This is a genomic window from Algoriphagus alkaliphilus (assembly GCF_900103735.1).
In the GTDB taxonomy this organism is placed as follows: domain Bacteria; phylum Bacteroidota; class Bacteroidia; order Cytophagales; family Cyclobacteriaceae; genus Algoriphagus; species Algoriphagus alkaliphilus.
The window spans coordinates 57,672-111,431 of record NZ_FMXE01000015.1; the positions used below are offsets into that span (position 1 = coordinate 57,672).

Annotated in this window: 48 protein-coding genes, 1 tRNA gene and 2 pseudogenes (1 of these 51 cut by a window edge); 19 read left to right on the plus strand and 32 right to left on the minus strand. The window is 42.1% G+C overall.

Annotation, left to right across the window (positions count from 1 at the left end; genetic code table 11):
• The 4 genes and pseudogenes from BLQ81_RS11770 to BLQ81_RS11790 all read right to left on the minus strand — a co-directional run.
• Positions 1-1,833, minus strand: the 5' portion of a protein-coding gene (locus BLQ81_RS11770) for an RHS repeat domain-containing protein (RefSeq protein ID WP_092730204.1). 1,083 nt of this gene lie to the left of the window's left edge; 1,833 of the gene's 2,916 nt are visible here — the first part of the coding sequence; the start codon lies at positions 1,831-1,833; its stop codon lies beyond the left edge, outside the window.
• Positions 1,834-2,136 carry a hypothetical protein gene (locus BLQ81_RS11775; protein WP_092730206.1) on the minus strand — a complete coding sequence of 101 codons (303 nt, stop codon included), beginning with the start codon at positions 2,134-2,136 and terminating at the stop codon, positions 1,834-1,836.
• Positions 2,137-2,930: 794 nt separating this feature from the next.
• The gene (gene rhuM / locus BLQ81_RS11785; RefSeq protein ID WP_092730210.1) at positions 2,931-3,905 is read right to left on the minus strand and encodes a RhuM family protein; all 975 of its coding nucleotides are present in this window, start codon (positions 3,903-3,905) and stop codon (positions 2,931-2,933) included.
• A gap of 526 nt (positions 3,906-4,431) precedes the next feature.
• Positions 4,432-4,716: pseudogene (locus BLQ81_RS11790) on the minus strand (IS66 family transposase); the annotation flags it as partial.
• A 9-nt stretch (positions 4,717-4,725) separates the two neighbouring features.
• Between BLQ81_RS11790 and BLQ81_RS11795 the strand changes: the two are divergent.
• A complete protein-coding gene (locus tag BLQ81_RS11795; RefSeq protein WP_092730214.1) occupies positions 4,726-5,205 on the plus strand; it encodes an ISAon1 family transposase in 480 nt (159 codons plus the stop codon).
• A 355-nt stretch (positions 5,206-5,560) separates the two neighbouring features.
• Here BLQ81_RS11795 and BLQ81_RS11800 read toward each other — a convergent pair.
• Positions 5,561-5,633, minus strand: a tRNA-Met gene (locus BLQ81_RS11800).
• A gap of 66 nt (positions 5,634-5,699) precedes the next feature.
• Here BLQ81_RS11800 and era point away from each other — a divergent pair.
• From era to BLQ81_RS11820, 4 genes are all read left to right on the plus strand, one after another.
• Positions 5,700-6,593, plus strand: a complete 894-nt coding sequence (gene era, locus BLQ81_RS11805) for a GTPase Era (RefSeq protein ID WP_092730216.1) — start codon at positions 5,700-5,702, stop codon at positions 6,591-6,593.
• 2 nt (positions 6,594-6,595) lie between these two features.
• Positions 6,596-7,909: a ribosome biogenesis GTPase Der gene (der, locus tag BLQ81_RS11810; RefSeq protein WP_092730218.1), complete on the plus strand. Its 1,314-nt coding sequence runs from the start codon at positions 6,596-6,598 to the stop codon at positions 7,907-7,909.
• A gap of 76 nt (positions 7,910-7,985) precedes the next feature.
• The gene (locus BLQ81_RS11815) at positions 7,986-8,174 is read left to right on the plus strand and encodes a hypothetical protein (protein WP_092730220.1); all 189 of its coding nucleotides are present in this window, start codon (positions 7,986-7,988) and stop codon (positions 8,172-8,174) included.
• Between the two features lie 64 nt (positions 8,175-8,238).
• Entirely contained in the window at positions 8,239-8,862 is a 624-nt protein-coding gene (locus BLQ81_RS11820; RefSeq protein WP_092730222.1) for a SprT-like domain-containing protein, read from the plus strand.
• A 4-nt stretch (positions 8,863-8,866) separates the two neighbouring features.
• On the opposite strand, the gene scpB is transcribed toward BLQ81_RS11820, so the two are convergent.
• The 4 genes from scpB to BLQ81_RS11835 all read right to left on the minus strand — a co-directional run bounded on the left by scpB (position 8,867) and on the right by BLQ81_RS11835 (position 12,819).
• Positions 8,867-9,427, minus strand: a complete 561-nt coding sequence (gene scpB / locus BLQ81_RS11825; RefSeq protein WP_092730224.1) for an SMC-Scp complex subunit ScpB — start codon at positions 9,425-9,427, stop codon at positions 8,867-8,869.
• Positions 9,428-9,429: 2 nt separating this feature from the next.
• Positions 9,430-9,813, minus strand: coding sequence for a TraR/DksA family transcriptional regulator (locus BLQ81_RS11830; protein ID WP_092730226.1), 384 nt, complete (start codon positions 9,811-9,813; stop codon positions 9,430-9,432).
• Between the two features lie 258 nt (positions 9,814-10,071).
• Entirely contained in the window at positions 10,072-10,242 is a 171-nt protein-coding gene (locus BLQ81_RS22280) for a hypothetical protein (RefSeq protein ID WP_175454221.1), read from the minus strand.
• 63 nt (positions 10,243-10,305) lie between these two features.
• Positions 10,306-12,819, minus strand: a complete 2,514-nt coding sequence (locus tag BLQ81_RS11835; protein ID WP_092730228.1) for a lamin tail domain-containing protein — start codon at positions 12,817-12,819, stop codon at positions 10,306-10,308.
• A 237-nt stretch (positions 12,820-13,056) separates the two neighbouring features.
• On the opposite strand from BLQ81_RS11835, the gene BLQ81_RS11840 reads away from it, so the two are divergent.
• Genes BLQ81_RS11840 through BLQ81_RS22285 form a run of 4 tightly spaced genes read left to right on the plus strand, consistent with a single transcriptional unit; the run spans position 13,057 to position 16,039 of the window.
• Positions 13,057-14,046: an aspartate-semialdehyde dehydrogenase gene (locus BLQ81_RS11840; protein WP_092730230.1), complete on the plus strand. Its 990-nt coding sequence runs from the start codon at positions 13,057-13,059 to the stop codon at positions 14,044-14,046.
• Positions 14,046-15,266, plus strand: a complete 1,221-nt coding sequence (locus BLQ81_RS11845; RefSeq protein ID WP_092730232.1) for a class I SAM-dependent methyltransferase — start codon at positions 14,046-14,048, stop codon at positions 15,264-15,266. The genes BLQ81_RS11840 and BLQ81_RS11845 overlap by 1 nt, the downstream gene beginning before the upstream one ends.
• A 34-nt stretch (positions 15,267-15,300) precedes the next feature.
• The gene (locus tag BLQ81_RS11850; protein ID WP_175454222.1) at positions 15,301-15,873 is read left to right on the plus strand and encodes a zeta toxin family protein; all 573 of its coding nucleotides are present in this window, start codon (positions 15,301-15,303) and stop codon (positions 15,871-15,873) included.
• Entirely contained in the window at positions 15,866-16,039 is a 174-nt protein-coding gene (locus BLQ81_RS22285; protein WP_175454223.1) for a hypothetical protein, read from the plus strand. The genes BLQ81_RS11850 and BLQ81_RS22285 overlap by 8 nt, the downstream gene beginning before the upstream one ends.
• Positions 16,040-16,045: 6 nt before the next feature.
• Here BLQ81_RS22285 and BLQ81_RS11855 read toward each other — a convergent pair whose 3' ends face one another.
• The 4 genes from BLQ81_RS11855 to carB form a co-directional block, all read right to left on the minus strand.
• The gene (locus BLQ81_RS11855) at positions 16,046-16,966 is read right to left on the minus strand and encodes a DUF4249 domain-containing protein (protein ID WP_092730236.1); all 921 of its coding nucleotides are present in this window, start codon (positions 16,964-16,966) and stop codon (positions 16,046-16,048) included.
• Positions 16,966-19,332 (minus strand): TonB-dependent receptor, encoded by a 2,367-nt coding sequence (locus tag BLQ81_RS11860; RefSeq protein ID WP_092730238.1) that lies wholly within the window; start codon positions 19,330-19,332, stop codon positions 16,966-16,968. Before BLQ81_RS11860 ends, BLQ81_RS11855 begins: the two co-directional genes overlap by 1 nt.
• A gap of 152 nt (positions 19,333-19,484) precedes the next feature.
• The gene (locus BLQ81_RS11865) at positions 19,485-19,751 is read right to left on the minus strand and encodes a DUF4834 family protein (RefSeq protein WP_092730240.1); all 267 of its coding nucleotides are present in this window, start codon (positions 19,749-19,751) and stop codon (positions 19,485-19,487) included.
• Positions 19,752-19,766: 15 nt separating this feature from the next.
• The gene (carB, locus tag BLQ81_RS11870; protein WP_092730242.1) at positions 19,767-22,586 is read right to left on the minus strand and encodes a carbamoyl-phosphate synthase large subunit; all 2,820 of its coding nucleotides are present in this window, start codon (positions 22,584-22,586) and stop codon (positions 19,767-19,769) included.
• 295 nt (positions 22,587-22,881) lie between these two features.
• Between carB and BLQ81_RS11875 the strand changes: the two genes are divergently transcribed.
• Entirely contained in the window at positions 22,882-23,553 is a 672-nt protein-coding gene (locus tag BLQ81_RS11875; RefSeq protein WP_092730244.1) for a peptidoglycan DD-metalloendopeptidase family protein, read from the plus strand.
• A gap of 3 nt (positions 23,554-23,556) precedes the next feature.
• Here the strand turns inward: BLQ81_RS11875 and BLQ81_RS11880 are convergent, their stop codons facing one another.
• Both BLQ81_RS11880 and xerD read right to left on the minus strand, forming a co-directional pair.
• Positions 23,557-24,204, minus strand: a complete 648-nt coding sequence (locus BLQ81_RS11880; RefSeq protein WP_092730246.1) for a hypothetical protein — start codon at positions 24,202-24,204, stop codon at positions 23,557-23,559.
• An 89-nt stretch (positions 24,205-24,293) separates the two neighbouring features.
• Complete coding sequence (xerD, locus tag BLQ81_RS11885) at positions 24,294-25,190, minus strand: site-specific tyrosine recombinase XerD (protein WP_092730248.1); 897 nt, start codon at positions 25,188-25,190, stop codon at positions 24,294-24,296.
• A 137-nt stretch (positions 25,191-25,327) separates the two neighbouring features.
• Between xerD and BLQ81_RS11890 the strand changes: the two genes are divergently transcribed.
• The 3 genes from BLQ81_RS11890 to BLQ81_RS11900 all read left to right on the plus strand — a co-directional run bounded on the left by BLQ81_RS11890 (position 25,328) and on the right by BLQ81_RS11900 (position 27,029).
• Positions 25,328-25,810, plus strand: a complete 483-nt coding sequence (locus tag BLQ81_RS11890) for an RNA polymerase sigma factor (RefSeq protein ID WP_092730250.1) — start codon at positions 25,328-25,330, stop codon at positions 25,808-25,810.
• Positions 25,807-26,130 carry a hypothetical protein gene (locus BLQ81_RS11895; protein WP_245693251.1) on the plus strand — a complete coding sequence of 108 codons (324 nt, stop codon included), beginning with the start codon at positions 25,807-25,809 and terminating at the stop codon, positions 26,128-26,130. The genes BLQ81_RS11890 and BLQ81_RS11895 overlap by 4 nt, the downstream gene beginning before the upstream one ends.
• Before the next feature lie 77 nt (positions 26,131-26,207).
• Positions 26,208-27,029 (plus strand): Spy/CpxP family protein refolding chaperone, encoded by an 822-nt coding sequence (locus BLQ81_RS11900; RefSeq protein ID WP_139183622.1) that lies wholly within the window; start codon positions 26,208-26,210, stop codon positions 27,027-27,029.
• Positions 27,030-27,401: 372 nt separating this feature from the next.
• On the opposite strand, the gene BLQ81_RS11910 is transcribed toward BLQ81_RS11900, so the two are convergent.
• Complete coding sequence (locus tag BLQ81_RS11910) at positions 27,402-27,617, minus strand: hypothetical protein (protein WP_092730256.1); 216 nt, start codon at positions 27,615-27,617, stop codon at positions 27,402-27,404.
• A 59-nt stretch (positions 27,618-27,676) separates the two neighbouring features.
• Positions 27,677-29,359 carry a DUF885 family protein gene (locus tag BLQ81_RS11915; protein WP_092730258.1) on the minus strand — a complete coding sequence of 561 codons (1,683 nt, stop codon included), beginning with the start codon at positions 29,357-29,359 and terminating at the stop codon, positions 27,677-27,679.
• A gap of 660 nt (positions 29,360-30,019) precedes the next feature.
• Here BLQ81_RS11915 and BLQ81_RS11920 point away from each other — a divergent pair.
• The 5 genes and pseudogenes from BLQ81_RS11920 to BLQ81_RS22740 all read left to right on the plus strand — a co-directional run bounded on the left by BLQ81_RS11920 (position 30,020) and on the right by BLQ81_RS22740 (position 35,514).
• Positions 30,020-30,907 carry an ABC transporter ATP-binding protein gene (locus BLQ81_RS11920; protein WP_092730260.1) on the plus strand — a complete coding sequence of 296 codons (888 nt, stop codon included), beginning with the start codon at positions 30,020-30,022 and terminating at the stop codon, positions 30,905-30,907.
• Positions 30,908-30,916: 9 nt separating this feature from the next.
• Positions 30,917-34,561 carry an ABC transporter permease/M1 family aminopeptidase gene (locus tag BLQ81_RS11925; protein WP_092730262.1) on the plus strand — a complete coding sequence of 1,215 codons (3,645 nt, stop codon included), beginning with the start codon at positions 30,917-30,919 and terminating at the stop codon, positions 34,559-34,561.
• Between the two features lie 69 nt (positions 34,562-34,630).
• Entirely contained in the window at positions 34,631-34,933 is a 303-nt protein-coding gene (locus BLQ81_RS11930; protein ID WP_092730264.1) for a DUF6922 domain-containing protein, read from the plus strand.
• Positions 34,888-35,085 (plus strand): annotated as a pseudogene (locus BLQ81_RS23125) (nucleotidyl transferase AbiEii/AbiGii toxin family protein); the annotation flags it as partial. The gene BLQ81_RS11930 and the pseudogene BLQ81_RS23125, both read left to right, overlap by 46 nt.
• Before the next feature lie 39 nt (positions 35,086-35,124).
• Positions 35,125-35,514, plus strand: coding sequence for a nucleotidyl transferase AbiEii/AbiGii toxin family protein (locus BLQ81_RS22740; protein WP_245693252.1), 390 nt, complete (start codon positions 35,125-35,127; stop codon positions 35,512-35,514).
• Between the two features lie 134 nt (positions 35,515-35,648).
• Here BLQ81_RS22740 and metK read toward each other — a convergent pair whose 3' ends face one another.
• The 14 genes from metK to bshA all read right to left on the minus strand — a co-directional run bounded on the left by metK (position 35,649) and on the right by bshA (position 51,871).
• Entirely contained in the window at positions 35,649-36,902 is a 1,254-nt protein-coding gene (gene metK, locus BLQ81_RS11940) for a methionine adenosyltransferase (RefSeq protein ID WP_092730268.1), read from the minus strand.
• A gap of 190 nt (positions 36,903-37,092) precedes the next feature.
• Positions 37,093-38,418 (minus strand): ATP-binding protein, encoded by a 1,326-nt coding sequence (locus tag BLQ81_RS11945; protein WP_092730270.1) that lies wholly within the window; start codon positions 38,416-38,418, stop codon positions 37,093-37,095.
• Between the two features lie 147 nt (positions 38,419-38,565).
• Positions 38,566-39,150 (minus strand): precorrin-2 dehydrogenase/sirohydrochlorin ferrochelatase family protein, encoded by a 585-nt coding sequence (locus BLQ81_RS11950; protein WP_092730272.1) that lies wholly within the window; start codon positions 39,148-39,150, stop codon positions 38,566-38,568.
• Between the two features lie 172 nt (positions 39,151-39,322).
• Positions 39,323-40,117 (minus strand): uroporphyrinogen-III C-methyltransferase, encoded by a 795-nt coding sequence (gene cobA, locus BLQ81_RS11955; protein WP_092730274.1) that lies wholly within the window; start codon positions 40,115-40,117, stop codon positions 39,323-39,325.
• Positions 40,114-42,213 carry a HEPN domain-containing protein gene (locus BLQ81_RS11960; protein ID WP_092730276.1) on the minus strand — a complete coding sequence of 700 codons (2,100 nt, stop codon included), beginning with the start codon at positions 42,211-42,213 and terminating at the stop codon, positions 40,114-40,116. Before BLQ81_RS11960 ends, cobA begins: the two co-directional genes overlap by 4 nt.
• Before the next feature lie 294 nt (positions 42,214-42,507).
• The gene (locus BLQ81_RS11965) at positions 42,508-43,767 is read right to left on the minus strand and encodes a sulfate adenylyltransferase subunit 1 (protein ID WP_092730278.1); all 1,260 of its coding nucleotides are present in this window, start codon (positions 43,765-43,767) and stop codon (positions 42,508-42,510) included.
• 201 nt (positions 43,768-43,968) lie between these two features.
• Positions 43,969-44,868 carry a sulfate adenylyltransferase subunit CysD gene (gene cysD, locus BLQ81_RS11970; RefSeq protein ID WP_092730280.1) on the minus strand — a complete coding sequence of 300 codons (900 nt, stop codon included), beginning with the start codon at positions 44,866-44,868 and terminating at the stop codon, positions 43,969-43,971.
• 195 nt (positions 44,869-45,063) lie between these two features.
• A complete protein-coding gene (locus tag BLQ81_RS11975) occupies positions 45,064-45,768 on the minus strand; it encodes a phosphoadenylyl-sulfate reductase (RefSeq protein ID WP_092730282.1) in 705 nt (234 codons plus the stop codon).
• A complete protein-coding gene (locus tag BLQ81_RS11980; protein ID WP_092730284.1) occupies positions 45,737-46,015 on the minus strand; it encodes a DUF2061 domain-containing protein in 279 nt (92 codons plus the stop codon). The genes BLQ81_RS11975 and BLQ81_RS11980 overlap by 32 nt, the downstream gene beginning before the upstream one ends.
• Positions 46,016-46,088: 73 nt before the next feature.
• Complete coding sequence (locus BLQ81_RS11985) at positions 46,089-46,505, minus strand: RrF2 family transcriptional regulator (protein ID WP_092730285.1); 417 nt, start codon at positions 46,503-46,505, stop codon at positions 46,089-46,091.
• A 219-nt stretch (positions 46,506-46,724) separates the two neighbouring features.
• On the minus strand, positions 46,725-48,611 hold the full coding sequence (gene htpG, locus BLQ81_RS11990) for a molecular chaperone HtpG (RefSeq protein WP_092730287.1): 1,887 nt from the start codon (positions 48,609-48,611) through the stop codon (positions 46,725-46,727).
• Between the two features lie 303 nt (positions 48,612-48,914).
• Positions 48,915-49,736, minus strand: coding sequence for a Rossmann-fold NAD(P)-binding domain-containing protein (locus BLQ81_RS11995; protein WP_092730289.1), 822 nt, complete (start codon positions 49,734-49,736; stop codon positions 48,915-48,917).
• Positions 49,737-49,984: 248 nt separating this feature from the next.
• A complete protein-coding gene (locus BLQ81_RS12000) occupies positions 49,985-50,611 on the minus strand; it encodes a sterol desaturase family protein (protein ID WP_092730291.1) in 627 nt (208 codons plus the stop codon).
• A 123-nt stretch (positions 50,612-50,734) separates the two neighbouring features.
• Complete coding sequence (gene bshA, locus BLQ81_RS12005; RefSeq protein ID WP_092730293.1) at positions 50,735-51,871, minus strand: N-acetyl-alpha-D-glucosaminyl L-malate synthase BshA; 1,137 nt, start codon at positions 51,869-51,871, stop codon at positions 50,735-50,737.
• A 174-nt stretch (positions 51,872-52,045) separates the two neighbouring features.
• On the opposite strand from bshA, the gene BLQ81_RS12010 reads away from it, so the two are divergent.
• Positions 52,046-53,380 carry a M24 family metallopeptidase gene (locus BLQ81_RS12010; RefSeq protein WP_092730295.1) on the plus strand — a complete coding sequence of 445 codons (1,335 nt, stop codon included), beginning with the start codon at positions 52,046-52,048 and terminating at the stop codon, positions 53,378-53,380.
• Between the two features lie 152 nt (positions 53,381-53,532).
• Here BLQ81_RS12010 and BLQ81_RS12015 read toward each other — a convergent pair.
• Positions 53,533-53,760: group II intron maturase-specific domain-containing protein (locus BLQ81_RS12015; protein WP_317042029.1), on the minus strand; the 228-nt coding region annotated here is incomplete at its 5' end.

Below are 53,760 nucleotides of genomic sequence, written 5' to 3' on the forward strand. Positions count from 1 at the left end.
AGTCTCCAAATACACCCCAACGTCCTGGGTAAGCGTGGCAATCATGTATCGGTGGCCATCGTATGGGTATCCTCCCCCTGTACCCGGACAATAGTAGAAAAATCCACCGACTTCCTCCCCTATGATTACCTGAGCTCCTGCCTGTCCGATATTTAAGGTCTGTCCTTTATACTTGGTGTATGCTTTGGTCACCACCTCTTTCAAGGCATTGAGGTTATCATATTTGAGAACTTTGGTAAGTTTTCCCCTTTCCCAGCTTTTTCTGTTTCTCCAGGTTTTATTGGAATATTGAACCGTAAAAACTCCATCCGGTATCAATGAATTGTTATCAAATTCGTAGATGGTTTTACCGTTGGATGTGGTCCCGTTCGCATATTCTGATACCCTGGTGTAAACTATCGGACTATCATCAAACCCAGGTCCAACAACTGAATTGGATACCCAGGATCTAACCCTAAACTGCCTTTGATTAGGCGTGCCAGAAACCACATCCCGTTTATATTGGGTTGTTAAAAAATGGAAATTTCTGACATCAAAGTTTTTATGACCAAATCCGTCGTCATTGTTTCCGTATCGGTATAGCGTACTGTAGGTATTTTGTCCGTCATTCTTGGTGATTTTCTTTATTCTGAGTCCAGAACCGTATTTGGTAACACCGGCATCAGCATACTTATGCGGTTCAAATTCAAATTCGGTATACCCACCAGTTGGAAAGGTGATCCTCTTAAGCACCCCCTCTTTGTAAAATGTAGTATCGGTATTTCTGTCTGCTCCACCGATGGAAATGGTCGTCAATCCTGTTCCGCTATTTGCCTGGTATTGTACAGTTTCCTGCGGAACCAGATTGGTATTGGCTGATTTCCCATTGTAAAAACCAAAGAGGTCTCTTCGATAAGAACCCTGGACTGCATCCCAGGAGAAAGTAGTTGTCTGATAGGAAAAACTGTATTTATTGATTAGGGTATTAGAGCCGTCTCTGACCTCAATGCCATCTAATTTTAAGCGGGCATCACCATTATTGGAAGCCAGTTTAAAATTGCCTGAATTGAGCAGGACAAAAGTCTTTTCCAAAAAATATTGGCCGTTGAGCTTGGAGTAAATTTCAATTTTACTTAATCGCTCCACATTGGGACTTCCGGGCAAATCGGTTCTTGCAGCTCCCAATACAAACTTTACCTTACCGGTTTTAAAATAAATTTCATCCAATGCCAATTGGGAAATTGAACTAGTCGTAGAAACAAATGTGGTGACAGGACTATAGGAATTACAAGGAAGCAGGACTGCATCGGCTGTGTTGCATTGGTCCATTAAGGTGATATTTGTTTCAATCTCAGAGGTAGTAATAGTCCCCAAATCCTGATATTTAAAAGTCACATAATCATCAGAATTTTGGGTCTTGATTTCTTGTAGGTACCAGGTCGAAATAGCTGATGTATTGATTGAACCAGAAGAACTACTCAACAACTCCCGATGTCCATTCAGACCAGCCCAGTCAGCTCCAAAGCGATACATCAATCCCTGGGTATCCGTGATATCAAAAAAATCTGATCCTTTGGTCAGCTTTATGGCGCTTTCCGGAAATAGCAAAGGCGGTTGCCCATTCTGCCTCAATACAAATCGTCCACTGGCTCCGGGATAATTGTAAGAAAACAGATCAGGTTCACGGTCATTGGTCCCTGTCGCAGTAAGTTCTTTGTAGTTAAAATTTGCACAAAAATTAAACGGGTCTACGCTATAGTCATTGGTTATGGACAGAAAATTGGATTCATCAGCTTTGCCGTTAACTGTTCGGGTCACCTGCCCGCCTGCCTGAATGGACCAACCCAGTCCCACCTAGGAGGATTTATCAGTATACCGGATTCCTCCTGCATGGTAAGTTAAAACAATAGGCACTTTGATCGACCCAGCATCAATCTCAAAAATCGGGATGCTGATATCCGGAATTCCTGTATACAAATTCACATTAAAATCCCCATACTTCTGAATTCCAGCTGCATTGGGGGAATTCTGTGCCGATTTGGGAGTGATTTTTTCAATCTGGGAGGCTACATCCCCCGGCAACTGGGCAAAAAGTTGACTCGGTTGCAGAAACACATACATGGAAAATAAAATCCCGGCGGTAAAAAACTTATTCATAAAATAAAAGGTTAACTGTTCCGTGGTCAAAAATTAGACAAAAACTATAAAATAAAAAATACCCAATATAGGGTATTTTTATTCTGGAAAATATTTATTATTCAGAATTTTATTCTGTCACAAAATGAATTTTCGAGAGATCTGAACTGCATTTTTTTGCTTAGATTTTTCCCAAAATCTTCATTTTTTCACTTTTTTTTGAAAAAAAACTCTGTGCAAGAAAAAATCATTAAGAATAAATTTTTAACCCCATTTTATAATTATAATCCTAAATCAAGTCAGAATATTTATAGAAAAAAATTAGAGATTTTTGAAAGAAAAATTAATTTAGCCTTAAAGTACACTGCAACTAATAAAACATGCGGTGTAGGTAAGCATATCAATGTTAACTCCTTAAGGAAACCTGATTAAGTCAGGACCCCAAAATTGTAAAGTCAAAGGCTACCCAAAAAGGAACTGTCAAAGCTTATCCAAGAAGTCCAAACAGAATACCATCAACTTCATACTAAATGCTTTTTGAGAATCGAATTTCAATCCTCGAACAATTCGTATTGTACGAGAGGTACGAAGCGTACGAACTGTACGAGCGAAGAAGAATTTCTTTTTCTTTTTGCTGTCTTACTATCTTTCTTTAGTTCAAGACCAACCACCGATTGAATTTCCACTTTACCTGTCACTTTATGCACACACTGTGTGCACAATTTAATTTTGGTATTTCGGATAGATGCAATTCGAGAATCAGGACTCGTCAAACCGAAATCAATGGAAGATCCCACTTCTCAATAAGGATTTTCCTAAGATAGATTCCTGTTTAAAACACTAATCACCAACTTCTTCACTGTATCCATTTCTTCGGGTTTGCTTGAAGCGATAAACAGGGTCAAGCTGGCCAATGCATCATTGGTGATAATTAGTTCACCATTCTGATTTTGAAGCAGACCATTTTGCTGCAAAAAGAAAAGGAAACACGCTGCCGCTATCCGTTTATTTCCATCCACAAACCCATGATTCTTGATAATCAAATAGAGAAGCGTTGCCGATTTTTCTTCTATGGTCGGGTAAAAGTCTTCATTACCAAAACCTTTACTGATCTGTCCTATTGCACTTTCGAAACTTCCATCCTTTTCTTTGCCAAAGACACCAGATTCAAATTCGGATCTCATGGAGGCAATTACATTTTGGTAATCCTTGAGACTTGGATAATTCGCTTGCCTTTTGGTCAGACCCTTATTATCAAGGTTCTCATGATCATAATCATCCAGTAGTTCAAGACCTTTGGCGAAGTGATTTAACCATTCTGTATTCTGATTATCAGCTTTTTCTTCGATTACTCTACTGAGGATTCTAATTCCATCTTTGAGAGTCTGGATTTCCTGCTGTTTTTGAGCAAGTCTTTTTTCATTGATGGCATAGCCTTGAACAAGGTAGTCCTTAAGTCGCTTTGTTGCCCACTGGCGGAATTGAATCCCTCGCTTGGAATTCACTCTATAACCGACTGAAATAATTGCATCCAGGTTATAGAACTTCACTTTCCTTCTAACCATTCGCCTGCCCTCTTGTTGAACTACCGAGGATTCCTCGGTAGTTGAACTTTCATCCAACTCTTTTTCCTTGTAGATATTCCTCAAGTGCAAACTAATGGTATCTGAATCTTTTTCAAAAAGATCCGCCATTTGCCTTTGATTCAACCAGACCGTCTCCTGTTCAAATTTCACTTCTATTTGAGTCTGTCCGTCGGTTCCTTGATAGATTTCGATTTGGTTATCCATTATTACCTAAATTCTCATACCCTCCCATTTTTTAGGGTTCCTTCCCTCAATTAGCCTCTTTCTATCAAAAAAACAAAGTTTTGATCTTTTCGCAACCTAAAATCAATGAAACTCTAAACTACACCTACTTTTAAGACAAAATTGACGTGATTATTAGTTTTTCGTCAATTATCGCGACACTTTTCTTTTTATTGCGTCATTTTTACAATATTATTGTCGAGATACAAATGGGATTGAAGATGAAAAATCGAGATGAGCTACAACTGATTAAAGAAATAATTGCATCATCATCTGATGGCTTAGGAATAGAAGCAAGCTACGGCTAAATTTGGGTGGCACCTGTCCAATCTGGTCGCATTTATCCGACTGAATATCTTTGTCAAAATTGAACTCCAAAAATGGCTCGACAAACCCTTTGAAAACCATGAAAAACCACCTGCAAAAAGCCTACAGGGGGTTCTGTTTCCAGATTTCTACAAAAAATAGTCTCAACAAAAGAAAAGTATCCACGCGGGCAACCGCGTCTTTAATCTGTCTTATTTTTCAGTAGAGACAGTTTATAATTTTTGGGCAGGAGATCGTGGATTTTCTGGATGTTTGTGTCCATGATATTGTCGAAGACGTACTTGAGCCAGTGCTGCGGGTTGACTTCTTCGGTTTTACACATGGCAAAAAAGGAAAAGATCATTGCTGCCCGCTGAGCCGCATTGTGCGATCTTGCGAACAGGTAGTTTTTCCGTCCCAGGGCTACGGGCCTGATTTTGTTCTCGACGGGATTGTTGTCGATTTCAAGTACCCCGTCCATCAGGAAAACAAAGAAATGGAACTGCGCAAGGAATGTGACAAGACATTTATTCCTAACAAACTCGAAAACGGAGACACGGAAAAACAACTGTTAGCAAGGAGTAGATACCTGCTTTTCAAGGCAGAGGATTCTTGGACCCCATCGCAAGCACTCCGCGCAGAGATACTTTTCCATCGCTATCCTGATCTGGAAAAAGCCTATAAACTATCCAGGTCTCTGGCCAGAATCTACCAGACCAGTAAAATCAAGGGAGTTGCATTCACCAAACTGGCTCACTGGTACAACGAGGTGAAACGGGCAGGATTCAAATCCTTCAACACCGTGTCCAGAACCATCCAAAATCACTACGAAACCATCCTCAACTTCTTCGAAAACAGAAGTACAAACGCTTCGGCCGAGTCATTCAATGCAAAAATAAAAGCTTTCAGAGCGCAGTTCAGAGGCGTATCCAATGTCGAATTCTTCCTGTTTCGACTCTCCATTATCTATGGATGAAAATTTACCTCCCCAGATATTCAGACTGATCCTTTAAAATAAACCAATGGTATCCATCCTTGATTTTTGACCCCTATTCAAGATCAATGATAGACGGAAACCACCGGGCCTTAGCATTGAAGGAACTCGGAATTACAAAAGCTTTGATCTTTGGAGGCGTCAGACCCAAACCAAATCTTTTTTTCTTAAAGCGGTCCTTTTAAATTCAGCTATTAAAAAGTAAACCCGGCATAGTTCCGGGCTTTTTTTTTGCGTCCGCTGGATCTAAAAAAATACTTTTTATCTAAAACCGTCCCCAATTCCGTCCCCAAAATGAAAAAAAAAACCTCATACGTTAAGTATAAGGGGTTCTGAGTAGCGGGAACAGGACTCGAACCTGTGACCTTCGGGTTATGAGCCCGACGAGCTACCAACTGCTCCATCCCGCGATATTGTGATGCAAAGGTAAGGACAAACTCTCCAAAATCAAGTACCTTTGCAAAAAAAATATAAAAATGCTCTCTCCTACTCATAAAGCCGGATTCGTAAATATTGTCGGCAAACCCAATGTAGGCAAGTCCACGCTCATGAATATCCTTGTGGGTGAGCGACTTTCGATTATTTCATCCAAAGCTCAAACGACTAGACATCGAATTTTAGGATTGATAAATACCGACGAATATCAGATTGTTTTTTCCGATACACCAGGTATGCTCAAACCAAAATACGAGCTGCATAAAAATATGATGAGCTTTGTCAACCTATCATTAGAAGATGCAGATGTGATTGTTTTTGTGACTGATCTCTACGAAACAGAGGAAGAAATCGAAGATATAATTACCAAAATCAACGCTTCGGGGGTTCCAGTTCTTTTGGTCATCAACAAAATCGACCTCGCAAAAGAAGGCCAACTGGACGAAGTTACCGCTTATTGGACATCTAGAATCAAATCTGAAACGGTGATCCCGATTTCGGCATTAGAAAAATTTAATACAGAACGTATTCTACAGGAAATCCTGGACAGACTGCCAATACATCCACCATTTTATAACAAAGAGGAACTAACTGACCGGCCGGAGCGGTTCTTTGCCTCCGAGATCATTCGGGAAAAGATTTTCACCAACTACAAAAAAGAAATCCCCTACAGTACTGAAGTCGCAATTGAAGACTTCTACGAAGAGGAGACAATCATCAAAATACGCGCTACCATTTTCTGTGAGCGGGATAGTCAAAAAGGTATTCTTATTGGTGACAAGGGTAAAATGTTGAAAAAAGTAGGAATAGAGTCCAGACTGGAATTGGAGAAATTTTTTGGTAAAAAGGTCTTCCTAGAAACATTTGTGAAGGTGGAGCAGGACTGGAGAAAAAACAAATTGAAACTTAAAAAATTCGGGTACGACCCATCATAATTATGGCAAATATTGTAGCAATAGTAGGACGGCCCAATGTTGGTAAATCCACACTTTTTAACCGCTTGGTAGAAGAGCGAAAGGCAATCGAAGACAACATGAGTGGTGTCACTCGTGATCGTCACTATGGACATGCCCAGTGGTCAGGGAAGTTTTTCTCAGTAATTGATACCGGCGGATACGTGACCGGATCTGAGGATGTATTTGAGGCTGAAATCCGTAAACAGGTTAAACTAGCAATCGAGGAAGCAGACGTAATCCTTTTTGTGGTGGACTGTATTGATGGGCTAACGGATCTTGATACCGCTTTTGCGAATGAGCTTAGAGGCACTAAAAAGCCTCTTTTCATCGTGGCAAACAAGGCTGACAACCGCGAAAAAGCGATGACTGTGCATGAATTTTATTCGCTGGGAATCAGTGATTTTGAAATTTTCCCTATTGCTTCAGCAAGCGGAAGTGGCACTGGTGAACTTCTGGATGAAGTCGTCAAGCAGTTCGTAGATGAAGGAATTGAAGATCCAGACGCTGGAATTCCTAAAATTTCCATTTTGGGCAGGCCAAATGTGGGTAAATCTTCTTTCCTGAATGCCTTACTGGGACATGAGCGCTCTATTGTGACTGATGAAGCCGGAACGACTCGCGATGCCATTCACACACGATACAAGCTTTTCGGACAAGATTTTATTATCACTGACACTGCAGGGATCCGGAAAAAAGCCAAAGTAAAAGAGGATGTCGAGTTTTACTCGGTGATGCGATCCTTGCGAACCTTGGAAGAGTCTGATGTGGTCATTGTCATGATAGATGCCACAAGAGGACTTGAGGCCCAAGACATCAATTTGATCAGCCTTGCGATCAAAAACAATAAAGGAGTAATGATCATGGTGAATAAATGGGATTTGATTGAAAAAGATCATAAAACCATGGGAAAAATCAAGGATGATATGGTGGATCGCCTCGGTGAAAACAAATGGATTCCGATTATATTCACTTCCGTCGTTGAAAAACAACGGATTTTTCAAGCAATTGAATTGGCTACTAAAGTGTATGAAAATAAAACCCGAAGAATTGCCACTTCTAAATTGAACGACATTTTACTTCAGGAAATTGAGAAATATCCACCTCCTGCATGGAAAGGGAAATACATTAAGATCAAATATGTAACTCAATTACCTACCAAAAACCCAGTGTTTGCCTTTTTCTGTAACCTCCCACAATACATCAAAGAACCCTATACACGATATTTGGAAAATCGATTAAGGGAAAACTTTAATTTCGAGGGAGTTCCTGTAAAAATTGTTTACAAAAACAAATAATAAATATTTGAATGGCACTTGCACAATTGTAAATAATACTAGTACCTTTGCTCCGTAATTAAGAAAACTACAAAAAATGAAAAAGGTATTTGCAATTTTCGCAATCGCTGGTTTGATCGCTACTGCTTCTTGCGGTAACAAGACAACTGAAGAAGTTACAGTTGAAGAGACTGTAGTTGTTGAAGAAACTCCAGTAATCGAAGAGGCTCCAGCTGATTCTGCTGCTGCTGCTTCTGATTCTACTGCTGCTACTCCAGCTCTGTAATCATTTCCGAAAAAGGAAAAAATTAAGAGTCCCGAAATCGGGACTCTTTTTTTATTTTAGGGCAATGAAGCCAATAGATCAGCTAAAAAATATTTTGGAAATGCACCTTCCACTTTCTGCAATTTCTTACTGCTTAGACCTATGGCAAAACACTCCTTTTTCATTTAAAGTCCAAAAACCAAGATCTTCGAAACTCGGGGATTTCCGATATCGAAAAGACCGGAAAATCCAAACTATTACAATCAACTCAGATCTCAATCGGTTTCAATTTTTATTGACTTATGTTCATGAAGTCGCGCATTTACGCACTTTTGAAAAACATGGAAATGCACATTCTCCGCATGGAATTGAGTGGAAGAAAGAGTTTCAAAACTTAATGTGGCCAATCCTGAATGATTCTGTTTTCCCAAAAGATATTTTGATTCCGCTGAGACATCACATGCAAAGTCCGGCGGCAAGTTCATCCCGTGATTTATTCCTGATGAAGGAAATGAGTAAATATGACTTGCCAAACGAATTTATTTCCGATCAGGTCTTTCTGTCTGATCTTTTGCCTGGCAAGGAGTTTTTGCTTTCTGGAAGGAAATTTAAAAAAGGTGAAACACGAAGAACTCGGGTTTTATGTGAAGAGATTGAATCCGGAAGAAAATTCCTTGTTTCGAGGCTGGCAAAAGTGAAACCAATTTAAGGTACTAGTCCCGCTCTTCACCAATCTGATTGTCAGATTGTGAAAAATCTTTAGGCAGAGGTAATTCCTGAATAGAATTGATCCCAAAATACTCCATGAATTTATTAGAAGTACCATAAATCAATGGTTTACCCACACCCTCGGATTTCCCTTTGATTTCAACGAGCTCTTTTTCTAAAAGCTTCTGAACGGAATAATCACTATTTACTCCCCTGATTTGTTCAATCTCCCCCTTTGTTACCGGCTGCTTGTAAGCAATGATGGACAAAGTTTCTAATTGAGCTGTCGACAATCTTTTTTGCGATTGCTGACGCAAAAGAATACTTATACTTGGCTGATAAGCTGGTTTTGTCAAAAATTGATATCCTCCACCCAAATGCTCCAAAGCAAAGGAAAATTCTTCTTGATTATACTTATTTCCAAGCTCAATAAGTGCCGATTCGATATGGTCTAATGGGATCTCGCTAGCAAACATTTCAGAGAGGCATTTTGAAATCTCTGAAGCCGCAATTGGCTCAGGTGCACAGAAAATCAAGGCCTCAATATGGCGATTGAGAAAATCCACCTTTACTTTTTTGCAAGTTTCGCCTCAATTGAATGCATGGTATGCGGCACAGCTTTCAACCTTTCTTTAGAGATCAACTTTCCAGTATCCACACACACCCCGTATGTCCCGTTTTTGATTCGGATAAGTGCATTTTCAAGATTGATGACAAATTTCTGCTGCCTGGCGGCAAGCTGGCTCAAATTTTCTCTTTCCAACGTGTCTGCACCGTCTTCCAAAAGTTTAGATGTCGAAGCTGTATAATCTGTCCCAGTGTCATTCTTTTTGCTCAAACTCTCTTTTAACGAAGTGAGTTCTTCTTTTGCACTGGCGAGTTTCTGATGGATAATAACTTCGAATTCTTTAAGTTCTTCCTGAGAATATGCGGTTTTTTCTTCCTTGCTCATAATTAATTATACTTAAAATGACAGTACTGGGACGGATTTGCGAACGAATGGTTCCCTAAAGTACGTTGGACTTTGATAATTGCAAAACTTAAAAAATCCTAGAATTTGAAAAGACAAAACACAAAAATCACATTCTCAAATATAAAACACGCTACTATTTCATTATCAGCTGATTAGATCCAATCGGATTTGGTTTCATCCAAATCAATAAAAAAAATGGGAGATACCAGGAATAGATATTCTACATAAAAAAAGCTGTCATGCGACAGCTTTCTCGGTTTGGAGCATTTTTTCCAATCTTCTCTTCAGAACTTCATGTTCTACGTCAATTCGATATTTCATTCTCAAGTACTGTTGTGCCTCTTGAAGGTCTTTCCCGTCACGAAGAACTATTTCTTGTAGGGCAATTGTAATTAGGCCGCGATCCATGGGTTATAGTTAAGGTTACTTGAAAATAGTGAAAATTGTATTTCAAACCGAAAAAAAATCAAATTAAAGTCGTGTAGCAACAACAATTGTCTTTTTAAAGACTTTAGTTTTACCACCGAGTTCATAAAGTTCAGCGACCAAAACATAATATCCTGCTCTGACCAACTTTCCTGTTGAATCTGTACCTGTCCAAGTGAACATCCCATTTGTGCCTAAAATTTGGTTTTGGGCTAAGGTCTGAATCAGCTGCCCCGCAGCGGAATAAATTTTAAAAGTTCCTACCCATCCGCTCATGTCCAATTGATAGCGAATACTTGTGATAGCCGGTCCGCTACTTCCCTCCGGATCAAAAACATCAGGATCAATCTGGATTATTTCAGCCTCAAATTCAATATCCAGTGCTTGAGAATTTTTCCTCCCAGGAGTGGCGTAATCCTCATTTCCGGAAGCTGACTGCCAGTTTGACGAAAGAGTTGTGGGAGATTGTTCTGAAATTCGCTCCAGAGAGACACCTTTGGTATCTCTTAACAGTGGATGATGAAGTTTCCTGTCATATTTAAACGTTTCAGCAATTTCTCCACCCGAAAAAAGTAAAACCACGGTACCACCGGCTATCGGATAACTTGGAAGAGTAGGGATTTGAAGAAAATTGCCTTGGATGGATTTGGGATATGCTGATTTTAAAGCTTGAGTAGCTGTAGTAATCGCCAAATACCCTTTCGGCACCAAAACCATTCCCTGTTTACCAAATACTCTTAGTTGGTCAGGGACCCCGGTTGAATTTATATTAGCCAAAGCCAGATTTTCAAGATTAAGGTATTTTTCAGTGGTATTTTTCACTTCCACAAACTTCGGGTCCCCTGTCCTCGGATCAAAAAGAACTTCATTGATGATCAATTCTCCCTTTTCGGGGATTTCAGGCAAAACAAGATTGATGGACAGTTCGCCCGTTTCGTTTCCAAAACAATCCTTCAAACCAGTCGCAACGAGTTTGTATACTTGATTTATTTTGGCAGTCGAACCAAGAACCAACCTGATATCAGTGTTTGAGTCAACTAGCAAGGTGTCAATCTGTAAAGATGGTGTAATTGATATGTTTTCTTTGTCAAGATTGGGTAGTATAGGGCTTGAAAAAACTACCAAAATCTCTTTCGAATCCACGAAAAAGGCAGATTCTATTTTCAGGTAAACCAACTCAGTTTTAGGATCAAAAATTGAGTTTTGAATTCCCGGTGTACCTCTAAACTTATCGATCGAAGGAGTTAGAAAAGCAGAATTGTCACAAAGGAAAAAAGGATTGGGTACTTCCAAACTGTACCCTCCATTCGCAAAAACGTTCCCTCCCCAGGTGGATGTGGAATAGGAAATTCGATCAATGAACATCCCGGTAGCACTACTTAAAAACACCTGATCCCCGGAATTAAGAAGAGTAGGCCAACTTTTTATTGATAAAACCTTCCCGAAAGATGCTAATTGTGCTGCCTGATTTTCTGGAGCCAAAATCAAATACTCTCCTGGGTTTATCCAATATTCTCTTAATACAGCAATTGATCGGGAATTGGAAAGTTTAAGCCCCTCAATCCGGAACTCGTGATCACCTGCATGAAACAATTCGATATATTCAACATTGGGCAAATCCTGATCTGCCCGAGGTGCAGGCATCAGTTCATTGATCACCAGTGCTTTAACTGCGATGTCTGTGGGATCAAAAAAGGTAAAAGTGACCGTGGTGTCTTGCAGAAAATTACCTTCCAAATCCGGGATCTGACGAATTGACAATCCATAGAATTTAGCTGATTCTAGCTTCCTTTCAAATGTCGCAATCACAAGGGAATCACTTTTCAACTGAACAGAAATCGGATTTTCATCCTCAAGTTCATACGCTATCGAAAAAATAGAGAAAACAGGATCGACCCGCTCAGAAAACTGAATAAACACAGAATTTGAATCATAGCCTTTTGCTGAAATGACTCTGGGGGAAGATTCATCTCTTACGATATCGCCAAATACAAAATCATCCATAATCCATCGGGCAGCACTTCCTGACCCAGGCCCATATCTGATATCCAAACTCAAAAAGACCTCTTCCTCACTTTTGAATTGGAACGGAAGGGTAATATTATATCTTCTGAATTCCTGGTTTGAATTTGGAAACTCGGTGTTATTTCCAATTTGTATCGGTTCAGAAAACTCTCCATCCAATTTTCTGCCCCAAGAATAAAAAACCAAAGCAGGACGATTTCCACTTCCGTTTTGAATGGTTTTTGCGAAAAATAAAAGTTCGGGATTTTCAAACTGTCCAGGTGTCAGCTTGATCCAAATCCTTCCATCAAAAGTGCTGATGGGCTGAACGGCTAGGCCTTTACTCCCATTTCGCCCTTGGTTTGAAACCTGAAAAATTCTGGCAGAAGTGGCTCTGACCTCATTCCCATACCAATTTGGCAGAAATTCCTCAGGATAACTTGAGGGTTGAAAGCTGCTTTCAAAATCTTGCTTTTGGGCAAACAGAATGGGGTTCCCCAGTTCAAAAAAAATGGGAATGATGATTAGTAGCTTTTCCAAAAAGTGTTTTTCCATAAAAAATAGTTTAAAATGCACTACCTAAATATATAAAATCAGTCTCTTAATTTCCTTAGACCTTTTGAAAATCAATCAAAAATATTTGAGCACAATCCTGAAAATGAACGTGTAGTCCTTACTTTTGCAATCCAAATTCAATTATAAACCTATGAAATCGAGCAAGGTCCAACTAACACTTGGATGATTTAACTGAGCGAGATTCCATAAGGCCTTTAAAAATCAAATTATAATCTTATGAAACTGGCTGTAGTAGGTGCAACCGGACTGGTTGGCACCGAAATCCTCGAAGTGCTCGCTGAGCACAACTTCCCTTATGACGAACTGCTATTAGTCGCCTCTGAGCGCTCTGTAGGAAAACAGATCGAGTATAAAAGTAAAAAACACACGGTGATCGGTCTGGCCGAGGCAGTGGCAGCCAAACCTGAAATAGCCATCTTCTCTGCCGGCGGAAGCACTTCCCTGGAGTGGGCTCCAAAATTTGCAGAAGTGGGTACTTTCGTTATCGACAACTCTTCGGCATGGAGGATGGACCCAAGTAAGAAACTGGTTGTTCCCGAAATCAACTCAAAGGAAATCACTGCCACAGATAAAATCATTGCAAACCCAAATTGCTCTACCATTCAGATGGTACTGGCATTGGAGCCATTGCGTCAGCGTTACGGCATCAAGCGAATAGTGGTCTCCACCTATCAGTCGGTGACAGGTACCGGAAAAGCTGCTGTGGATCAGATGATGGCTGAGCGTGAAGGAAGAACTCCAGACATGGTGTATCCCCATAAGATTGACATGAACGTCCTTCCTCACATTGATGTGTTCCAACCCAATGGCTATACCAAGGAAGAAATGAAGATGATCAATGAGACCAAAAAGATTTTCTCTGATGATACTATTAAAGTAACTGCAACCACGGTTAGAGTACCAACTATGGGAGGACACTCCGAAGCAGTGAATGTGGAATTCAAGGAAGATTTTGACCTGGTGGAAGTAAGAAGTCTTCTGGAATCGGCACCTGGAGTCATTGTACAGGACGACCCTGCCAACTTCATTTACCCCATGCCGATCACAGCACATAAAAAAGACGAGGTATTTGTAGGGCGACTCAGAAGAGACGAATCTCAGGCCAATACATTAAACATGTGGATTGTGGCTGACAACTTAAGAAAGGGCGCAGCAACCAATGCCGTACAGATAGCTGAATATTTAGTAGAAAAAGGATTAGTATAATGAACCTCAGCGAGGTAAATAGCGCTGAATTCAGACAATTTGTGCAGGATCATCTCAGTGGAGATCCTGCACTTTTGCTTTTTAAATATCAGGGAAAAGTCAATTTTGAGCTAAAGGCCGCCGTACAGCAAATTTCTGCCAGACAAAAAGCTGCCAAAAAACTTCCAGAGTGGATTTCAAATCCTGCTATAATTTTCCCTGCTTCCATCTCCTTGGAGCAAAGTTCATCAGAAATTACCGCCAAGCACAAAGCTAAAAACCGTTCTGGGTCATTAATGATCGACTTGACTGGTGGCTTTGGTGTGGATAGTCATTATTTAAGTCATTGTTTTGAGAAGGCCATCTACTGTGAAAGACAACCTGAGCTTTTCCAGATTTCGAAGCACAATCTGGAGCAGTTGGAACCCTCCAAGGGTTCGAAACCCTTGGAGGGTGTGATCAGTAAATTTGAATTTTATGAAGGAGATGGATTGGAATTTCTAAAAAACACCAAACTTCATTTTGACCTGATTTATGCAGATCCGGCGCGAAGAGGAACTGGAAATCAAAAGCTCTACAGGTTGCAGGACTGCGAACCGGATGTGGTCAGTGTTTGGTCAGTATTGAAACAGAAAGCTCACCAGATTTTGCTAAAGGTTTCCCCCATGCTGGACTTGACTCAGGCTTGGAGCGAATTGCCGGACATTCAAAAAATAACCGTCGTATCGGTAAAAAATGAGGTAAAGGAGATTTTACTTTTTTGGGAAAAAGGTAAAGATGGAGCAGAGAGAAAGATAGAGGTTGTGGATTTGGAAAGTAATTTCCCCGCGTTTGAATTTGTGCCGAAAGCGGAAGAAAACGCGATATCCAAGTTTGGAGAAGCAGAAAAATACTTGGTAGAACCTTTAACTGGAATCCTAAAAGCCGGAGCATTCAGCCTTTTCGGAGAGCGATTTGGACTTCGAAAGTTGGAGAAAAACAGCCATCTCTACACTGGAGATTCAATTCCCGATGAAATTCCAGGTCGGGTTTTCCAAATCATCCAAGAGATTTCACCCAAAAAGCAGGAAATGAAATCCCTTTTCCCATCAGGTAAAGTCAATATTATTTGCCGCAACTATGTCACAGGAGCGGAAGACCTGAAGAAAAAATTGGGCTTAAAAGACGGAGGAGAGGACTTTTTAATAGGAACTAAAACCGGAAGCGGATATAAGGTATTTTGGTGTAGGAGAGTTAATTAGTAGAATTCGGAAATTTTCATGAATTTCATATATCATGCAAAAGCGACTTTTCATCATAGCAGGGTGCAATGGGGCAGGAAAAACTACTGCTTCATTTAGAATTCTTCCTGAACTATTGAATTGCAGGGAATTTGTCAATGCAGATGAAATCGCACGGGGGATTTCTCCTTTCCAACCAGAAAAAGTTGCACTGGAAGCAGGCAGAATCATGCTTTCACGAATGCAAGAATTAATTGAGAAAGGTGAGGATTTTGCATTTGAGACGACACTAGCTACGAAGTCTTATTTAGGGTTTATTGAAAAGGCTCATCAAAAAGGTTATTTTGTTTCTTTAGTTTTCTTTTGGTTACAATCGCCAGCTTTGGCAATTGAAAGAGTCAAAACTAGAGTAAGAGAGGGTGGCCATAGTATTCCAAAAGAGGTAGTTATAAGGAGATATTCTAGAGGAATTCAAAACCTTTTTAAACTCTTTTCCCAAAAAGTTGATTACTTAGCCATATTCGATAATTCAAATACAACACCAGAATTAATTGCAGAGGAGAAAAATGGCTTACGAATTTTCCATCAGGAAAAATTTAATTTACTAAAATCTTTATCCTATGAGTGAAGCTGAAATCAACATATTGGCAGACAAAATCAAAAATGCTGTTCTCAATTCTGAGGAGGATTTTCTTAAAATGAAGAAAAAGTTGGGACAGAAAATTGTAACCCAAATCGACGGGAAAATTGTGACTCGATCACCAGACTACTTTTTGAAAAAATTAAAAAAGTGAAGTTGATCACTCCTCCAAGAGGATTTTCAAGATTTTTGTGTCAGTATTTCGTGCTTTCAAAATCCCCATTCCATTTTTAATATTAGTGTAGACCAAGACAGGCTGTGACAGAAAATCTCCCCTATTATAGTTCTGAAGTCCCACGGTCTCTTCATATCGATAATATGACTCGGAAACATGCGAAAGATTAATTGTCACCTCTAAGTCATAATCTCTAGGGAAAGTAGATCTAAACACTATCTCCGAATCCTTTCCGGAAAGCAAAACGTCATCGAATAATAAACCACTGTAAGTCCATGAATCACGTTGGTAAGCAGGATTAACCGGCCTTGGGTAAAGATCTCCTGAGTAAAAACTATTCGCTTGAGTGGTACTAGGCCCATAAAATCGCCCTTTCAATTCATAAAAATTCTTCCCAGGCAGGTCATCAAATTTCACGGTAAACTCAAGCAAATCTTGGCTTGTAAAAGACTCAACTGGACCTAAGTTTCGATAAGATATTTCTTTGATCGCTATTGGTTCGGGAAATTGAACCTCCCCACTTATTGGTTTAAACCCCTCACTTTCTGCAAGAATTTCATATCGTTCATTATCCTTAAAGTCATACCCTGCCAAATAGTAATAAGCGAAAGATTCAATTGGATTACTTTTGTCTATAAAAGCAAATGGAAAAATGGCTCCAGATTCGTTTTTAAGGAATACTTTTCCACCCTTCACATATTCGAAACCATCGTATTCTCTTCCTTCCAAAATCCCTCTACTTTTCGTCAGGTAAACACGAATCGTATCTGAGTTTTCAAGAAGCGAATTCATCACCAATCGAGGTTCCTGTCCGGGTAGTTCCACTTCCAAAAACCGCTCACATCCCCAAATGATCGAGAGAAGAAGTACTAATGGTATGCTGCTTTTAATTCTATTCGTCATCATTAAAATGTAAATCGGTAAGAGGCTGAAGGCACAATCGGGAACAAGCTGAATTGCCTCAATTGATTCCTCTGTAAGTCATAATTGTAGCTGATATCCATAAAGAATGGATTCAACCTGCTGTAGACATTATAAATAGACACATTCCAGGTGCGCTTGCCCCATTTTTTTTCTTTATGAAAATTGATTCCCAAATCCATTCTGTGGTAGCTTCTCATCTGGAAATTATTCCTAGACTCGAAGTAATCTACGTACAGGCCGCCAAAGCGCGTAAAACCATCAACTATAACACTTGTAGCATGTTGGTAGCGCTGGGTAGGTACCGTGATAAAATTACCGGTTCCAAAAACCCAGGTTCCTGATAGATCAATCCGATCTGACAATTGATGAACTGCCGTTACACTGATGTCATGTCTTCGGTCGTATCGAAATGGAAACCAATCCCCAAAATTGATGTCATCAAATCTGCGCTCTGTTTTGGATAAAGTATAGCCAACCCAGCCAGTGGTTTTTCCTATTTTCTTTTGCAAAAGCACTTCCAGCCCATAGCTTCTGCCTTCTCCTGATGACACCTTATCCTGCCAATCAGAAGTGGTATTCAGAAATGAAGCACCGTCCTGATATTCGATGACACCCTGCATATCCTTGTAGTAACCCTCCACACTTAACTCAAGTCCATATCCCAACTTCCTGAAATAACCCGCTGCTACCTGCCAGCTTTCCTGTGGACCAATTCGATCGGTTGAAGGCACCCAAAGATCAGTTGGCAAGCCAAGTCCTGCATTGGTCAGCAAATGGATAAACTGGGCCATCTGTACGTATGAAACCTTAATCGAGGAATTGGGATCCAATAAATATCGAGCAGTAAAGCGTGGCTGCAGAAAAGTATAAGTCTTCACATCTGCCAAAAAACCTGAAAAATGTACCCCAACATTGAACTTGAATCGATCTCCAACTGAAAAATCATCTTCCAGGTAGAGGGACATTTCTTGGCTATCAGATGGAGTTCCTCCTTCTCTGACTTCAGGCCTTTGATTCTCTTTGGAAGCAAATACTCCCGGAGTGAATCGATGATTGATCCACATTCCGCCCCAGCGGATGTAGTGCGCTGGGTTTGGAATAAAGTCAAAGTCCGCTTTTACAGCGACATCACGAATCCCCGAGAAATAATCTGAAGAATAGAATTCTTGTTGAGGTTCTCCACCTTGACTTGGAATAAAACTACTCTCGTAATCAGAGAAAACCCTGAATTTGTATTGGGTAAACGTACCTGTGAAATTGGCAAATAATCGCTGATTAAAGATGTGATTCCATCGTACCGCTGCAATGTTGTTTCCCCAACCCAAGCCGGCTTCTTCCTCGCTCACATTCACTCCGTCAGTTCTATTCCAAGTATTTTTGTATTTCGAATAGCCGACATCCTGTCCTCCATAATAACTGAGATAAAGGCGATTTTTCTTGTCAAAAATGTGATTCACTTTGGCATTGAGATCATAAAAGAAGTACCCGACATCTTCATTCCCCCCGGTCGATTTTCGGATTATAGGCCTCGCAATCATATCCAAGTAAGTTCTCCTTCCGGAAAACAAGAAAGAAGTTTTATCCTTTTTGATAGGGCCTTCAAGCGTGATTTTCGAAGCAATCAACCCAATACTTCCTTCTCCTTTGAATTCCTTCATATTTCCTTCTTTCATGGAAATATCGATTACCGACGAAAGCCGCCCCCCAAATCTGGCAGGAAATCCACCTTTGATCAGCTCCACATTGTTGATAGCTCCGTCATTGAAAACCGAAAAGAAACCGAATAAATGTGAAGCATTATAGACAGGTACACCATCCAACAATATCAAATTTTGATCTGGGCTTCCTCCTCTTACATACAAGCCTGATGTACCCTCAGATCCAGACTGCACACCAGGAAGGAGTTGGATTACTTTGAAAATATCTACCTCACCCATCAGCGCGGGTAGGTTTTTGATTTCACGAAGAGGAATATTAATGGCTCCCATCTGTGTACTCTCCTGAATGGGATCTGATCGCTCTCCCTCTATGACTACTTCCTTGAGTAGACCTGAAGGCCTCAACTCCACGGTTATGAGTGTATCTTTTTGCAGTTTCAGAGATAGCAATTCAGGCTCATAGCCCACATAGCTGAAAACCAACTCTACTTCTTTTTCAAATGAGGAGTAACTGAAAAACCCATAATTATTTGTGATGGCACCTTTTTGGTTTTTCTTATCAAAAATATTAACTCCAATTAGGGTTTCACCTGTATCACCATCTTTTACTGTACCACTGATTGAGATTTTTTGAGCAAAAAGGCTTAGCGAAAAAAAACTCAGGGAGATTGTTAATAAAAATATTCGCATTGGCAATCAACTTATTTTTTGGCGAAGATACTAGAAGAAAGGAGAGTTAGAAATAATAGTGCGGATGGATTCTCTAAAAGAGGTTAAAACTGATTGTTTATGGAGGTAATTAGGGGCTGATCATTTGACCAAAAAATAAAAAAAGTGAAGGATTATTCCTTCACTTCTTCAAAATCGACGTATTCTCCGCCTTCGATGTCTTTTTTTCGTTTTTCGATTTCCTCACGAGGAATGAAATCCACATTCACCGAATTCTTGGATCTTGAAGCTTGCTGCTGAGCGCGTCTTTCTTCCATTGCGGCTTCATTGACTTGCCTCGCAAATTTTGCAAGCTTGGTGCGAAGGAAATAGCGGATGAGTTGGCCCAAAAGCCAACCCACGCCAAGAAGAATAATTACAAATTTTAATAGTCCACCCATTAATTTTTTCCGATTTTATCTGCTTAAGTAGAGGTTTCGCTCTGCATAGATTTTCAAGAAATAATCATCCATCAAGTCATCAATAAAATAAATCGCCTCTCCGGTTGATTTCATTTCAGGCCCCAACTCCTTATTTACATTCGGGAATTTATGAAAAGAGAACACGGGTTCCTTGATGGCATAACCTTTTTTCACAGGTTTGAATTCAAAGTCGGTCACCTTTTTCTCCCCCAGCATCACCTTTACGGCATAATTGACATAAGGTTCCTGATAGGCTTTGCAGATAAATGGTACGGTACGGGAAGCTCTTGGATTGGCTTCAATGATGTACACCTTGTCATTTTTAATCGCAAATTGGATATTGATCAAGCCTACTGTTTTCAAAGCCAAGGCAATTTTCTTGGTATGAACCTCGATTTGCCGCATCACTAAGTCGCCCAAATTGTATGGAGGTAATACTGCGTAAGAATCGCCTGAGTGAATACCTGCAGGCTCAATGTGCTGCATGACACCGATGATGTAGACATTTTCTCCATCACAAATCGCATCAGCTTCTGCTTCAATTGCATTTTCAAGAAAATGATCGAGCAGAATCTCATTATTTGGTATATCTCTTAAGACATTGACTACATGCTGTTCGAGCTCTTTCTCGTTGATCACAATCTTCATTCCCTGTCCTCCCAATACATAGCTTGGACGAACCAAAAGGGGGAATCCGATCGTCTTGCAAAGTTCCAATGCCTCGTCGGTATTGTGAATCGTGCCAAACTCCGGATAAGGGACATTCAGATCTTTCAAGAGCCTAGAGAATCGGCCTCTGTCTTCAGCCAGATCCAATGCTTCGAAGCTGGTTCCTATGATCTTGATTCCGTACTTATCCAGCTTTTCCGCCAGTTTCAAGGCAGTCTGACCTCCAAGCTGAACGATGACGCCTACCGGGTTTTCATGTAGGATTATCTCGTAAATGTGCTCCCAGAATACCGGCTCAAAGTAAAGTTTATCTGCGATATCAAAGTCCGTGGAAACAGTTTCCGGGTTGCAGTTGATCATGATGGTCTCATAGCCGCATTCTTTGGCTGCCAAAACTCCATGCACGCAAGAGTAGTCAAACTCGATGCCTTGACCGACACGATTTGGACCGGAGCCCAAAACCACCACTTTTTTCTTATCCGATCTTACAGATTCATTTTCTTCACCGAAGGTCGAGTAATAATAGGGTGTCTTGGCTTCAAATTCAGCCGCACAGGTATCTACAATTTTGTACACGCGCTTGATTCCCATTTCATCATATCGCTTGTTGAAAACCTCGCTTTCAAGGCAATCCAACAAATGTGCAATCTGACGATCTGCATAGCCTTTCTTTTTGGCCTGATCCATTACCTCAAATGGAATGGTATCAATTTTATATTTTGAAACCTCATTCTCAAAATGAATCAACTCCTCAATCTGTCGAAGGAACCACTTGTCTATTTTCGTAAGATCGTGGATCGTGCGGAAAGAAATTCCAAGCTTAAAGGCATCATAAACATGAAATAGTCTGTCCCAACTTGGATTGGCCAAGGAGTAGAGGATTTTATCCTGGTCTTTTAGCTCTTTGCCATCAGCACCCAGTCCGTTTCGCTTGATCTCAAGTGACTGACAGGCTTTTTGTAAGGCTTCTTGGAAGTTTCGCCCGATGCCCATCACTTCCCCGACAGACTTCATGGATAATCCAAGCTTTCTGTCAGACCCTTTGAACTTGTCAAAGTTCCATCGCGGGATCTTTACGATCACATAGTCGATCGTAGGCTCAAAAAATGCAGAGGTAGTCTTGGTTATTGAGTTGCTCAACTCGTCCAGATTGTATCCGATGGCAAGCTTTGCAGCGACTTTGGCTATTGGGTATCCGGTAGCTTTGGAAGCCAGAGCAGAAGATCTCGATACGCGTGGGTTGATCTCGATACCGATGATGGTCTGATTATCGGGACTCACGGCAAACTGCACGTTACAGCCACCGGCAAAATTCCCGATACTGTTCATCATGGTGATCGCATAATTTCTCATGCGTTGATAAACCGTATCCGGTAAAGTCAATGCCGGAGCGACAGTGATCGAATCTCCTGTATGTACGCCACAAGGGTCAAAATTTTCGATGGAACAGATCACGATCATGTTCCCGATATTGTCCCGCATCACTTCGAGCTCGTACTCTTTCCAACCCATGATGCTTTGCTCGATCAGCACCTCATGAACCGGAGAAGCCTGAAGTCCTGCAACTAGGTATTTTTCGAAGTCTTCCTCTTTCTCCACAAAAGCACCACCAGCACCACCAAGAGTATAGGAAGCACGGATAATCAATGGAAAACCAATCTCCTGAGCGATTTCTTTGCCTTGAAGGAAAGAGGTGGCAGTATCACCTAGGCAAACTCCAACGCCAATTTCTTCCATCAGCGCTTTGAATTTTTCTCGATTTTCGGCGGTATCAATCGCAGCGATATCCACACCGATCATCTTGACTCCAAATTTGTCCCAAATACCTGCTTTATCGCAGTCAATGGCAAGATTCAAAGCTGTCTGACCGCCCATAGTAGGAAGTACAGCATCAATGTCGGGATGAGCTGTCAGGATTTTTTTGATGGAATTCTTATCCAATGGAAGCAGATACACATTGTCAGCGGTAACCGGGTCGGTCATGATCGTGGCCGGATTGGAATTGATCAGTGTGACAATGATGCCTTCTTCGCGAAGTGAACGTGCCGCCTGAGAGCCTGCATAGTCGAATTCGCAAGCTTGACCGATGACGATGGGACCTGAACCGATGATGAGAACGTGCTTGATGCTACTGTCTTTTGGCATTTCGAGGTGGGATAGGGAGAGAGAATACTTACGTCCAAATTGGCGCAAAATTAGAAAAATAATCGGAAGGGGAAAGGGAATAACAGAATTAAGACATAAGAAACAAGACTCAAGACATTGATTAAAGAAATAATAACTATAAAAATTTGACTTAAAAAGTCTTAGAGCTTATATCAGAAAGTTAAAAGGAGTTCATGAAAATTTTGAAACCAGTAGGATAAATTTTTAAAAAGCCTGTCTAAAATCTTATGTCTTTATACTTAGTTCTTTCGCCTTACACCCTATTTTTGGCCTTATGAACTTGAATAAATTCGATTTCTACGCGATAATGGGAGAAAGCCTTTCTTTTGAAAACACCCTAAAACTTGATTTTACAGAGGGGAATCATGAATTGAAACCAGTCGATCTTTCAAAAACTGAAGTTTTTAATCAGTACGTATTCAATCAGCTGAGGCAGAAAAACAAAAAATACGGAATCGGAGGCTACCTTGAAAAACGGGCAATCTACCGGAGAAGTGAAGTCTTTGCGACAGCAGCAGCGTTTAGAAACATTCATCTGGGTGTTGACATTTGGACCGAAGCAGGCGCTCCCGTATTCGCTCCGATAGACGGAATGATTCACAGTTTTCAGGACAATGCCGGATTTGGAAATTATGGACCAACGATCATTTTGGAGCATGAGCTTGATGGGAAAAAGCTCTTTTCACTCTATGGACATCTTTTTCAAAAAGACTTAGAAAAGCTGGAAGTAGGTAGAAAAATTAAGGCAGGAGAAAAGCTTTGTCACGTCGGCCCTTTTCCAGAGAACGGGGATTGGCCTCCACATTTGCATTTTCAATTGATGTGGGATTTGGGAGAAAATTGGGGAGATTATCCGGGTGTAGCAGCTGAGAAAGAGTTGGAATTCTATCAGAGGAATTGCCCTGATCCGAATTTGATTTTGAGGTGTTCTTGTTTGGATTCTTGATTTTCAGTTGACCGAACAAGCACATTGTTTAGTAAGGAAGTCGACTCCCTTTGCTACACCTTTTTGAATTACTCCTGAAATAGTCGCAAAATTCCAATAATCCAAGCCTCCATCTTTGTCGGGTTTGCTGAAGCCTGAATTTTTGGAAACTACTGTATTGTCTGAGACGATTTCTCCTGAAGAAACTTCAATAAGAGCAATCCTAAGTATTGCACTCACTTCCATATCAGGAACCGGATCAAGTGCAAAAGCTTCTTGTTCGGTCTGATAGGACCAACCTTCTCCTTCCCGAGTGGACCCTAATGAAAGGCCCAAAAGGTAGGAATAGCCTAGTTCAAATTGGATTTTAGCTCGTTGGAACGGATCGTTTAAGTCCTGGATTCCGGCTTTGAGTAACTCATAATCGAGTTGGTCATAAAGCTCAATTCGATCATATCCTTTTGCTTTTAAGTCAGAAAGAATCTGCCGCTCAAGTTGGTTTTTCTGAGCAACGCTGAGTTGCCGGAAACTCGGTTCCCAAGCTAGAGGCAGTAACAAAATACCATCTTCTGGATTGAGACAGACGGTGCAACTACGAGTAGTGTAGATTTTGGAATTGGTGCAGGAGGCTAAAAATAAAAGGGAAAGTAGAAGGATAATCAGCTTTTTCATCAATGAGATTTTAATTAACCAAAGACGATTATAGGTGATTTAGGTTTTTCAAAAAATCCGAAATCCGATATCCAAAGTCCGAAATCTGCTCACTTTCTCGGGTGAAAATCTGTTAGCACCTGCCTCAGGTAATCCCGATCTAGGTGCGTGTAAATCTCCGTCGTGGTGATGCTTTCATGACCGAGCATTTCCTGTACGGCTCTCAAATCAGCTCCTCCTTCGATCAAATGAGTGGCAAAGGAGTGCCGGAACGTATGCGGGCTGATGTTCTTTTTGATTCCGGCTTGCTCAGCCGTCTTTTTAATAATCAGAAAAACCATCACCCGGGTCAGTTTTTGGCCGCGGCGATTTAAGAAGACAAACTCCTCATGACCCTTTGTAGGAGTTTGATGTACCCGGACTTCCTCCTGATAGATCCTGAGATACTTTAAGGCATCCTTCCCAACAGGGACCAAGCGTTCCTTATTTCCTTTTCCCACCACTTTGAGAAATCCTATTTCGGTAAATACCTGGCTCTTTTTCAGTTCTACCAACTCACTGACCCGTAAGCCGGAACTGTAGAGCATCTCCAGCATGGCCCGGTTGCGATGGCCTTCTGACTCGCCAAGTGGAATTGCTTCCAGTAAAAGTTCGATCTCCTGAAAACTTAAAGTGTCAGGAAGTTTTCTGCCAAGTTTGGGGGCTTCAAGAAGTTGGGCAGGATCTTCTTTGATTTTGTCCTCATACATCAGAAAGCGGTAGAAAGCTTTGATGCCGGAGATAATCCGTGCTTGGGAAAAAGCCGAAATCTCCAAAGCCGCCAAGGCATTGACAAATCTGCGAAGATGCTCCAACTCCATTTCCAAAGGACTTTTTCCCACAAATTCTTTTTCTGCAAAAGCTGCCAACTTCTCCACATCCCGGGTGTATGCCTCGATGGAATTTTCGCTGAGCGATCGCTCAAGCTTGAGGTAATGTCGGAATCGGCGGATAAGTTGAGGCCACATGGAGGAGTTGCAAAGTTGTAATGTGGTAAAGTTGCAAAGTTGCCACAACCTTACAACCTTTCAACTTTACAACCTTCCAACTTTTTTTTGGAACCCTTGTCATATAAATCCCCCACTTCTTCGATTAAGTAGTGTAAATGAACCGAAACCAGCTCGAAACTTTACTCCGACAGCACCATCGAGAAGCCTACCTATGGGCAAGACAATGCTGTGGATTTGACGGAGAGTCGGCCAAGGATGTGATCCAACTGGTATTTCTGAAAATTCTGGAAGGAAAAGCTAAGTTGAGAGAGGACCGAAATGCAAAAACCTGGCTGTTTTCCATTATCCGATTTACTGCAATAGATGAGTTGCGGAAGGCGGGGAAATGGGAAAGCCTGGAAAATGAGGTTGAGGTAGCTTGGGAAGAAGCTGAATCGGACGAGGTCAATTACGAGGCACTCATCCGCAGACTTCCAAAAATGCAGCAAGAAGTGATGCTGATGATTTTCTACCACGGTATGACCCTGGAACAGACGGCCGAGGTACTACAGCTGCACATCGGCACCGTGCGAACGCATTACGAGCGTGGAAAAAAGAGATTGAAAGAGTGGATTGAAAAAATAAGAATAGAGAAATGATACGAGACGAATCAGAAAAAGAATTACTTCTTTTCTTTCAGGAGATGAAGGAAAAAGACCTTGAAATCCCAACTCCGGACTTTCCGGAAGTGGCAGAGGCAAGGACTATTAATTGGTGGATTCCGTTGGGAATTGCTGCTTCACTGCTGCTAGGATTTTTCCTATTCCCGAAGCAAGAGAGCAGTCCCGAAGCGCCTGTAGATGTGATCATCATCACACTGAAGCAAGATGTAAATCAAGAGCAACAAATTCTCATTGAAGAGAAAACTTATTTAGAAACTTGGGAGTCGCCGACTTCATCATTATTAGCCGAATACTGATGTAGATGGAAGACCGTAGACCGAAGAAAACTAAACCAACTTATTATTAAAACACAAACCTGATAAACTGAAAAATTATGATAAAACGAACCCTTTTCCTGCTCTTTTTCCTAACTGCAAGTCTTGCCAATGCGCAAGACATGTTTCAGGAATACCTATACTCTGCTGACCTAGTCATGAAAAACAGAGATAAAATCTCCTTGACCGATGATCAGGCAAATAAAATCAAAAAAATCCACAGCACAAACGCCGCTGATTTCAGCACGCTGAAATGGGATTTGGACGCCGAAACTGCAAAGCTTAAAAAGCTCTTGGCTCAAACCAAACCTGATCCGACGGCCGTTTCCAAGCAAATGGACCTAGTCCTGAATCTGGAAAATCAACTGAAGAAAAAGCAGCTTTCCACATTGGTAGCGATTAAAAATGAGCTGACTGAGAATCAACAAGCAACTTTAAATTCTTCAAAAAAGTGGACAGTTTACGGTACTACTAATATACCTTCAAACATTTCCCCAACTCTTCAATCCACTAGCCCAAAATATAGAGTGGGAACGGGTCCAAATGTCAAAGGAATTGCCTCAGTGAAAGGAACCAGTCACGGAGTTTTTACCAGCAAAGTAAGCCCTGAGGGTGATGTAACAATTTTCCCAGATGGAGGTAAAATTTACTTTCAGCCAGACCCGGATAAGGAGAATACCAATCCAATTTACTATATAAAAAACAAAAATGGATCTTTTGAACAATTGTTTGATGTACAAAGTGTTGATCCAAAAAACATAGAAAGCCTTGAAGTCCTAAAAGGTGAAACAGCTTCGATTCGCTTTGGAGAAAAAGGTAAAAACGGAGTTATTATTTTTACACTGAAAGACAAAAAAGACGAGTCCCCTACAGAAAATTAAATCTTCATAATGGTTAAGTTTAAACAGAAAAGGAGGCTGATTTTCGGCCTCCTTTTTTTTATGATTTCATCCTAGTGGGATTCATTTTGGTTGGGAAAAAATCGGTGACAGTAACTTTTTGAGTTAATTCATCTACAAAAAACAAAATCTTAAGTTCAAAATTTCTAGAAGCTCGAAATAGCAAAAACCTTACTTTTTTTGGATCCTCGACAAAAGTCTTCTCCCTTGAACTACGATGCGGTTGATATTGTAGCGTTTCAACTTTCTCAAAAATTTCAAAGTCAATCTCGAAAACTCGATTTCGACTAAAGTTTGAATTTAGATACGGATAAACTTCATTTTGGTACCTTAAAATGGCCGACCGTGTGAATATTATTTCATATCTCGTTCCTTCCACCATTTTTCATTCATATGTTTAAATTCTTCCAATGAATGAACCCTCCCTTCTTTAATATCCTCCAAAGATTCTTGGAATCTTGCCTCCATTTCTTCTTGGATCATTAAATCCTCAATCCTTTCCAAGGTTGCGGTTTTTTCAATCTTCATCACTCGTTGGATAAGATTCAGCTTGAGTTTTTCTGCGTTCACAGGATTACCATTTAAAATTGAGAACTAGTCGAATTTACGTTTTTTTCTTCAAAGCTGTTTCAATCCAAAAACCTCCAGCTCGTCTTATGGTCCTTATCCAGTGGCTTGCCCGTAACTTTCGCTCTCAGAATCTCGATCGGCATCGCATTTTGGGACATGATCAGGTCGTGAAACTCCTTTTCAGCCATCTTACCGCCATCCACCATTTCAGCTCTCAGGGAATAGATTTCCAAAGCTCCGATCATATAAGCGATCTGGTAAAGTGGCCCGTAGCTTCCTTCAAATGAACGTCTGACCTCTGCCTCGGCATTGGCCACTTCGTGTCCCACTTTATCCACCAACAGATCAATGCACTGCTGCGGAGTCATTTTGCCCAGGTGATAATTCAGGGAGAAAATAATCCGTGCACAGCGGTGCATTCTCCAGAAGAGCATGCCCACTTTGTCCTTGCCATCCCGAGGAAAGTCCCGATCCCACAGCACAAACTCCCAGTACAGTGCCCAGCCTTCTGTCCAAAAGGGTGTGCCAAACATTCTGCGATGCGTCATCACCCGCTGATTCATAAACTGCTGCAAATGATGACCGGGGATCAATTCGTGCTGTACTGTAGCTCGGGAAAAATGCGGGTTGTTTCCACGCATGGACATCATTTTCTCCTCATGGCTCATTTCGGAAGTTGGGTAGGAAATCTGAATCACTTCACCGCCCAAGAAGAACGGACTTACCCGCTGCCGTTCGGCAGAAATCATGGTCGTTCTCCAGGTTTCTTTGGCCAATTCAGGCACAGTAATCCAGTCATTTTTCTCCATGATTTCGATTGCTTCTTCTCCCAATCTCGCCACTTCCTCCGGCCAAGCTCCGGCTGGCAAGTAAGTGTTTTTCACCATCTCCAAAGCCGCTTTCCAATCATTTCCAAAACCAAGTTCATTGGAAGCTTTGAGCATTTCTTTTTCACACCAAGCAAACTGCTTTTCTGCTTCTGCAATCAATTCCACCGGAGAATACGCGATCATTTCGAATGCCAATTGCTTTTCCAAAGCCTCTCTGCCAATCGGTTTTCCGATGATTCCGCTTCCATCGTCTTTGACTGAATTGGTGTAGTGTTCGCGCAGTCCTTTGGCATACGCTTTCATACTTGCATCCAGTTTTTTCCAAGGCTCAGGCATCCACCAGGTGAATTCAGGATCATAGTCGAAGTAAAAATCGTAGGCTTCTTTGGTCACTCGATTTAGACTTTCCACAGCAGATGCCGCTAAGTCCGCTTTTTGCCATGAATCATATTTTGCTGAATTGGATAAAGCTTTCAATTGAGTATCAACTGATTTGGAAACCTGATTCCAGGTGTCCGCCAATTCCTGGGCGTTGGGTTGTTTAGCTCTTCGGCGAGCAGTCACAAAATCCTCCAAAGGCTTGCCGAAAGCAATCACGGCCTGAACTTCAGAAAAAGCCCGCTTCTCCAAGTCTAAGGTTGCCAATTCCTTTTCCAGGTAATTGCGAAAAAGTACATAATCGATCTTGCCGTCTTCCGAAAGCGCATCATAGTTGTGAGCTTGAAGGCTTTTCAAATAATCCTGATTGAAAGATTCCATTCGGGCGAAATACTCTGTGGAAAGCCGATTGGTGTACAATCTGGAAAGTGCTCCCCGATCCGCCTGATAAGTGGTGATGAGATTGACTAGCTCTGTGGCCTCTGCCAAAAACGAACAAAAAAGAAGGAATAATAAAGGCACTATTTTTTTCATTTTTCTTAAACCGGAAAGTGACTGAATATAAACATATTATGATTATCCGCAATTCTACCAGTTTGCTAAAATTGAAATTGCAAAAAGCGGATAATCGTCGACAGACGACCGTCCACAGTCCACAGCTCGTCTCATCGGACTTCTATCCTTATTTCCTATGGCTACTGGTAAGAAAGCGGATATACAGAAAACATATAATATTATGGCACTTTAGAAAACTCAAATCATTCCAATGGCAAAACCTTTGTCAAAAAAAAATTACCACATAGACACATAGCTTATAATTCAATAAGTTTTTTCTGGAAATTATTTTTTTAAGGTTAAAAAAAGGAACATTTAAGCCACAGTACTTGGTGGCTCACCTCACGGGAAAAGATATGCAATTTATATTTGGGGGATATGCTTTTCCTCTATGCTTTTCTATGTGACTATGTTGTTAGAAATGGGTTTTCGATTTTACGCTTAGTCTAGAATATATTTCTAAAAAGCCGTGACCATTGGCCAAAAATCAGCATCTAAAGCTAGTAGCCTGCGATTATCCATTTTACAGGAAAGTCTTTAAAACCAATTCCTTATATTCAAAATACAAAAACTGGAAACCACTTTGATTTGCTTTTCCTGATATTCTTTCTTCAATCTGATCCTTTAACCCTTTTATCTATGGAATTAGTCATTAAAAACCTCTCCAAAACCTATTCAAATGGAGTAAAAGCACTAAACGATATTTCTCTCACAGTCCCTCAGGGTATGTTTGGGCTACTCGGACCAAACGGTGCCGGTAAATCCACCCTGATGCGTACCATTGCCACACTTCAGGATGCTGACTTTGGCACAATCACACTGAATGGAATCGATGTCCTGAAAGACAAACAAGCCGTTCGTGAACGATTGGGCTATTTGCCACAGGACTTCGGGCTTTATCCCCGAATCAATGCGGAAACGATGCTCGACCACATCGCACAGATGAAAGGAATCGGGAAAAAGTCCGACCGCAAAGAACTTGTGGCTTCACTATTACAAAAAGTAAATCTTTTCAAAGACCGCAAAAAAGGCCTCGGTACTTTCTCCGGCGGGATGCGTCAGCGATTTGGGATTGCGCAGGCTTTGGTTGGCAATCCTTCTTTGATCATCGTGGATGAACCTACGGCTGGTTTAGATCCATCAGAACGTAACCGATTTTATAACCTGCTCTCAGAAATCGGCGAAAATACCATTGTCATTCTCTCTACTCACATCGTCGAGGACGTAAATACCCTTTGCTCGAATATGGCCATCATCTGCATGGGCGAAGTACTGATGCAAGGCAAACCCAAGGAAGGGCTTTCTATTGTTCAGGGAAAAATCTACCGAAAAGCGATCGAGAAAAGCGATCTCGAAAAATACCGAAAAGACCATCAGGTAATCTCGACCAAGTTGATCGAGGGAAAGCTGAGTTTGCGAATTGAAAGTGATGAAGACCCGGGAAATGGATTTATGCCAACTCCAGCAGATCTGGAGGATGTGTACTTCAGTTATATTTCCAAAAAGGTTGATCCCATTACTATCTAATCGACGTCTATGTTTAAGGACATCTTTTTATTTGAGCTGAAATACAGGTTCAGCCGTCCGGCTACCTGGATTTACTTCGCCATGCTATTGGTTGTTCCCTTGCTACTGATAGGGTTTGGAAATACCCCCGCATCGGAAAAAGTCTACCACAACTCCCCTATTGTCATTGCCAATCTTTTGGTTTTGGTATCTCTTTTTGGGATTTTGATTGCTTCAGCCGTGATGGGCGTACCGCTTTACCGCGACTTGGAGCATAAGACCGGAAATTTCCTGTTCAGCTACCCGATTGGTAAGTTCGGCTATTTCATGGGTCGGTTTTGGGGGTCATTTGTCGTGCTCTTGTTTATTTCTCTGGGACCATTGCTTGGAATTTATTTGGGAAGTTTGCTCGGCCCCCTCTTTGGAACAGATGCAGATCGCTATGGGCCAAACTCCCTGATTAATTACCTCCATCCCTGGCTTACACTGGTCGTCCCAAACCTTTGGCTAGCAGGTTCACTTTTCTTCGCTCTGATTATTTTCACCCGAAATATCCGATCTATTTACTCCGGGGGCATTGTCATTTTCATTGCATATCTGCTATCTAATTTCCTGGCACAGGATATCGAAAACAAAGATTTGGTTCAGCTTCTTGATCCATTTGCATTAAATTCATTTGATATTCAGACGCGGTATTTGACACCTTTTGAGCAAAACAGTTTCCTGCTTTCTGTGACTGGAAATTTACTTTGGAATAGAGTCATTTGGGTTTCTGTCGGGCTCTTTTTCTTTGTCTCTTCCTATTTCAGGTTCAGTTTTACTTATTTCTTCCAAACTGTTCAAAAGAAACTTTCTGCAAAAACTGACAATGAGACAGCTCCTGTCGGTTTGCTTAAGCGAGTAATGCCAGACTTCACAGCTGATTATCAGTGGAAGAGTTTTATAACCTTGACCAAAATCGAGGTTCAGAATGTCCTGAAAGATGTGTACTTCCGCTCAATTTTACTGGGAGGAATGATCTTTCTTGTACTGGACTTCTGGATTGGAAATACGATTTACAGTGTTTCGAATTTCCCCTCCACTTCCTTTTTGATGGAATACAAAGGCTATGATTATTTGCTGTTTGTATTCATCATCATCGTATTTTTCACAGGAGAGGCTCTGCACCGCGACAAGTCCACGGGCTATTCGGTGATCAATGATACTTTTCCGGTCAAAGACGGAGTGGTGATCGCCTCGAAATTTTTCGGAATGGCCTTCATCTGTTTGGTCTTGACCACACTACCAATCATCGTGGGGATTTTAGTTCAGACTTTCAAAGGCTATTTTGAATACAATATCCCGGTTTATCTGATTGACAGTTATCTGATTTCTCTTCCGGACTTTATTCAGATGGTGATGCTTGTTTTTGCGGTTCACTTGGTCGTCAACAACAAGTTCGCAGGACATGCAGCTGCGATCGGCATTTGGGTAGTCATGATCATTCTGAGAAATTTCGCCAATTACGACTTCAATCTCTTCTTTTTCAGTTACAAGCCGGGATACACCTGGAGCGATATGAACGGCTTTGGGCATTTCGCAGATCCTTTGATCTGGTTCAATATTTATTGGACGGCTTGGGGAATTTTCCTCGTTTTGTTCTTTAGTATTTTCTTCAGCCGTGGGATCGAAGATTCTTGGAAAAGCAGAATTAAGACCGCAAAGTCCAGATTGGGAAATCCTGCACCAAAGTTATCCTTCGCATTTTTAGCTATCGCGCTGCTTACGGGGGCTTATATATATAATTCGGTAGTCTATGAAAACGGCTATCTAACTTCTGATGAAGGGAAAGAGAGGTCAGTGGCTTATGAGCTACAATTGAAAAAATATGACCGAATTCCTCAACCAAAAGCTACCAAAGTCAACATCAAGGCGGATCTATTCCCCATGGAGCGAAATGCCTTCTTTGAAGCGCAGGTTCAGATGGTCAATAAAACAGATAGCCCGATTGATTCCATCCACTTCAACAGTACAAGCTTGACTGATTTTAAGGTATTGCTTGGTGCCGACACACTTCCTTATCGCTTTCCATTGGAATACAAAGCAAGAAAGTTTCAGCTTTTTGGCAAAAAGCCAGAGCGGGAATGGTATAAAATCACTGCATTGCCTCAGACTATGATGCCTGGCGACACACTGGACTTTGTCATCATCAGTGAAAAAACCAATTCTGGCTTTCCAAATTCCGGATATGGTCAAGAACTCATCTACAATGGGACGTTCTTCAGTGGTGGAATTCCGGAAATCGGATATTCTGCCAGTTCTGAAATGAACAGTGATGAAGACCGTAAAAAATACGGACTTCCTCCCAAGCCGGAAGATCTGCCCGAACATCGGGATCCTTATGGACAGCAGACGTTGCTTTTTGCGGACGATGCGGATTTTATCCAATTCGAAGCGGTAGTCAGTACAATTCCAAGTCAAATCGCTGTGGCACCAGGCTACCTCCAAAGAGAATGGGAAGAAAACGGAAGGCGCTATTTCCATTACATTCAGGATACGCCGATTCAGGCCTTTTTCACATTCGTTTCAGCGAAATTTGAGGTGTTGCGAGATGTGGCCTATCTGCCTAGCGGACAGAAAGTGGATCTCGAAATCTTTCACGATCCCAAGCATAAATACAACTTGGATCGCTTTATGGGAGCGTATCAGGACGGAATTACCCACTTCTCTGAGATCTATGGAGACTTTCAATTCCGCCAAATGAGATTGTTGGAGTTCCCCAGGTATTCCACCTTTGCGCAATCATTCCCTAACACCGTTCCATTTGCGGAAAGTTTTGGCTGGGTGGCCAATTTCAAAAGTCCGGATGATTTTGACTATGTGTACTATGTGACTGCCCACGAACTAGCCCATCAGTGGTGGGGTCATCAGATTACACCGAATTATACCCGAGGATCCAATTTGATATCGGAAGCTTTGGCGGAATACTCTGCTCTTATCTTGACCGAACGAAGGTATGGCAAGGATAACATGAAGCGATTCCTCAAGGAGGAACTCGATCGCTACCTGTCTGGAAGATCCAATGAAGGAAAAAAGGAAAACACTTTTATCAACTGTAACCGGCCTTACCAATGGTATTATAAAGGAAGTTTGATACTCTACGGACTTCAAGATCTGATAGGGCAAGATGCGATGAATTCAGCTTTATATGCTTTCAATCAGGAATTTGGACTGAAAGAAACTCCTCCATTCCCCGGAAGCTATGACCTCTATCGGCATCTTGATGCAGTAACTCCTGACAGTCTGAAGTATTATCTCGACGACACTTGGAACAAAATCACACTTTATGACAACAAAGCTGAGGAAGTTCAGGCAAAGCGGATCACAGGAGGCGAATATGAAATCACGCTAAAAGTCAAATCACAAAAGCTCTACGCAGATGAAACTGGTAAGGAAGAAAATGCCCAATACGAATCAGATTACATCGATATTGGAGTTTTTGCAGGAGAGGACAAGGATGAAAATGGACGAACCCGTGTGAATCCATTGTATATCCAAAAGCACAAAATCAAACCGGGGCAATCCACCATCTCAATCAAAGTCAAGGGCGAACCTGTCAAAGCAGGGATCGATCCCTACAACAAACTGATCGACCGACTACCGGATGACAACACCATTTCAGTCGTAATCAAATAAGCTAAAAGCTCCGAAGAAATTCGGGGCTTTTGTTTTGAAAATCCTAAATTTGATCAAATGACCTAGGTGATGGAGCAAAAAGAAAAGCCTGTATTTCACAAGCGCATCTTTTGGGATGTGGATTTTGAAAATCTCGACTATGACAAAAAATACAAGTTTGTCATCGAGCGGGTTTTCGAGCGGGGGGATGTACCCGACATCCGCAACTGCAGAAGGTACTATGGAGACGAACTGGTGGCGGAAGTTCTGCTGAATGCTAAATTTTTATCAGTTATGACTATGTATTTAGCCGCAGCCGTAATTGACAGACCTCTTAAAGATTTCCGATGCTACAAACTCAGACAGTTGAATCCAGAACTCTTTCCCTATTAATAGAGCTTTTCACACTTCCATTCCTTGAGTATTTTGGTCTGGTTGGTGGAACAGCCCTTTCTCTAAAGTATGGTCATCGTCTTTCGATTGATTTAGATTTATTTTCCTTTGAAAAATTCGAAAACGAAAGTTTAATAAGCGAATTAAATAGACATTTTGGAAGTCGACTAGAAATTAGAACTAGCCCTCCATTGTTTGGTATTTTCTGTTTTATCGATGGAGTCAAAGTCGATATCGTCCGACACCCTCACCCATTGATTGGACCGATAGAAACGATCGATGGAATTCGCTTCTTTTCAGATCAAGACATTATGGCTATGAAAATTCAAGCGATTTTGGGCCGGGGGAAAAAGAAAGACTTCTGGGATATTGCCGAACTCCTGAAACACTACACCGTGAGTGATTTTGTCAGAAATCATAAAGCAAAGTATAGCACTCAAAATCTACTAATCTCGATTCCGCAGGTCATGGTGTACTTTCAGGATGCAGATGAGGATGAAAATCCAGTCAGCCTCAAAGGCCAAACTTGGGAGAAAGTACAAAAAGTCATTCAGAATAAAATCGCTGAACACCTTCGGTAAATTGAAGGGTAAGAACCTTCGTCAAGCTTCTATGGATTTCACTTTTGGTTGATTCAGAATTTTCCCCAAAAGGTATGGAAGCAAAAAGCCCCGAATCGCTTCGGGGCTTAATATTATATCCGCTAAAATTCGACTTAAATCCCGAAGGCAGCCTTTACTTGATCTACGAAATCAAGCTTTTCCCAAGTGAAAAGCTCCACTTCTTTGACGATAGCTTCTCTGTATGGAGAGTAAAAGGTCTTTTTCACTACTTCATTTTTCCTGCCCATGTGGCCGTATGCGGCTGTTTCTTCATAGATCGGATTTCTCAGCTTCAATCGCTGCTCAATGGCATAAGGGCGCATGTCGAAAATAGCCTCCACTTTTCTGGCAATTTCACCATCACTCAATTCTACTTTGGCAGTACCATAAGTATTGATGTAGATTCCCATTGGCTTTGCAACTCCGATGGCATAGGATACCTGCACCAAGATTTCGTCAGCCACGCCTGCTGCAACCATATTTTTGGCGATGTGACGCGTTGCATAAGCCGCAGATCGGTCAACTTTCGATGGATCTTTTCCGGAGAAAGCTCCTCCACCGTGTGCGCCTTTGCCACCGTAAGTATCAACGATGATTTTTCTACCGGTCAACCCGGTATCCCCGTGAGGACCACCGATCACAAACTTACCGGTTGGGTTGATGTGGTAAACGATCTCATCCGTGAATAACTTCTGAAGTTCCGGCTTCAATTGAGCTTTCACTCTAGGAATGAGGATATTGATGATATCGGATTTGATTTTTGCCAGCATGGTTTCCTCCTCATCGAAGTCGTCATGTTGAGTAGACACCACGATCGCATCGATTCGCTGAGGCACATTATCGTCGCTGTATTCGATGGTCACTTGAGACTTGGAATCAGGTCTGAGATAAGTGATGTCCTTGTTTTCTCTACGCAACGCCGCCAATTCTTTGAGGATCATGTGGGAAAGATCCAAGGCAAGCGGCATGTAGTTTTCGGTTTCGCTGGTTGCGTAGCCGAACATCATCCCTTGGTCACCTGCGCCCTGCTCCTCAGGATTCTTACGCTCCACACCCTGATTGATGTCAGCGGACTGCTCATGAATCGCAGAGAGAACTCCACAGGAGTTGCCTTCAAACATGTACTCGCTTTTGGTATAACCGATACGGTTGATGACATCACGGGCTATCTTTTGCACGTCAAGGTAAATATCAGATTTGACTTCGCCCGCCAAAAAAACCTGTCCGGTGGTCACGAGAGTTTCACAAGCTACTTTAGAGTTGGGGTCGAAGGCTAAAAAATTATCAATCAGCGCGTCGGAAATTTGGTCAGCGATTTTGTCAGGATGACCCTCAGACACTGACTCTGAGGTGAATAAATAGGCCATATAGCTAGTTTATTGATGCGTTTTCAAAGGAAGTCCAAAAATACGGGAACTGGGGGAAATAAAAAATTGCAATCAGGACTTAAACCGGAATACTTACAATGGTAACTAATCGCTAAAATTTCAGGAGCAAACTGAAAAAATGGATTGGTTTTATCTTGTTTCATTTCTTTAGCTTCTTGATTCGATTGTTTTACACTTTCAAAACAAAATCCAAAAAGTACTTCGTCCGATCTACCAAAAACAAAGGAATATTGATCAAGCCTTCTTGCTGGATCAGGTTTCTCATTGAAAATCTAATTTTAACTTTCGGATTATTTTCTTCCCCGTACACCGACAGACTTTTTCCCCGAATATTCTCAGCCGACTTAACCTCAATGGGAATCAATTCCCCCTCATGTTGTAATAAAAAATCCAATTCTGCTCTTCCGTTAGAAGTCCAATAGACAGGAGCATTGTCAAATTGCGCTAAAAGAGATTGAAGGATGTAATTTTCAGCTAAAGCACCTTTAAATTCTGAGAATAAATCATTTGGATTGAGGATCATTTTTGCATCTAACCCAGCCTTTTTCCTTAACAATCCGACATCCAAAAGATAGATTTTAAAAGCCGATAAATCCAAATAAGCCGGTAAGGGAATCGCAGCCTTATTGATTCTAGAAACTTTTTGAACCAGGCCTGCCTGAATTAACCAAGTTAAAGCATCTTCATACTCCCTGGCTCTTGCTCCGGGCTTCACCACTTGATAAAGAAATTTTTTATTTTCTTTAGCCAATTGAGAAGGTATAGAATCCCAGATATACGCTATTTTTTGGATATCCTTTGATGGAACATGCTTGGAAAAATCCAACTGATAAGCCTGATTGATATTATCCAAAAGCTCTTCCACACGACTCAAATCACCATTTTCGGCAATTTCTCGAGCAGGTTCAGGCATTCCACCAGAAATCATGAACAGCCTAAAGCTTTCCGAAATTCGATTGACAAAATAATCGAGTAGTGGTTCCACCTTTTCAATTCCCCGAATAAATTCTGCCATTTCTGGATCTTTTTGGTTTAGAAATTCCAAAAAAGTTAATGGATGAATTTCCAAAAACTCGACTTTGCCTACAGGAAACGAAGAATAATTCCCCAGAGTAACTCCAAGTAAGGATCCAGCCCCAATCACATGGTAAGCCTCATCTGATTCCTCAAAATATTTAAGTGAATTTAAAGCCTCTTTGCATTCTTGGATTTCATCAAAAATAATAAGTGTGTTTCTTGGCTCAATTGAAAATCCAACCACCAAAGAAAGATTTTGGATAATTCGTTTAGGGTCCTTTGTCAATTCAAAAAATTGCTTGAGATCAGGTTGCCGATCAAAATTAAAATAGGCAGTCTTTTCGTATTCCTTTTTCCCAAACCATTTCAAAATCGAAGTTTTACCGACCTGTCTGGCACCTTTCAGGAGTAATGGCTTTGGCTTTGGCCTGCTTGTCCAAGCTTTCAATTGGAAAGTTACTTCACGTTCGAAAAACATAAAATCACATTTTACCCTACAAAAATGTGAAAAAAATCACATAATCCGCACATAAGATGTGATTTTTGGCTTTTAACTGACACAAGACAATAATGTGACAACCAAAATCAGGCAAGCTCACTTTGTCTAGCGTCTAGCGTCTCGTGTCTAATTTCTTGTGTCTTTCCTCACCAATCCCTCAGTAATCTCATTCATTGCCTTCACTTTAAATTCAAAATCTCCCTTTAAAGTCTCCCGATATGCATTCAGATTGAGCAGCAGGTCATCGATTTCCTCAGGAAGCACTTCTTCCAACAGTTGCCGCAGTCGTTTGGCTGTGGTTGGGGATTTGCCATTGGTGCTGATGGCGATTTTCAGGTTGCCTTTGGTTACGATTCCACCTAGATAGAAATCGCACAATTCAGGTGTATCCGCAATGTTGACTAATAAAAAGCGCTCCTTTGCTTCGTCTCGGATCTGTCGGTTTACAGCCTTGTTGTCGGTAGCTCCAATCACAAGATGTTTCCCGCCAAGATACTTTTCGTGATAAAGATCCTCAATCAAAGTTACCGTATCGGCTTTTGCCGCCACTTCCAAAAACTCCGGTCTGAATTCCTTTGAAACCACAGTCACTTGTGCTTCTGGGCTAGATTTCAATAGAAATTCCAACTTTTCCGTAGCCACAAAACCTCCTCCGACCAGCAGGACATTGAGTTCATGGACTTTGAGGAAAATGGGGTAGAGATGGTTCATTTTATTAGAAGCAAGACATTAGATACAAGATTTGAGAAAGTTGTAAGGTTGTAAGGTTGGAATGTGGTAGGGTTAGGAAGCTCAACTAGATTTCATTTATCGGAAAATATTGCCTCATATGGCTTCGACTCCGCTCAGCCTGACACGATTTTCGACGCTTATGGATTGCCAATTACAATTGATTTCTGGTTACTGCAAACTGTGACTGCCTACTGACCACTCTATACACCTCCGCCAATTTCACACTTTCTTTGACAACTTCCCCAACAATTATTATCGCTGGAGCCTCGGCTTGGGCTTCTTTTGCTTTGTGCTCAATGTCGGAAATATACCCGGCCACAATCTTTTCTTCAGAAGTGGTTCCGCTTTGAATAATTGCGATTGGAAGGTCTGACTTTCCAAATTGCTGGTAAACCTTCACGATTTCAGCCAGCTTTTTGGTGCCCATCAAGATCACAACCGTAGCTGTTGATCGTGCGGCCAAAGCCAAATCACGTGATAATTCTCCCGAAGAAGTTGTTCCTGTTACTACCCAAAAACTTTCGGACACACCACGTTTGGTCACGGGAATCCCCGCCGAAGCCGGAACTGCAATTGCCGAAGTAATTCCCGGAACCAAAGCAGTGGGTATCCCAAACGCCTCGATGTATTCAATTTCTTCTGCACCCCGACCGAAGACAAAGGGATCTCCACCTTTAAGTCTCACAACGTGTCCATGCTTTTTTGCCAAACTGACGCAAAGTTGATTCGTGTCTTCCTGAGGAGTTGAGTGTTTTCCTACGCGCTTGCCAACAAAGATTTTTAAGGCAGTATCCGGCGCATGCTTGAGCAAAACCGGATCGATCAAAGCATCATAGAGCACCACATCTGCGGTGTTCAAAGCCAAGATTGCCTTCAAAGTGATCAGTTCAGGATCTCCCGGACCGGCGCCGACGAGCGTTACTTTTGGATTGATGGTAGTTCTCATGCTTCCACTTCCTCCTCACGATATGTTTTTAGCAGGCTATAAACTTCCATGGCCTGTTTTGCATAAGCTTTGGCAAATTCTTCAGTCGGTTCGTACTGATTGATCTGATAAACTTTCTCTGCGAAAGTGCCTTCCATATTGATTTTGCCAGTTTCGACAAATTTCTCATCGAAAAGGGAAATGATATTCGCATAGCTATTCGTGCTGGTATCTTCACTGAGCAACAATGCTTTTGCGGCATTGATCAGTCCTGCATAATGGTGGTAAATGCTGTCTGACCAACGGCCCTGCTCCAAAGCCTCTTTGCCGAGTTCGAGTTTTTCCAAAGCTTCTAGGAGCAAAGTAGCCACCAAGTCGATCACGACTCCAGCGCATTCACCCACACCAACCGCCACTTCATAGGCCTCATTGTGTCCCCAATCCACAGAGTCGGAAACTGTCACTGTCGATGCATCACTGAGTTCCTTTAGCAATTCATAGAAATACATTTGACCCTGCCGATCATAATAATTTAGGAAATCAATCCCTCCGGCATTTTTCTCAAAATCATCCAACAAAACTCTCAAAGCCTGAGGCCCTCGACGACTTGGAACTTTGGTCACCTTATCAGCAAAACGTCCGTTTCCATCACCCAAATTTCCTCCGCCAAGGAGCACTTGGAGTGCAGGCACAACGGTTTTCCCAGATTTCATAGACATGCCCTGAAATCCGATATGCGCCATGTTGTGCTGTCCACAAGCGTTCATGCAACCCGAGATTTTGATCACCAAATCCTGATTTTGAAGGTATTGGGGATATTCCTCGAGAATGACTTTCTCAAGCTCGACAGCAATACCTGTAGAGCTTGCGATTCCAAGATTACAGGTATCTGTACCTGGGCAAGCCGTAATGTCACCAAGAGTATTATAACCGCGCTGTCCAAGGCCGATTTTCTGAAGTTCCTGATAGAAAAAAGGAACTAGGTCTTCACGCACATCCCGGATCAGGAAGTTTTGACGAAGGGTAAACCGCACTTCGTTATTCGCATATTTTTCCACCAAATCTGCCAAGGCTCTCGCCTGATCGATGTAAAAATCACCAAGCGGCACTTTCACTCCGATGGCTACATAGCCTTTCTGCTTTTGTGGCAGTACATTGGTCAGTTTCCAAAGCTCGAAATCCAATCCGGGTTCTTTTTCGAGGGTCGGACTTTCGGGATTGGGAAGGGTTTTTCCCGATTCATAGTCTTCAAAATCCAGCGGGAAACTTGAAAAAGGCAGTGCCTTTCGCTCTTTTTCCACCAAATCCAAAAATGCCTCAACTCCCAGGTCTTTGACCAAAAACTTCATTCTGGCCTTGTTTCTTCTGGCCCGCTCTCCATGCCGGTCAAAGATCCGGAGCACCGCCTCAGTAAACGGGATGATCTGATCCGTTTCCACAAACTCAGAAATCATATCCGCATGTCGGGGCTGAGAACCCAAACCACCTCCGAGGAGAACTTTAAACCCCCTAACCTCTTTCCCATCTACGGTTTTCACTTTTGGGATAAAGCCCAAATCATGCAAATAACTCAAGGCAATGTCTTCATCCGAAGAAGAAAAGGACATTTTGAACTTACGGCCCATTTCCTGGCAAACCGGATTTCTCAAAAAGTATCGGAAAGTGGCATCCGCATAAGGAGTCACGTCAAAAGGCTCTTTGGGATCAATTCCTGCCAGTTCGGATGCTGTGACATTTCGAACCGTATTCCCACAGGCTTCTCGCAAGGTGACATCATCCCGCTCCAATTCGGCCCACAGCTCAGGAGTCCGATCCAAACTCACGTAGTGAATCTGAATGTCCTGACGTGTGGTGATGTGAAGTCTTCCTGTGGAATACTCCTCCGAAACCTTGCAGATTCTTCGCAATTGAGAGGATGTTACCCGCCCATAAGGCAATTTGATGCGGATCATCTGTACGCCTTGCTGCCGCTGTCCATAGACACCACGGGCAAGACGCAGACTGCGAAATTTTTCCTCATCGATTTTTCCCTCGCGGAAAAGGGCGATTTTTCGTTCCAATTCCAGGATATCTCGTTCTACAATCGGATTTTCCAGTTCGGTTCTGAAGCTTTGCATGGTTACGATAGGTTTTCCCTATAGGGATAGTGCTTTTTAATTAAATCGATTCTTCATTCGTATTTCAATCTTCGGAGTTCAATATTCAGCATTCAGTGTTCATTATTTTTAAATATCGAATGTCGAACATCGAATAATGAATAGCGAAGTCTTGAATGCCGTCGTGAGTGTCTCCACTCATGGCATTTCAGTTTTTTTTAAATGCTACTGCTGTTTTTTTAATATTGAACACCGAACATCGAATATTGAACATCGAAGTTCGGGTACTTGATACTTGATACTGATATCTAGATACTATTCAATAAACCCAACAGAAACCGTATCATAGCTTCCCTCATCGATCAGAATAAAGCTTCCGTTCGACTTATTGTCATGATAGGAATCAAAGTGGATCGGTTTGCTCAGACGGAAATGAACACGCCCGATATCATTCAACTTGAGCTGATCTGCTTCCTCAGTTCCAGTAAAATCGGTATGAATTCGGCTTTCAATCTGATCGACTTTTGCCAATACCCGGTTGATACCGTGCTGAAGAATGTACTTACCTCCAACTTTCAAAGCTTTGCTATTCACTTGGCAAATGGTGGCGGAAAGTATTTTCTCACTTTTAGGCACAAAACCACTTTTCACAATCATATCCCCACGGCTGCAATCCACTTCTGTCGTCAAGGTGATGGCAATCGATGATCCGGGAGCCGCTTCCTCCAATTCCTGATCGAAGAAATGAATGCTTTTGATCGTGGATTCATTTCCGGATGGAAGCACAGTCACAGCATCCCCAACTTTCAGACTTCCTCCGTAGAGTTTACCAGAGAAACCCCTGAAATCATGGTATGCTTCTGTTTTTGGTCGAATCACATATTGAATAGGAAATCTCGCTACGGTACTTTCCTGCAAATCCTCAGGTTCGAGAATCTCCAAATGATCCAAAAGTGTATTTCCGAGGTACCAAGGCATGTGTTCGGATTTTCGGGCGATGTTTTCACCCTTCAATGCTGAGACCGGAATAAATGTAATTTGCTCCTGATGGAAATCACTTTTCTCCACAAGCGCATCAAAATCAGCTTTGATTTTCAGATAAATATCCTCGTCATATCCGACCAAATCCATTTTATTAATCGCTACTACCACATGTGAAATGCGAAGCAGGTTAGCAATAAAGAAATGTCGGTAGGTCTGCTCAATGACACCCTTGCGAGCGTCAATCAGAATGATCGCAACATTCGAAGTCGAAGCACCGGTCACCATATTTCGGGTGTACTCCACATGGCCGGGCGTATCCGCTACAATGAAATTGGTTTTTTCAGTATTGAAATAAATATGAGCAACGTCAATTGTTATTCCTTGCTCTCGTTCAGCAACCAATCCGTCAGTTGCCAATGAAAAATCCAGATAATCGTAGCCGCGTTGCCTGGAACTGCGTTCGATGGCTTCGATTTTGTCAGTAGTGAGGGACTTTGTATCGTATAGCAACCGCCCGATCAGCGTGCTTTTACCGTCATCAACTGAGCCTGCAGTGGCGATTTTTATGAGTTTTCTGCCTTGTATATCCATAGTTTAATTCTTTGTCAACGGTCGACGGACCACAGTCTACGGCCAATTCGTTTTTCGATTTACTGCTTTCCCGAAAGCAGAACTTCTTGTTGTCCTGCTTCTTCGGAAGCACAACTTTTAATTCTGAAATGCTGCTTCTAGAGAAGTAGCACAGCCAATCGGGAAATTCTCTTGCTTCTTGTGTCTAGTATCTTGTGTCTATCAAAAGTATCCAACCTTCTTCCTCGTCTCCATCGCTGCTTCGGAACGCTTATCATCAATTCTCGCACCTCGCTCTGAAATCGTCGAGTCCCGAATTTCGGCCACTACATCATCCAATGTGATAGCTTCTGAAAGCACAGCGGCAGTACAGGTCATATCCCCAACGGTTCTGAAGCGGACCATTTTCTCTTCAACCAACTCTGTTTGCTCTCTGTAAACATGCTCGTTGGCAGTCCAGATCATTCCGTCACGGAAGAATACCTCACGCTTATGCGCAAAGTAGATCGAAGGAATCTCGATATTTTCAGTTTTGATATACTCCCACACGTCGAGTTCAGTCCAGTTGGAAATCGGGAAAACGCGAACGTTCTGCCCGACGTGGATTTTTCCATTCAGCATATCGAAAAGCTCCGGACGCTGATTCTTTTCGTCCCACTGACCGAAGTCATCCCGCACAGAAAAAACACGCTCTTTGGCTCTGGCTTTCTCTTCGTCTCTTCTTGCTCCACCGATACAAGCGTCAAACTTAAATTCTTCGATGGCATCAAGCAATGTGGTTGTTTGAAGGGTATTCCGGCTCGCATAGCGGCCGCGCTCCTCACGCACTTTACCCTGATCGATGGAATCTTGGACGTTTCTGACAATCAGTTCCAGACCCAATTCGGCAACCAATTTGTCCCGAAACTCGATGGTTTCCGGGAAATTGTGGCCAGTATCAACATGCAGGAGTGGAAAAGGAATCTTTGCTGGAAAAAAAGCCTTTTGAGCCAATCTCACCAGGGTGATGGAGTCTTTTCCTCCCGAAAAAAGCAAAACCGGACGCTCAAATTGCGCCGCCACTTCTCTCAGGATGTGGATCGATTCTGCTTCTTTGGGATTAGGTATGAATAGGTTTGACATAGGGAATTACGATTTTTGATTTACGATTTACGCTGCCTTCAACATTCGTTATTCAGCATTCGCTGTTCGTTATTTCTTCTATTCTCTTATTTTCAATTTTCACAAATCCTCCAATTTTTCAATATCGAATGTCGAACCTCGAATGTCGAATGATGAAGATTTTAGTCTTGGTTCTTGTATCTAGCTTCTTGCTTCTCACCTACTATGCAGCCCACACTCCTTTTTCGAGTCTTCCCACCACCAACGGCCGGCGCGGGCGTCTTCGCCGGGGAGAATTGCCCGGGTACAGGGAGCGCATCCAATGCTGACAAATCCCTGATCGTGTAGCGGATTATATGGAATTCGATGTTCGTTGATATACCCAATCATCTGATCAAAAGTCCAGTTCAATAGCGGATTGTACTTGATGATCTGATTTCCTTCGTCCCACTCGATGTGCTTCATATCGCTCCGATTGGCGCTCTGTTCGGCTCTGAGTCCAGTAATCCACACTTGATTCCCCGCCAAGGCTCGCTTCAACGGTTCCACTTTTCTGACAAAGCAACAAGATTTTCTATTTTCTACCGAGTCATAAAACCCATTGATTCCTATCTCATCCACCAATTTTTCCACGGAAGAAGTCTCGGGATAATAGACTTTGATACGGGTTTTGTATTTGCTTTCTGTTCTCGAAAGAAGCTCCAAAGTCTCAGGAAACAGCCGCCCAGTATCCAGAGAAAAAATCTGAATCGGTAAGTTTTGCGAAGCAATCAATTGTGTAATCACCTGATCTTCCTGACCCAAGGAGGTAGAAAACACGACTTTCCCCGGAAAGAGGTCGGCAATCAATGCCAGGCCTTCTTCCGCTGAAAGTGCGCTAAGCTTCGCTTCAAGATCTGACAAGTTCTGTTGCTGGCTCATTGATTTTTTCTTTAGTTGCATTCTCCCATACCCGTTCGTGCACGTAGTACAACAATATTTTGGTGACCACTTCAACGGAACCTATGGATACCGCCATTACCAGTTGACCGGTTATGATAAAGGATATGACTATCTTATCCATGATACCCACAATCCTCCAGGAAATTGACTTGAGCAAACTTTTGGCATTGCTGTCTTTTCCGGGTTTGGAGAAAAAAAGCCTCTTGGCGAATTGGTCTGAAATCATGAAGTTATATACGAAGGGAGAGACAAAAGTATATAAACCCTATAAAAATTATAGACTTAATGATAAAAAAATTTTATTCGCCGTCTAGAATATCCTGTAAAGTCTTGTTTTCCAATATTTTAAGTGTCTCGTCTCGGACTTGAATCATAACCTTATTGATACCGCAATGAGCTTCATCCTTGCATTCGGCACAGGGTTCATAATAGTTGAGACTGACACAGGGAAGCAAAGCAATGGGTCCATCCAATAGTCGAATAACTTTGGAAAGGGGAATATCTTTGGGTTCTTTGATCAGATAATACCCCCCGCCTTTTCCTTTTTTGCTGCCAAGGTAGCCGGCCTTCCGGAGTTCGAGGAGGATATTTTCTAGGAACTTATGCGAAATCCCATGCTCCTCCGCGATATCCTGAATCAGGACAGTTTTAGTTTCACGGTGCTTGCCGAGGTAAGTTAGGGCATGAAGGGCGTACTTGGTCTTTTTGGAAAGCATGATCAAAAATACAGGATTTCTCCAAATAGCCTAGTACGGGGGTGGGGAATTGAAAAATCCCCGACTTATGCCGGGGATTGGGATAAAAACCTTTGAGGTTTTAGAAACCTCGAAGGTTTCCAAATAAAACCCTTCGACTCTAGTCACACTGAGCGGAGTCGAAGTGTCAGGGTGAAAAAAGACCTTCGGGGTTTTTGGAAACCCCAAAGGTCTCTCATATCAAATCATCTCCACACTTCGCTTAACGAAGGCAGTCAGATCTTTACCGGTCAATAAGCCTTGGGAAAGTAATGCCAAGTCAAAAGCCTGCTTGGCCAATCGCTCTTTTTCTTCTTCAGACTCGGCCTTTAGTACTTTGTCTACCATGGGGTGATTTCCGTTGATGGCGACTTTGTAGCTGTCAGGCAGACTGCCATAGAAGCTCATCGGTCCGCCTCCGTTCTGCGCCATATCCTTCATCCGACGCATCCACTCTTCCATGGTGATGGTGACAGGCATCTCTTCCGGACTAAGGCCTTCTACCTCCACGGTGTAGTTTTTATTATTGATCGCCTTTTCGAAGAGCTCCTTCACCACTTTGCTTTGATCTTCGGTGAGGAGATTGGCGTAGGTAGAATCCGTTTGAATCAATTTCTCGACCACATCGGCATCCACTCTCTTGAGTTGGGTCTTTTCCAACTTAGTCTCCAAATGCTGGATAAAGTGACTGTCAATCGGCGAATCCAATACCAAGACATCAAAGCCTTTCTTCTCAGCAGACTGGATAAATCCATCCTGCTTATTCAGGTCAGTGGCGTACAAGAAAATCGTCTGCTCGTTTTTGTCAGTTTGGATAGCCTTTACCTTTTCACGGTATTCGTCCAAGGTGAAGTATTCGTCTTTTGTATTTTTAAGCAGCGTAAACTCCTTGCCTTTTTCGTAGAATTTATCTTCGGAGATCATCCCGTACTTCACGAAGAGTCCGATATCGCTCCACTTGGCTTCGTAGGCTTTTCTGTCTTTTTTGTACAGTTCAGAAAGTTTGTCAGCTACCTTTTTGGTGATGTAGTTGTTAATTTTCTTCACGTTACCATCAGCTTGCAAGAAGCTTCGGGATACGTTAAGCGGAATGTCCGGAGAATCAATCACCCCATGAAGCAGCATCAGGAATTCAGGAACGATGTCCTTCACCTCATCTGTGATAAATACCTGACGGCTGAAAAGTTTGATTTTATTGCGCTGAAGCTCGAATTCGTTTTTGACCTTCGGGAAATACAACACTCCGGTCAAGTTGAAAGGATAATCCACATTCAGGTGAATCCAGAAAAGCGGATCCTCACCCATTGGATAGAGGCTCTTGTAGAATGCGAGGTAATCCTCGTCCTTCAAATCGCTTGGCGACTTGGTCCAAAGTGGCGCAGTCGTATTGATGATGTTGTCCACTTCGACAGACTTCCACTTTTTCTCACCTTTGTCATCGATGCCGTCTTCTACAGACTCGGATTTGGTTCCGAACTTGATCGGTACGGGAAGGAATTTTGCGTATTTATCTAAGATTCCCTGAAGCTTCCACTTGTCGAGGAACTCTTCGGAATCCTCGTTGATGTGCAGGATAATGTCTGTACCACGGGTTTTCTTTTTGCCCTTTTTGATCTCAAACTCGGTGCTGCCGTCGCAAGTCCAAATGGCAGGTTCTGCGCCATCCTGATAGGAAAGCGTGTGGATTTCCACGTTTTTGGCGACCATGAATGCGGAGTAGAAACCCAAACCAAACTTACCGATGATCTCATTGGCATCTTTGGCATCTTTGAATTTCTCGACGAATTCGGTGGCACCGGAGAAAGCAATCTGGTTGATGTACTTTTTGATCTCCTCGGCAGTCATTCCGAGACCTTTGTCGGAGATGGTGATGGTTTTCTTTTTCTCATCAAAAGCCACTTCGACAGTCACATCACCCAGTTCGCCGGTGTACTGACCTAATGTCGCGAGTCGCTTGATTTTTTGGGTCGCATCTACCGCGTTGGAGACGAGTTCCCGAAGGAAAATCTCATGGTCGGAGTATAGGAATTTCTTGATAATCGGGAAAATGTTCTCGGTATGGATCGAGATCGTGCCTTTTTCCTGCATGGGTATAAGTCGGTTTAAAGATTACAAAATAGTTACGTGTGCAGGGTATCAATGCCTGTTCCAAGAGTGAAAAAGTGACAAGATGACAGAATTTTATAGAGACATGCTACGCGAGATAGAAAGAGATATGCTTCGCGAAATAAAAAGGAAATAAGTTTTGCGAAATACTATGGAAATAAGCCCTCCTTCGTCGGGGGAAATAGTAGTAATAGCCCCCTATGAAGATACTAGACCTGAGGAGCTATTGACAGAAATATTTCGCGCCCGAAGGGTGCTTTGTTTCAATTGTATTTCAACTGTGTTTCAACTGTATTTAAAACCCAATGGATCCTGAAACTCAAACTCAAATCCCGTCTCCAAAATCTTACTGGAATCAATCAAGCGATCTAAACCTTCCGGTTCGTTTTGATAACTGGTTGGAGGATCAATCCCGAATTCCACAGCATTTTTTTCATAAATCTCCCTCCGCAGGGGATGAATCGGAGCTACTCCATTGAAAGTTTGATTCCAGAGCTCTTTTTCAATCACCCAAGCCAAAATTCCCACTGCATCATTCTGATGGATAAAGTTGACCCGGGTATGACCCGCTACATTTTCCCTTCCTGAAAAATACTTCCCCGGAATCCGATCATTTCCCATCAAACCACCAAATCGGACAATCGTCAAATCATAACTTCGCCCTTTTTCCATCAGCTGCTCCGATCGGAAAAGAATGTCATTCCCTGCGTTTTCTAAAGTCATTGGAAATTCCTCGGAATACGCTTCCTCAGACAGGGAATCAGGATAAATACCTGTGCTGGAGACAAAAATCACCCTCTTAATAGGCGAATTATCAAGCAGACTTCTGAGGTATTTGAGTTGCTCCAGGTGGAATTCTCCATTTCCCGAACGGATCCTCGGAGGAATATTGACTACCAGGATCTCAGCCTGAAAGAGGGAATTGAAGCCGATTCCTTCGGGATGGGGATTTAAGGAAAACCGGATCGCCTTGAGTCCACTTTTGGAAAGGTTCTCCTGCTTTTCGGCAGAAGTGGTAGATCCCAAGACTTGGAAACCTTTTTCCTTCAATTGAATGCCTAAAGGTTCACCTATCCAACCTAGACCAATGATTGATACTGTTCGCATAATTTATTTTTGCCACTACGACTCAAAGACGGTAAGTCTTAGTTACAAGTTATTGGGTTACTTGTTTTTTGTAACATATATAGAGTTCAAATTTAAAATTTCTAAAATCTGATTTTTTAAAAAATGTCGAATATCGAATGCTAAATTATGAATGTCGAAGTACTACAGAATTTTAGATTTTAAACTTCTTTGCGGCTTGGCGACTTAGTGGCAACCCCCAACAAAAAACCTCCCGTAGGAGGCTTTTTTTAATCTTTTTTGGGCAAGGTGCCCAACAAGTAATCCCAAAGTGGTGAACTTACGCCAAAGGAAGTATCGGGATCTTTGTAATGGTGAATTGCATGATTTACCCAAAGTATTTTCAGGAAATTCTTAGGGGGATTGAAGCGGTGTACAATAAAGTGGACACTCAAATACGCAGTATATCCGATCAGAAATCCGGGTAGAAAATACAGGGAATACTCCCCCATAATCAAATTGAAGATCAAATATAAAATCGCAGCATAGGCAGCGCTGACAAAGGGCGGCATGGCCAATCGATCCTTGTCCCTCGGATAGTCGTGGTGAACACCATGCACTGAATACTGCAGCTTATCTTTCAAGGGAGTATCCGGTTCCATGTGAAAGAAATGCTTGTGCATCATGTATTCCACGAAAGTGAATGCAAACATTCCCAAAAACATCACCAATAAACCAATTCCCAATCCAATCTCCGTAGTAGTCAAGGCATAATAAAAGGATACCGAAGCAATTGACATAAATAAGGTGATCGGCACCATGATGTGGGTTCTGGAAAGTCTTTCCAGAATCGGACTAGAAAACATATGGGCCGAACCAAAATTGTCAGGCTTTTCCAATCTTCCAATCTTTTTCATAGATAAATAATAAGTTAAGAAAGCAAATGAATTAATTACCGTTCATGGGCTTAACTCAGCCGTAAAGATAAGGTTTTTGAGCTTTGTGTAAATATTTTTGAAGCTGATTTATATCAATAAATCTCAGACTTCCGTCAAGGTTGAAGCTATAGTTTTCTCATAATAAGCAACATATAGAGGGAGAATCTGGTCTATATCAAAAACCTTGGCTCTTGCAAGTGCCCGCTCTTTGAAACCTTGAAGATTTTCATCCGCCAAAATAATCTTGGCTTTTAGAGTCATGTCTTCGACATCGCCCACGTTACAGCAAAATCCCGTCACCCCATCCAGGTTCAATTCCGGAATACCACCGGCATTGGAAGATAAAACCGGCACCTCACAGGCCATTGCCTCCAATGCGGCAAGTCCAAAGCTCTCTTTTTCCGAAGGCATCAAAAACAAATCGGCTACAGAAAGGACCTCTTCAACGGCATCAAGCTTTCCTAAAAAGCGGATATCGTCACAAGTCCCGAGTGTTCGGCAAAGTCGCTCCATACGATCTCGCTCCGGTCCATCCCCTACCAAAAGTAATTTGACGGGAATGGTCTTTCTCACCTCATAAAACACCTGAATCACATCCTCTACGCGCTTTACCTTTCGAAAATTGGAAGTATGAACAAGTAATTTTTCACCCTGTGGACAAATCGCCATTTTAAAGTGATCCTTCCGCTGGCGTTTGAAGCGCTCCAAGTCAATAAAATTTGGGATGACTTCTATGTCTCTTTTGATATCAAAGTACTCATAGGTTTCTTTTCTCAAGTCCTCTGATACCGCTGTTACCCCATCCGATTGATTGATAGAAAAAGTAACGACAGGCTCATAACTTGGGTCTTTGCCCACTAGCGTGATATCTGTTCCATGCAGCGTAGTCACTACCGGAATCTGAATCCCCTCTGTCTTCAGTATCTGCTTGGCCATATAGGCCGCCGAAGCATGAGGTATGGCATAATGCACATGGAGCAAATCCAAATTTTCATATTTTACCACACTGACCATTTTGCTGGCAAGCGCAAGTTCGTAAGGAGCATGCTCAAACAGCGGGTAGCTTTTGATATCTACTTCATGATAGAATAAATTTTCACTGAAAAAATCAAGCCGCATCGGTTGCTTGTAAGTGATGAAATGAACCTCATGGCCGACTTTTGCCAAGCCTTTGCCAAGTTCTGTGGCGACTACGCCACTGCCCCCAAAAGTAGGGTAACAAACAATTCCTATTTTCATTTTCAGCTATTTCTGCTACTGGATTTTGACTTTTAACACGACTACTGCCTTGTTTTGTTCAAATTACTCCTTTTTTCCATTTGTATTCCTGAATGTTAACATGTTGCATTTTCAGGAGTCGGGTTTTGCAGGGAAAAAATCCTGATTATTTTCACCATATATTTAATTTTAACAATGAAAAACCCACTCTTCCTTTTTGGATTGCTAGCCTTAATTTGGGCTTGCCAACCTGCTGAAAAAGCAGCTCTTGAAACTGAAAAAATCAATCCCGCCGCCTATTGGGGAGAAAATCCCTGGCCGGAAATCCGAAAAAAACGGATCAATCAGCTCCTTCCCGAAGCCTTAAAAAATGCCGGAGTCGATTTATGGCTGGTCATCTGCCGTGAAAATTACAATGATCCCATTGCTACCCACGTCGGTGGAGAAAATGCAAGCGGAACAGCGGCATTTCTTTTTTATAATGATCAAAGCGGTTTTCATTCCCTGGTTTTTTCACCAGAAGGTGAGGCTACTGCCCTGGATGACCTGGATATCCATGAAAAGGTCGAGCGAGTGCCGAGAGGAGAATCAGCCGTGGCCAAAGCGGTAGAATTCATCAAAAAAACAGGGTTCTCCAAAGTGGCAATTAACTCCTCTGAAAGTAATGAGATGGCAGACGGTCTTACGCATAGTCAGTATCTGGATTTGGCTAGATTGATGGGAAAAGATGCCTCCAAACTGATATCCTCAGAGGATTTGGTTTACGAGTGGCTGTCAATCAAACTTCCGGAGGAAGTGGAAATCCTGAAAAAAGCAGCGCAATTGGCGGCAGATTTCCAAGTCGAGGCCTATGCAATGATCCAACCTGGTAAGACTACTGACGCAGACGTGGCCAAATTCCTCAAAGCAAAAATGGCGGAATACGGAGTGGCCGATGCTTGGCATCCCGACCAAAACCCAAATGTCAACTCAGGTCCCGATCGGGGACATTCACATGCCACGGACAAGGTCATTATGCCTGGAGATGTAATTCAGACTGATTTTGGTGTCAAACTTTACGGGATTTGGGTCAGCGACATTCAGCGTTTTGCCTACGTACTGAAAGATGGGGAAACCAAAGCTCCTGCAGCTATTCAGCAATATTGGGACTTTGGAAAGGCCGGAAGCCGAATTGCATTGGCGGCGATGAAGCCCGGAGTTAAAGGTGAAGATGTGGATCGGGCGCAGCGCGACCTGATGGATGCCAACGGCTCGCTGTATGTACCCTGGAGTACCGGGCACCCTGTCGGCTATGTCGCACACGATGTGGGACCAAATCTTGGTGGAGCAAGAATTCCTACTCCAAGGCCCGCCGCCCAAAAGCTTTTGAAAAAAGGGATGACCTTCGCCTTTGACGGATTTCACTGCTGGAAGCAAGCCGATGGTACCGAGAAAACCATCTCTGTGGAAGAGATGGCTGTGGTCACTGATACCGGAGCAGAATATCTGATTACGCCACAGGAAGACTTGATTTTGGTGGGTAAAAAGTAGGAAAACAAGGGAACTAAGAATGGAGAAGGCCGGGAGACTGGCCTTTTTGTATTTACAAGTCGAGTAGGTAAGGGGAATTTCACCCCAAACCTCTCACAGCACCATGCGTGATAGTCTCTCCGCCGCGGCGGACGCTTCCAAAGTCAGGTCCCCTACTTTTTACCAAGAGTTGGTGGTACAAGTTGCCAATGTGCGAATAGATTTGGCTTTCCCCGGTAAACTGTTACCAGCCACCTGATAGCCTTTCTTTTACCCATTCTCCGTTTCTGAGCCATCTTCCATTCTATCAATTTTCTGTTCAGCCAATACCACAATCCTACCGTAGTCCATTTATGGAACTTGCAGTAATAATTGATCCAGCCCTTTATCATCACATTGAT

Excerpts from the sequence above, each read along its gene's own strand:
- BLQ81_RS11855 (WP_092730236.1), bottom strand. The coding sequence starts at position 16,966 with ATGATGACGAATAGAATTAAAAGCAGCATACCATTAGTACTTCTTCTC.
- BLQ81_RS11850 (WP_175454222.1), top strand. The coding sequence starts at position 15,301 with ATGCAAAAGCGACTTTTCATCATAGCAGGGTGCAATGGGGCAGGAAAA.
- BLQ81_RS11985 (WP_092730285.1), bottom strand. The coding sequence starts at position 46,505 with ATGCTTTCCAAAAAGACCAAGTACGCCCTTCATGCCCTAACTTACCTC.
- BLQ81_RS12000 (WP_092730291.1), bottom strand. The coding sequence starts at position 50,611 with ATGAAAAAGATTGGAAGATTGGAAAAGCCTGACAATTTTGGTTCGGCC.
- BLQ81_RS11895 (WP_245693251.1), top strand. The coding sequence starts at position 25,807 with ATGATACGAGACGAATCAGAAAAAGAATTACTTCTTTTCTTTCAGGAG.
- BLQ81_RS11920 (WP_092730260.1), top strand. The coding sequence starts at position 30,020 with ATGGAATTAGTCATTAAAAACCTCTCCAAAACCTATTCAAATGGAGTA.
- BLQ81_RS11960 (WP_092730276.1), bottom strand. The coding sequence starts at position 42,213 with ATGCAAAGCTTCAGAACCGAACTGGAAAATCCGATTGTAGAACGAGAT.
- BLQ81_RS11880 (WP_092730246.1), bottom strand. The coding sequence starts at position 24,204 with ATGAAAAAGCTGATTATCCTTCTACTTTCCCTTTTATTTTTAGCCTCC.
- rhuM (WP_092730210.1), bottom strand. The coding sequence starts at position 3,905 with ATGGATAACCAAATCGAAATCTATCAAGGAACCGACGGACAGACTCAA.
- BLQ81_RS11835 (WP_092730228.1), bottom strand. The coding sequence starts at position 12,819 with ATGGAAAAACACTTTTTGGAAAAGCTACTAATCATCATTCCCATTTTT.
- xerD (WP_092730248.1), bottom strand. The coding sequence starts at position 25,190 with ATGTGGCCTCAACTTATCCGCCGATTCCGACATTACCTCAAGCTTGAG.
- BLQ81_RS22280 (WP_175454221.1), bottom strand. The coding sequence starts at position 10,242 with ATGGATCGCGGCCTAATTACAATTGCCCTACAAGAAATAGTTCTTCGT.
- BLQ81_RS11975 (WP_092730282.1), bottom strand. The coding sequence starts at position 45,768 with ATGAGCCAGCAACAGAACTTGTCAGATCTTGAAGCGAAGCTTAGCGCA.
- BLQ81_RS12010 (WP_092730295.1), top strand. The coding sequence starts at position 52,046 with ATGAAAAACCCACTCTTCCTTTTTGGATTGCTAGCCTTAATTTGGGCT.
- BLQ81_RS11815 (WP_092730220.1), top strand. The coding sequence starts at position 7,986 with ATGAAAAAGGTATTTGCAATTTTCGCAATCGCTGGTTTGATCGCTACT.
- BLQ81_RS11950 (WP_092730272.1), bottom strand. The coding sequence starts at position 39,150 with ATGAACCATCTCTACCCCATTTTCCTCAAAGTCCATGAACTCAATGTC.
- BLQ81_RS11995 (WP_092730289.1), bottom strand. The coding sequence starts at position 49,736 with ATGCGAACAGTATCAATCATTGGTCTAGGTTGGATAGGTGAACCTTTA.
- era (WP_092730216.1), top strand. The coding sequence starts at position 5,700 with ATGCTCTCTCCTACTCATAAAGCCGGATTCGTAAATATTGTCGGCAAA.
- BLQ81_RS11915 (WP_092730258.1), bottom strand. The coding sequence starts at position 29,359 with ATGAAAAAAATAGTGCCTTTATTATTCCTTCTTTTTTGTTCGTTTTTG.
- BLQ81_RS11840 (WP_092730230.1), top strand. The coding sequence starts at position 13,057 with ATGAAACTGGCTGTAGTAGGTGCAACCGGACTGGTTGGCACCGAAATC.
- BLQ81_RS22285 (WP_175454223.1), top strand. The coding sequence starts at position 15,866 with ATGAGTGAAGCTGAAATCAACATATTGGCAGACAAAATCAAAAATGCT.
- BLQ81_RS11775 (WP_092730206.1), bottom strand. The coding sequence starts at position 2,136 with ATGAATAAGTTTTTTACCGCCGGGATTTTATTTTCCATGTATGTGTTT.
- BLQ81_RS11845 (WP_092730232.1), top strand. The coding sequence starts at position 14,046 with ATGAACCTCAGCGAGGTAAATAGCGCTGAATTCAGACAATTTGTGCAG.
- BLQ81_RS11860 (WP_092730238.1), bottom strand. The coding sequence starts at position 19,332 with ATGCGAATATTTTTATTAACAATCTCCCTGAGTTTTTTTTCGCTAAGC.
- BLQ81_RS11930 (WP_092730264.1), top strand. The coding sequence starts at position 34,631 with ATGGAGCAAAAAGAAAAGCCTGTATTTCACAAGCGCATCTTTTGGGAT.
- cobA (WP_092730274.1), bottom strand. The coding sequence starts at position 40,117 with ATGAGAACTACCATCAATCCAAAAGTAACGCTCGTCGGCGCCGGTCCG.
- BLQ81_RS11820 (WP_092730222.1), top strand. The coding sequence starts at position 8,239 with ATGAAGCCAATAGATCAGCTAAAAAATATTTTGGAAATGCACCTTCCA.
- BLQ81_RS11900 (WP_139183622.1), top strand. The coding sequence starts at position 26,208 with ATGATAAAACGAACCCTTTTCCTGCTCTTTTTCCTAACTGCAAGTCTT.
- BLQ81_RS11875 (WP_092730244.1), top strand. The coding sequence starts at position 22,882 with ATGAACTTGAATAAATTCGATTTCTACGCGATAATGGGAGAAAGCCTT.
- BLQ81_RS11795 (WP_092730214.1), top strand. The coding sequence starts at position 4,726 with ATGGAACTGCGCAAGGAATGTGACAAGACATTTATTCCTAACAAACTC.
- BLQ81_RS11830 (WP_092730226.1), bottom strand. The coding sequence starts at position 9,813 with ATGAGCAAGGAAGAAAAAACCGCATATTCTCAGGAAGAACTTAAAGAA.
- BLQ81_RS11965 (WP_092730278.1), bottom strand. The coding sequence starts at position 43,767 with ATGGATATACAAGGCAGAAAACTCATAAAAATCGCCACTGCAGGCTCA.
- BLQ81_RS11890 (WP_092730250.1), top strand. The coding sequence starts at position 25,328 with ATGAACCGAAACCAGCTCGAAACTTTACTCCGACAGCACCATCGAGAA.
- htpG (WP_092730287.1), bottom strand. The coding sequence starts at position 48,611 with ATGCAGGAAAAAGGCACGATCTCGATCCATACCGAGAACATTTTCCCG.
- bshA (WP_092730293.1), bottom strand. The coding sequence starts at position 51,871 with ATGAAAATAGGAATTGTTTGTTACCCTACTTTTGGGGGCAGTGGCGTA.
- BLQ81_RS11925 (WP_092730262.1), top strand. The coding sequence starts at position 30,917 with ATGTTTAAGGACATCTTTTTATTTGAGCTGAAATACAGGTTCAGCCGT.
- carB (WP_092730242.1), bottom strand. The coding sequence starts at position 22,586 with ATGCCAAAAGACAGTAGCATCAAGCACGTTCTCATCATCGGTTCAGGT.
- BLQ81_RS11945 (WP_092730270.1), bottom strand. The coding sequence starts at position 38,418 with ATGTTTTTCGAACGTGAAGTAACTTTCCAATTGAAAGCTTGGACAAGC.
- BLQ81_RS11980 (WP_092730284.1), bottom strand. The coding sequence starts at position 46,015 with ATGATTTCAGACCAATTCGCCAAGAGGCTTTTTTTCTCCAAACCCGGA.
- BLQ81_RS11865 (WP_092730240.1), bottom strand. The coding sequence starts at position 19,751 with ATGGGTGGACTATTAAAATTTGTAATTATTCTTCTTGGCGTGGGTTGG.
- metK (WP_092730268.1), bottom strand. The coding sequence starts at position 36,902 with ATGGCCTATTTATTCACCTCAGAGTCAGTGTCTGAGGGTCATCCTGAC.
- der (WP_092730218.1), top strand. The coding sequence starts at position 6,596 with ATGGCAAATATTGTAGCAATAGTAGGACGGCCCAATGTTGGTAAATCC.
- cysD (WP_092730280.1), bottom strand. The coding sequence starts at position 44,868 with ATGTCAAACCTATTCATACCTAATCCCAAAGAAGCAGAATCGATCCAC.